The following is a 57,671-nucleotide window of genomic DNA, read 5'->3' as shown; positions in this document are numbered from 1 at the left end:
GACTGTTCACCTCACCCGGCCCCATCTTCGAGCCCGAGGGCCGCCAGGCGGACCCCTGGCGCGGCGCGCGGGCGCTGTTTGCGGCGGGCTTCCGCGAGGGGGACGTGGTGCTGAACACCTTCAGCTATCACCTGACCCCCGGCGGCTTCATCTTCGATGCCTCGGCGCGGGCGCTCGGCTGCGCCGTGATCCCCGCAGGCCCCGGCAACACCGAGCAGCAATTCGAGCTGATCGAGGCCTATCGCCCGGTTGGCTACAGCGGCACGCCGGACTTCCTGAAAATCCTGCTCGACGCCGCCGCCACCGCCGGCCGCGACGTGTCCTCGATCAAGCGCGCTTTGGTCTCGGGCGCGGCCTTTCCAAAATCGTTGCAGGAGGAGATGAAGTCGCGCGGCGTCGAGGCCTACCAGGCGTTCGGGACCGCCGATCTCGGCCTGATCGCGTTCGAGACCGCGGCGCGCGAGGGAATGACCGTCAATGAGGATTTGATCCTGGAGATCGTCAAGCCCGGCACCGGCGATCCCGTTGCGCCGGGCGACGTCGGCGAGATCGTGGTGACCTCGCTCGATCCGCATCATCCCTGGATTCGCCTCGCGCTTGGCGACCTGACCGCCGCCCTGCCCGGTGCGAGCCCGTGCGGACGCACCAATATGCGCATCAAGGGCTGGATGGGCCGCGCCGACCAGACCACCAAGGTCAAGGGCATGTTCGTGCGCCCCGAGCAGATCGCGGAAATCGGCAAGCGCCATCCCGAGCTTGGACGGCTGCGCCTTGTGGTCACGCGCGCCGGCGAGGCCGATGCGATGACGTTGCGGGCCGAATGTGCCTCAGCGCCGGATGCCTTGTTGAATGAAGTTGCGGCCACGCTGCGTGCCGTAACAAAACTCGGCGGCACCGTCGAGTTCGTCGGCGCAGGCTCGCTGCCGAACGACGGCAAGGTGATTGCGGACGAGCGATGAGCCGACCGCCCCGCCCTCCGGTCCAGACTACGTTGTCCCGCGCGGCATTGTGAACTATTGAGCTGGCTCACGCCTCGTGGCGACGGGATTATCACCTCATGAGCAGCGCTTGCCGAGATCAGCCGCGAAGGCCGGCGGTTTTCTTCGATCGGGACGGCGTCCTGAACCGGGACATCGGTTATCTGTTCGAGAGCCACAGGCTGATCTGGATCGATGGCGCACGCGAGGCCGTGAAGGCCGTCAACGACAAGGGCTATTTTGCGTTTGTCGTGACCAATCAGTCAGGCGTCGCACGTGGCCTCTATGAGGAAGCGCACGTGCAGCAACTTCACGACTGGATGGCGGCCGAGCTCGGCAAGATCGGCGCCCATATCGACGCCTTCGAATACTGCCCGTTTCATCCCGAAGGGACAGTGGAGCGGTACCGGCAGGCCAGCCATCGGCGCAAACCCTCGCCAGGCATGATCACTGATCTGCTGGATCGCTTTCCCGTCGATGTCGAACGAAGCTTTCTGGTCGGTGATCAACCGACCGACCTCGAGGCTGCACGCGCAGCGGGCCTGCAGGGCTACCTGTTCCCGGGCTCCAATCTGGAGCTGTTCCTGAGGCCCCTGCTGCAGCGAAGCTGAGCCCCGCGCAGCAGCGCGAGGCCACGATCGCAATCAGAATTTCCGAACCAGGTCGATCACCTCATCCTGCTGCTGGCGTGTGATCTCAGCGAAGATCGGCAACGAGAGGATCTGGCCCTGATCGCGATGGGCGTTGGGAAATTGCTCCGGCCGGTGGCCGAACCGCGCATAGGCCGGCAGGAACGGCAGCGCGGTGGGGTAGTTGATCGCGGTCTGCACGCCATTGGCGTTCAGATGCGCCGCGAGCGCGTCGCGGCGCGGATGCCTGATCGTATAGAGGTGGTAGACGTGGCTGCGCGCCGGCGCGACCTCGGGCACCACGACATCCTCGATCTGGTTGAGGCCGGCATCGTAGACCTCGGCCGCGGCCTGGCGGGCCTCGGTCCACGCTTCGAGATGCGGCAGCTTTACTGAAAGGATCGCGGCCTGCATGCCGTCGAGCCGGCTGTTGACGCCCTCGATATGGTGCTGGTGCTTCACCAGCCCGCCATGGCGCGCCAGCATCGCCATCTGCTCGGCGAGCGCCTGGTCGTTGGTGACGACCGCACCGGCATCACCCATCGCGCCGAGATTCTTGCCGGGGTAGAACGAATAGGTCGCGGCTTCGCCGAACGTGCCGACCATCCGACCCTTGTAGCGCGCAAGATGGGCTTGGGCGCAATCCTCGATCACCCAGAGCTTGTGCTTCTGCGCGATCGCCATGATCGCGTCCATGTCCGCGGGCTGGCCATACAGATGCACCGGGATGATGCCGACCGTGCGCGGCGTGATCGCGGCCTCGATCGCCGCCGGATCGATCGTGAACGTCGTGTCGTCGGTGTCGCAGAACACGACGGTGGCGCCGGAATGGGTGATCATCGCCGCGGTCGAGATCCAGGAATGCGCCGTCGTGATCACCTCGTCGCCCGGCTGCACCTTCAGCGCGCGCATGGCGAGGTAAAGCGCATCGGTGCCGTTGGCGCAGGATACGCAGTGCGCGACCTCCGCGGCTGCGGCGAACTCGCGCTCGAAGGCGTCGACATAGCTGCCGCGGATAAAGGCGTTGTCGCGGATCACGCCGGCGATCGCAGCGTCGATCTCGCTCTTGATGGACTGGTACTGCAATTGCAGGTCGGCAAACGGCACGGCCATCGATATTCCCCTGTTGCCCTATTGGCTCGCCAGCAACCGGCGCGCCGGATTGCCGGCATAGGTGCCAGGTGTCGTGATGTCCTTGGTCACAACAGATCCCGCGCCGATCACGACGTCGTCGGCGATCCTCACTGGCATGATCGTGGCGTTGGAGCCGATCGACACCCGGTTGCCGATCACGGTCTCGCGCCACAGTTCCTTGCGTCCGCGCGCCGGGCCGCCGGTTGCGAACGTGTCGTTGACAAACATCACGCCGTGCCCGACGAAGCAGTCGTCACCGATGGTGACGAGCTCGCAGATGAAGGCGTGCGATTGCACGCGGGTGCGCGCCCCGACCACCACGCCCTTCTGGATCTCGGTGAAAGGCCCGACGAAGCAGTCGTCACCCAGCTTGCAGCCATAGAGATTGCAGGGCTCGACGATCTTGACGCGCTCGCCGAAAGCGACATCGCGCACGCTGGCCTGATGCACTTCCGGCTGGTTCACGAAACGACACCCAGCCGGCTCAACCGCGGCGTGAAGCGCAGCGCAACCTCCTCGCCGGTCTCGATCGACTCGTAGAGGGCCGAGATCAGCTCAAGGCTCTTGCGGCCCTCGAGCCCGTCGACCAGCGCGGCGCGCTGGTTCTCCAGGCAGTCGACCACGTGATGATAGTAGGCCTGATGGCCGAAGCCGTAGACGTTGGGCGGGTTGACCGAGAACTTCTCCACGACGTCCTTGTCCGACGGCAGCTCGTCGACAAAGCGCCAGTGCCGGATCTGGTTGACGGCGAAACCGGAGATCTCGACGGTGCCCTTTTCGCCAAGGATCGACAGCGAGCCTTCGAGATCGGTCGGGCGCGCCGCAGTGGTCGCCTCGATGATCCCGAGCGCGCCGTTGCGGAACTTCAGCGTCGCGACAGCGGTGTCCTCGGTTTCGATGTTGGCCAGCGCCGTCGTCGCGCGCGCGTGCACGCTCACCACGTCGCCGAAGAACCACTCCAGCATATCGACATGGTGGCTCGCCTGATTGGTCAGCACGCCGCCGTCATAGGCCCAGGTGCCGCGCCAATCGTCCTGATCATAATAGGCCTGATCGCGGCACCAGCGCACCCGCACCGTCCCCAGGATGAGCTTGCCGAAGCGGCCGGCATCGAGCGCCTCGCGCGCCTTGACCACCGGCACGTTGAAGCGGTTCTGCTTGACGATGAACATCTTCACGCCAGCCTGGTCGCAGGCCCGGATCATGTCGTCGGCGTCCTGCAGCCGCAGCGCCATCGGCTTCTCGACCACGATGTGCTTGCCGGCCTTGGCACAGGCGATCACATGTGCGGGATGCAGCCCGCTCGGCGTCAACACGGCAACCGCGTCGATATCCTTGCGCGCCAGGAATTCGTCCATGTCGTAATGCGCCGGAACGCCAAACTTTCCGGCAACCGCATCCGCCCGCGCGCGGATCGGATCGCAGACCGCGACCAGGCTTGCTCCCTCGATGTGGTTGCCACCCAGGAGGTCGGAATGACGCTTGGCGATACGCCCGCATCCGAGCAGGCCAAATCTGATCATGCAACAGGCCCTGTCTTGTCTCGCGGCCGACCGTTGCAGCCAGCCGAAAAGCCGAGGGAACAGCGGCCTTGCGAGCCGCACGATAGCGTTCCATTTCCCAGAAAACTCGGGTTAACGCAAGGCCATGCGATCGGGTGAGGACGATCCGATCTGGGCCACCGGTGCCCGAAACGCGCGGCTCGATATGTCATGGCGACCGGGGAGCTTCGGGTTGAAAATCCCCCAATCGGCTCACCGGAGCCGCAGCGGGAGAATTCGAAAAGCACCGCATCCGGGTAGCGAGACCACATCACGGAGATTGCCGCGGCCGGAGGCGTCGCTGCGGCGACCGAAATTTGTGTTATTGGGCGGGAACAATAGAATGCCATATGGGCATCATTCTTGTCGTCCTGTCAGCGCCGTGCCATGTCCCTGGGTCCATGAGGCGACATCGGTTGGCAATCGCGTGGGCTTAGTCTGCCGAATACGATAACCACCAACGAGACGGTCCAAACGCACAGCCCGACACGGCGGTAAATGAGAATGAACGATCGCGTTATTCAGCTGGAGCCCGGTCTCGGTTGGCGCCAAGCCAGGCTTGCCCTGCTCGCCTATGCCCACATCGTTGTTTGCGCGGTTTCGCTGTACTGCATCACGATCACCAACTCCTTCCCCGGCGTCATCGGTTTCGACAAGTCGCACCTGGCGGCTGCAATCCTGAACGTCGTCGCGTTCAGCCCGGTCGTCATCCTGTTCGCAATCGGACGTTTCAGCTTTGGCTATCTCGTCGGCTTCTACTTCTACATGATGGTGCTGGGATATCTCTGGCTCATCGAATTTTCGGTGCTCGATTACGATCACCGCCTGGCGCTTGCCTCGATCGTGCTCTCGGCCTTTGCATTCCTCGCTCCCGCGGTGTTCATCACCACCCCGCTGCGGCAGGCCGTCGTGATGCCGGCCCGCGCGTTTTACATGATGCCTTCCGTCATCCTGATTGGCTCAGCCGCCATCATCGGTATCGGCTCACTCTACAACCTCAAGCTGGTCAACCTCTCCGAGATGTACAAATATCGCGCGGAGGTGGCGTTGCCCGGCGTCCTGCAATACGCCGTCTGGATCGTCTCGAACGCCCTGTTGCCGCTCGCCTTTGCCTGCTTTGTCACCAGCAAGCGGATCTGGCAGGCAGGGATCGCCCTGCTCCTGATGCTTCTGTTCTACCCGATCATGCTGACCAAGATGGCGCTGTTTGCTCCGGTCTGGCTGCTGTTCCTTGCTCTTGTCTGCAAGCTGGTGGTCGAGGCCAGGGTGGCGACGATCCTGTCGTTTTTCCTGCCTGTCCTGATCGGCGTGATCTTGTTCGTCCTGGTCAAGGCCGAGCTGTTTCCGCTCACGCCCGGATTGGTTTATTTCGGCACCGTCAACACCAGGATGGTTGCGATCCCGTCGCTCGCCCTCGAAATCTACAACAACTACTTCTCAGCGCACCCGCTAACCCATTTCTGCCAGATCAACGTGCTGAAGCTCGTGATGCCATGCGCCTACAACGAGCCGATATGGGCCGTCATGGCCAGGTCCTACGATCTCGGCTCCTTCAACGCTTCGCTGTTCGCCACCGAAGGGATCGCTTCGGTCGGCCTCGTGCTTGCACCGCTGTCCGCGCTGGGCTGCGGGCTGATCATTGCGCTCGGCAACCGCCTGTCGGCCGGCTTGCCGGCGCAATTTGTGCTGCTATCCGCCGGGCTGCTCCCCCAGGTGCTCCTCAACGTACCGCTTTCGACGGCTTTGCTGACCAACGGCACCGGGCTGCTGTTCCTGCTCTGGTACATTGCGCCGCGGTCAGCCTTCGACCAGACGCCGAAGGCCGTTTTGAACGAAAATCTACCCGCGACAAGCACCGGCTAGTGGGCGCTCAAAAGTCCGCCGGTCATCCGTTCACAGGGATTGTCCGGCGGAAAGCTCGCGAGATCGCCTACGCGCGAATGATGTTGTCTGCCGGCTGAGGAAACTTTCCACGGCAGTCGACCAGCAGCGGGGCATGTTTGCCGAGCAGTTGATAGTCGAACTTGTCATGGTCCGTCGCAAGGAGGACGCAATCGAAGCCCCGCAAATTGTCCTCAGTAAGCGCGACGCTCGACAGGTCGAACGAGTGCGCGCGCATCTTCGGGAACGCGGGAACGTGCGGATCGCTGTAGGCGACCTTGGCGCCGAGGTCGCGCAGCTTCTCCATCAACAGCACCGAAGGCGACTCGCGAACGTCGTCGACATTCTTCTTGTAGGCAATGCCGAGCACCAGGACCGAACTGCCACTGATCGACTTGTGCCGCTGATTGAGGGCCAGCGAAATCTTCGACACGACGTAGTCCGGCATCGAGGAATTGATCTCTCCGGCGAGCTCGATGAAGCGCGTGTGCATGCCATATTCCCGCGCCTTCCAGGTCAGATAGAACGGGTCGATCGGAATGCAGTGCCCGCCGATGCCGGGACCGGGATAGTACGGAACAAATCCGAACGGCTTGGTTGCCGCCGCGCGGATCACCTCGTGAATGTCGATCCCCATCTTGTCGGCGACCATCTTCATCTCGTTGACGAGACCGATGTTCACCGAGCGATGGATGTTCTCCAGCAGCTTGGTCAGCTCGGCGGCCTGTGTCGAGCTCACCGGAACGACCTTGTCGATCACTTGCCGATATAGGGCGATGCCGGCCTCGAGACATGCCGGCGTGCAGCCGCCGCACACCTTCGGGATCGACCGGGTCGAGAAGTTCTGGTTGCCGGGATCTTCGCGCTCGGGCGAAAACACAAGGAACACATCATTGCCCACGGTGAAGCCGCGCTTTTCGATACGCGGCTTCAACTCCTCCTCGGTCGTGCCGGGATAGGTCGTGCTCTCGAGCGACAGCACCATGCCCGGATGCAGATACGGCAGCAGCGACTCCGTCGTGTCCAGCACGAAGCTGAGATCGGGCTCGCGGTACTTGTTGAGCGGCGTCGGAACGCAAAGAATGAGCGCATCGACCTCGCGCGCGCGCGAGAAATCGGTCGTCGGCTCGAACCCAAGCTCCGTCGCATTGCGGATGCTGGCGCTCGTAATATGCTCGATGTAGGAGCGGCCTGCGCGAAGCGCGTCGACCTTGGTCTGGTCGATATCAAAGCCGATCACCTTGTAGCCGACTTCGCAATAGCGAAGCATCAAGGGCAGGCCGACATAGCCCAAACCGACGATGCCGATCTTGGCCGTTCTCTCGTTGAGCTTCGCGATCAATTCGGAATTCATTTTAACACTCGTACGGGGTTGTTACGGATAACCGGCCTGAAAAGCATCCAATTCGGCCTCTGATAGCGCCATAGTTGCAAAGCCACAACCCCGGAAGCCATCGTGGAGGCCTCATCAGGCGCCGTGGCACGAAACCAGGCGGGACTGTCACTTGCTCTTGCGGCGCCCCGACCGCAGCACCCGCCGGCAAGGCTACTGTGGGCCGCGAGAGTTCAACAAGCGCGTGACTTCGTAGGCGGCACGACCGGTCCCATACTCGTCGATATCGCGCTGAACGGCATGCGTTGACTGCTTCCAGAGCCGGTTCCATCCGTGCGTGACCGTCTCGGTCCACTCGGTCTCGTCGCGCAACGTGATGCATGGGACGCGATGGAAATAGGCTTCCTTCTGCACCCCTCCCGAGTCCGTATAGACTTCGACGGCGTTGTGCAGAAGCTTCGCCATATCGAGGTAACCGACCGGATCGATGACCTTCAAACCGTCCAGATCGACCCCCAAAGCCGAGGCCGCCTGTCGGGTGCGCGGGTGCAGCGGAAGGACAACGGGAAATTTCCGCGACCGATCCTGCAAGAACTGCACGACTGCGAGAAGCTGCTGCCGATCGCCCGTATTCTCGGCGCGATGGATCGTAGCGAGCGCAAAGGTCTTCGGGGCGAGCCCGAGATCGGTCAGTATCGTCGAGCTCTTCTCTGCCTTGCCGGTCACGAACAAGGTCGCATCGTACATGACGTCACCGACGTGATGGACGCCGGTGGTCACGCCTTCGGCGGCGAGATTGGCGACGGCCGTTGCCGTCGGGCAGAGGTGCAGAGCGGAGAGATGGTCCGTTACCAGCCGGTTGATCTCCTCCGGCATGCGGCGGTTGAACGATCGAAGCCCCGCCTCGACATGCGCGACCGGAATGTGCAACTTCGACGCCGCGAGAGAGCCGGCCAGCGTCGAATTGGTGTCGCCGTAGACAACGACCCAATCCGGCTTCTCCGCGAGCAAGATCGGCTCGATCGCCATCAGCATGCGTCCCGTCATATCGCCATGGCCGCCGCCATGGATGTCGAGATGATGTCGAGGCCGCGGGATGTCCAGCTCTTCGAAGAAGACATCGGACATGTTCGGATCAAAATGCTGACCGGTATGCACCATCACTTCCGAGAGACCATCGGTCTCGCGGATCGCGCGGCTGACGGCCGCGGCCTTGATGAACTGCGGCCGGGCACCAACGATGGTCAATATCTTCAGCGCCATTGGCTTCACGCGCGGTGTTGAGATTCGGCCGGACGATGATCCGGCGCATCGAGCGGACTTGTGGCCATCGTCCTTTGGAGCCCGTCCTTGAACTGCACAAATCGCCGCAACTCCAAACGAGATGCGAGACGGCCGAGATCAGGAACGATGTCGACAGGAGGCGTGTTCGCGTTCACGATCTCAAACTTCGGCTCGACGCCGAGCTGCTGAGCGATCATGTTCGCGATCTGGCGGATCGAGAGCATTTCAGAGCTTGCCACGTTCAGCGTCTCCGTCCACGACGAAGCAATGCTTGCGAGAATGACGTCAACGATGTCGTCGATGAAGGTCGGAGCGAGGCGAATCCCTTCCGTGCCGCCGGACAGCTGGATTGCTTCGCCGTCCCGGATCCTGCGTATCAGCTGCGGAATGAGCCGGTCGTACTGCCCCGGACCGTACGGAAAGAACAGCCTCAGAATGCTCAAGGAAAAAACGCTGGAGAACGGCTTTGCGACAATTTCAGAAGCAAGCTTGCTTGCGCCGAGGAACCCAGAAGGCGCCAAGGCGGCATCCTCGCGCAGAACTCCCGTGAACGGCTCGTAAACCGCCCCCGACGAAAGCAAGCAGAAGTGCTTGGCCGCGGCCCGAGCCGCCCAATCCAGCAGCCGCATGGTCATGTTGACGTTGACGTCGAACATCTCGCGCGAATCCGCCGGAAAATTGCGGTAGCGGCGCGATTGAGCGGCATGAACGACGATATCGATCGTCTTTGGGAAACTGGCCTGGTCGATCGGCGTCGTTCCATCCCAAGCCACTTTCGTTCCGAAGGTGATCGACGTTCCCGGCCGGCAAACGCAGTAGAGCTCGTGTCCCTCGGCCACCAACCGAGGCCCGAGAGCAGAGCCGACAAACCCCGTACAGCCTGTCAATAGTATCCGCATGCGCGTGTCAGACCGTTGGCTTCGTCAGCAAAACGGAGATTCCGTTCGGATTGGAGTCGTTGAAGGAATAGCTCTTCACTCCGAGCTCCTTCATCCAGCCCGCAACCTCGTCATCGCTGTGCTGCCAGGCGTTGTGCGGATGATACCAATCGAAGTTGACCATGTTGTTCGTTTCATAGTCGAATGCCTCGTTCCAGAAGCATTTGAGGAAATTATAGTACAGCAATCGCTGGACGTTGTGCGTTCCGGCAGGAATTCCAAGCACCGGAATCGGCTTCTCGAGCGTGATCGTGGCGTTCAGCCGCGACAGCTCCCGGCCCAGCTCCGTGATCCCCTCGCACGCCGCATAGCATTCCTCCGCGGAGAGCGGCATGAAATTCTGGCGGACATGATCGTCGGCGAAGACACGCACCGCGCCCATCTTCCGATAGACGTAGAAGAAGAACTGGCCGCCGGGCCTGACCTTACGGTACAGGGCCTCGACCGCAGCTCTGGTGTTCGGCGTGTGATGCAGCACACCGTCCGCGATGATGAAGTCGAACGTATCATCGGGGAACGGAGCTTCCATCAAATCGGCCTGCACGACCGAGCAGTTCTCGAGATCGCGGGTGTTCTCGAACGTCGTCAATGCCGCGTCGGAGACGTCGAGTGCAAACACCTCGCCCGGACAGTTCTCGGCGATGAACCTCGTGTTGAAGCCCGACCCTGGACCGACCTCGAGTACGCGCCGCTTGGAGCGATAGAACGCCTTCAAGGCATCCAGATCGGGCAGCCCGAGCTTCTTGCAATACCAGCCGAACAGGAACTCCTTGTGCTCGGGTTGCAGCCCATACTGCTTGAAGCGGCGCCACTTGTCCGAGAAGGTCTGGTTCGTCTTGGCCTGCTCATGGGCTTCCGGCCGGCTCTGCGCGGTCGCCGGCTTCGGCAAGCCGTAGCGTGAACAGAAATCGGTCAAGTCGGGCTGCATCGGGCCGCTCAGGAAGCAGGGAACCCCCTGCAGGATCGGATACCACAGCGATGCATCGGGCGTCCGCAGGATGCCTTCGATAACCTGGCCTTCCTGTTGCGTGAAGGCCTCAAGCTGAAGCTCCATCCCGTTCGGACGGAGACGTGAAGACGCAACGGTTCGCATAAATCTAACTCCTACAACTGCAACTAATTGAGGGCACCGCCATAGGCGCCGTGTTGCTTGCACCAAGATTCGAAGCTGAGCAAACACCAGATCAGCGCGACATGGTTTGCCTTCTCCTCGAAATGCTCGTTCAGAATCCGACGTACGAAGTCATGCTGGAGTACGCCTCGCTGCCTGATGCGGGATTCCGAAAGTTGCTCCTCGATCCACGGGCGCAGAAGCCCTCTGTACCAAGATGCGTCCGGAGGACCAAATCCCATCTTCGGTTTGCGGTAGATCGTATCAGGCACCAGCGGCCGGACGGCTTCGCGAAACAGGATCTTGCCCGTGGAGCCGTCGGACAGCAGGCCCCAGTCCACGCCGAGCAGATAGTCGACCAGTTCGTTATCGAGCAGCGGCACCCTGGTCTCAAGGGAATGCGCCATGGACAGCTTGTCTTCCAGGGACAGCAGACCTGGAAGGTAGGTCGTCATGTCGACGTGCATGATGACGTCCCAGGGGTCCCGCGACGGAACCGAGCCGATCGCGTCGCCGATCGTGGCGAGCGGATCGAAACCTCCAGCGGTTCGCAAGAACTCCGGCGTGAAGGCATCCTTGATCTTATCCGCCGAGATCGGGACGTTGAGGCTCGCCCTATAGAGCGCAAAGGCATCGCGTGAGGCTGCCTGATCCGCGGCGCCGGCGCGAAGACGCTGTATCATGCGTCGCATCAGGGAAACCGGCGTGGCCCGCGGCACGATGGCATATCGGCCGACATATCCTCCGGTGACTTCGTCACCGCCGGTCCCCGACAGCACGACCTTCGCGTCCTGCGCGACCCGCTGCGCGATCAGATAGTTCACATAGGCCATCCCCATGCGGGGATATTCGATCGCCCCGACCGTCGCATCCAGATGGCGGACCAGCGCATCCCGCGGCACCATGAGCTCGACACGTTCGATGTCGAGCTGCTTTGCGACCTCCCTGGAGAACTCGCGCTCGTCGACGAACTTGTCGACACCGACATTCTCGAGGTCGAAGATGCACGAATAGGCGCGAACGACCGGGTCGATCTGATGCGCACCAGCCGTGATCGCCGAACTGTCGATGCCGCCCGACAGATACGCCATCACAGGCACATCCGCAGCCAGCTGCCTCCGCAGCGCGGCTTGCAATATCTCGCCGAACTCGCCCGAGGCCCGCGCCAAACCGGGCGAGTATTTGCGATGATAGGAGGGCGACCAGTAGGTGCCGCGCGAGTTTCCACTCGCCGCAAAGCGTTCGAAGCTGCCCGGCTTGAGGAGACGAACGCCGCGGAATGGCGTGCGGCCTCCCCAATTGTTCATCAGCGTGAAGTACTCCAGGGTTGCGGATGCATCGAACTGCTTGTCGATCAATCCGCTGGCGTAGAGCGCGCGCACCTCCGAGCCGAAGACGAGCCCCTTGCCGGGCAGTTCCGCGACGTAGACCGGCTTGATCCCGTACCGGTCGCGGGCGATCACCAGCTCACGCTGCCGTTCGTCCCAGATCGCACAGGCGAACATGCCGTTCAGCCTGTTGAACACCCCGTCCTTCCACTGCTCCCAGCCGTGCACCAGAACCTCGGTGTCCGAGTGGTCTGTCGCGAAGATATGGCCGGCGGCCTCGAGCTCCTTTCTGAGCTCGCGGTGATTGTAGATCTCGCCATTAAAGACGACCCATACGGTGCCGTCCTCGTTGCTCATCGGCTGGTGACCCGAGACGAGGTCGACGATTGCAAGCCGGCGGAATCCCAAGGCTACGTCCGGCGCGACATGATAGCCGTCGTCATCCGGACCGCGGTGCTCGATGCTGGCCGCCATGCGACGGATGCGAGCGTCCGCGTCCGGACAAGAGCCAAAATGCAGAATGCCTGAAATGCCACACATCTGATTCTACTCGACCTCGACGCCCGCTGGAGCCAGCACGAACGTACTGTCGGGGCTGCGATAGGCCTCGATCATCGCTCCGGCAATGTGGTCAGGATCATGCCATCGCTCGACATAACGACGAGATCGCTTTCCCAGCTCGGTCCATTCGGATCGGCGCTCGAGAATGGCCGCAAGATCTTCCGTGAGCCGCGCGGGATCGACGTTCAGGATCGCCAGATCATCCCGCATGGCCGGCGGGATGAATTGCAGGTCGCTTTCCCTGACGTAGCAAACCACCGGCTTTCCCATCGCCATCATCTCGACGGCAAAGCCGCCGTACCAACCCGCAAGCACCTGGTCAATGGCAAGATCGGCTGACCTGTAGATGGCCATCGCCTCTTCGTGCGTTTTCTTTTCCACCAGGATCAGCTCGAAGTCGAACCGGGATTTCAGGCGCTCCAGCGCATCGAGTATCATCTGGGTGCCCTTGATACTCGCATCACTCGGCGCGTGGACAATCCTCGGCTTGCCTTCGGCGCGGGGATACTCGGGCGAGAAATGACTGATCTCCACATTGGCGTAGGGGAGAAACTGCCCGCCAGGCACGACGTGCCCCAGTTCCGGATTGAGATAGAACACACGGTCGAACAGCGGAAGCACACGCTCGATCAGGCGGGACCGGCGCGCATCCAGCGTCTGCACGCAAGATTCGTAGGCGGAGCAACGCCCGCTGGCGCACATGGTCCACTGATTTCGCCGGTTGCCCTCCCCAGCGAGTCTTGCGTCGCACCCCTGCAGGGTCATGAACCTCTTCTTGCCCAACCCCTTGGCCAGCTGGAGATCGATCGTCACGAGCCGGTTCAGCAGCGGCCCCATCCGGCCCACGCCCTCGAACGCATAGCCCGGGTACAGGAAGGTCGTTCCAAAATAGTAATGGAGCACGTCGTAGCGCAGCAGCGCGGACAATCCGAACCACGCGCTCTTGGCCATCTTCTTAAAGTCGGTTGCCGTGTCGTCATACAGGACCCTGTCGGCCGGATAGCGAAACCAGGTCCCGCTGCGAACGACCAGGTCGCTCTTGTTTCCGAGCCTGCGCTCCGCACGCGAGAGGGACCAGGGCTGATTGCCGATATTGAAAGGGCCGTGAAGGATTTTCATCTTGTTGAGCAAATATGACGGGCTGCGCCCTTAGCCTTCATGACCAGGCTGGTGGTCACGAACAGCCTCGATCTGTCGTTGATACGCGGCCAACTGCAACTCGACGATTCTCGCCGCGGAGTGATACTGCCGGATCCAGTTTGCCCCGGCAGCACCGATCCCGTGCCGGTCGTCCTGATCGGCCACGATCCTGCGAAGCGCCTCGGCAATCTCACTCTCCGTCGATGCCGACAGGATGGGAGGCGCCTCGGAGAAGAAATCTTTCGCCATGCCCGAATCCACATTCGTGATGACGCGCCTTCCAAGCGCCAGCGCTTCGAAGGTGATTCCACCGAATGACGGGAGGACGAACTGATCCAGCACGGCGTGGCTGCGAAGATATGTTCTCCAAAGCTCGGGTTTGCGCATCGGCGCAAGCCACTCCACCCGCTTGTCCAGACCCCGGCTCCGTATCAGCTCCCGCGAGGCGTCGAGGTCGCGCCCCCAGGCGATCATCGCAAGCCGCAGCGCCGGCGCCTGCTGCGCGACGCTCGCAAAGGCCCGGATCAGCCGGTCATTGCCCTTCACCAGGCTGGGGTCCGCGTCCTGCCAGTCATGCCGGGTCGGGTGAAACACAACGACGGAGTCGCTGGGAGGCCGGATCGCGCTATTCTTCTTCCCGAATTCAACGAGTTTCGCATCGTCGAACGCATGCGGAAGCGGCGTAATCCGATCTGGCGGCACGCCCAGCCGCCGCGCGGCAGGCACGCAATCGATGTTGGTGACGAAAACGTGGTCGGCGCCGAGGAACACGGTGGCGGTCAGCCGCCCAAGGCTATCGTCCTGAAACGGAAGCGCCCTTAGCGTTCCATGTTCGTATCCGAAGTACGGGCGCCGGGCGAGCAGCGGCCAGGCACCATCGGTTGCGTAGGCCTGGACGACGTCAAATTGATCCAGCAGACCGACGAGCGGCGCGAGCCGCGCCCGGTAGCTGGCAAAATCCGCAGCGCTCGGTGGCGACGCCGGCGCGCTGCCTTGCCGCCACACAGCTGCAAGCCGCATCTGCTCCGGATCATCCTTTGCGAGCACGCGCCGCAGGAAGAGATCGCGGGCCATCGCCGGTGATCTGCGAATCCGCCGTGCTATTTTCTGGCCAAGACGGGTCGCGCGGGCGGACGCAGTCTGCCCACTCACGGACTGCCGGGCGCGATCCAGCGAGCGTCGAATTTCGTCGGCCAGGTCCGACCGCCCGCCAACCTCGGCGGCAATCATTGAGCAACACAGCTTCAGCGGCCCGGAGGCAAACCATCGCGGTCGCTGGTAACCGCCGAGATCAACCTTGGTCCAGTCGGGAAAGAACGGATCTCCGAGATCGCCCTCGAACGCCGCCTCCTCCCATTCAGGGCAAGCCATGATGTGGTAGTTCTCGTAGGCGATGACATAGGCATCGATGCCGTGCTGACGCTGGATCCTGGCATTGTTGAACGCATTGTTCGCGATGTTGCCCAAGTGCAGCACGCGCAGCGCTCGCCCATGCTCTTCCTGGAAACGCCGATGCCAATCGACGCCTTGTGGTTGTGGCCGCAGCGCAGACATCATTGCGGCGGAAGTGTCGACCGACGTCACCGGAAGCGCCCTTGCAGTTCGACCATCAGGGGATCGTCCTCGCGAGCGCACCGAGATCTTCTGAGGCAGACTGCTTCGCGATCTGGAATGGATGTTCCCAATTCCTCACGAGGGGAATTGCATTGCGCCGGGTCTCCTCCTGCTGCTGCTGGGACCGAATGCGATCGATGACAGCAGGCGGAAAGTTTGCAGTGTCCCGATAAAGCTGTCCAAGCCGCGCAGCAATCGCCGATATGCCGTGCCAGCGCTCGACATAGCGACGGCCCTGCTCGCCGATCTTGCGAAGGCTGCCCCGATTGCGGATGACCCACAGCAACGCCTGTTCGAGTTCATCCGGAGTTGCGTTGATGATCGGGCATTCCTCCGGCGCCTCGACCAGATCCGGACTTCTAACGAAGCTGAGGACCGGCTTGCCGAGCGCCATCGCTTCGAGCGCGGTGTAGCCGTAAGCGCCGCCGATGAACTGATCCGCCACGATGTCCGATTGCGCGAAAAGCTCGATCACCTGGCTGTTCGGCACGCCCTGGATCTTGCAATATTCGATTTCGTATCCTTGCAGCTTCAGCCGGTCGATCGTTCGCTCCAGGTACTTCGAGCCTTTGAAGTGCGTGTGGTTCGGCGCATGCGCGACGCGCAGCGGACCGGACGGTGCATTCGGGAGACCCGCGCTCAACCGATCCAGATCCAGCGGCCAGTAGTTGATATGTTTTGCCGTTGGCATGTAGGTCAGCATGTCACCGAGCGAGACCAGGGCCGTCACGTTCCTGGCCACCTCGGAAATATAGCGCTGGGCCTCTGCGTCGTGGCACGTGCAATATTTCGGCGCTTCCGTGCAGTCGACGCAGAAATTCCATTTGCCGAGGGCCAGGGTCGCCTGCCTGGTGCGAACATCTGCACCATACGCATAGACATAGACCCGCTTGCGAGCCCGTCGCAGCGCGGCAAGCTCCTCAAAATTGATCTGCAATCGGTCCGTCGAATCGAGCAACCCGCGGTCGGCGAAAAAGTGAAACACGTCATATCGAACCAGGGCCCACGCGAGCACTACGCGCTGGAATGCGAGCCCCAGGCCAAACCTGAGTGCCTGAACGTAGGGACGCTGCAAATTCAGGTCGAAGTGCGACGTGATGACGTAGGTTACGTAGACAAGGGAAGTCGATCGAAAGCCCAGCATCTGATCTGCTCTGGCCTTGAGCTCCAGGGTCAGAATCGGCGTTACGCCCCACAAGGTCCTGGCTTGTCCGCGCCGCAGCCGCGCAGCTTCAGCTATTGGAGCGACGTAGATCGCGAGATTTAGAATGACGATCGAAAGTGCAGCGGCGACCAACCTGAGAAGTCTTAGCGGCAGCGCCTGCAATTTACGGCGCACTATGGTTCCCCGCCCCGGCGATCTCGCAATCGACCAGGTCGTGAGCATCCATAGCCGAACGCTCCGCGGCAACACGCGCCGCGCGAGCGATCTCAGTCGATCCTTCATTGCGCGGATCCGCGTTGCGGCGGCTTTCTTGGAGAAAGGCTGTCGTAGAGCGAGACGACCTTCTGCCACTCCGACTTTGCATCGAGCCTTGCGAGGGTCTGCCGCGTGCTCGCAGTGAAGGCCGATCGGAGTTGCTTATCCTGGACCATGCGGTTGATCGATTCCGCGATGGAGCGCGGATCATAGGGATCGAATGTCAACCCGACCGCGTTCTCGTCGACAAGGCGCTTCGCCTCGGGGTATTGCGCAACGAGGACGGGAAGATCGGCGGCCAGGTATTCGAAAATCTTGTTGGGCAGCGCAAAGGTGAAGTTGCGGCACAGGGCCGGCAGCGTCCAAATCCCGGCATCCGCCCCTCGGGCGGCCGCGACAACGTCCTTCGACGGCACCGGCGGCGCAAGCACGACCCTGCCTTCCACGCCAGCGCGCTGTGCCAATGCGAGATAGTCGGGCCCAAACAGATCCAGAGAAGGACCGCGAATGACGAAGACACAGTCAGGCGCATAAGCCAGTGACTCGATAATTGGCTCGATCAGGCGCGTCGGGCCGGTGCCCCCCTGCCACAGCAGAACGAACGTCGATTCCGGCAGCCCCAGTTGCTGCTTCAGCGGTGGATACTCGCGCGTCGGCGTGACCGCGATGTCCGGAATGTTACGGACCACGACGGGACGGCTGCCGCCGAGTTCGGCCTTCATCGCATCCGCGATCGAGTCACACACGGTGATGGTGGCTGACGCCTCGTTCAGACAACGAACTTCCAGCTCCTGAAGCGCCCGTTTCCACTCGGGCGGATACGGCGCCCAGGCGGACTGCTTCGTGTTCCAATGGACATTCTCCGAAAACCACTCGTGGAAGTCGACCACAAGGTGCGCGCCCCGGTATTTTGCGGCCGCCATCGCCGCATAGGCGGTGGAGAGATCATGCGCGTGGAACGCAAATGGCTTCCTCTTCACCGCTTCCAGGTAGAGCTGTTCCGCAAGGTAACCCGGCTGCTCGCTCATAAACGTCGCGGCCGTCCAATCGGCGTGCTGAATATGGACGCGCGGTCCCCAATCAAGATTGAAGGTTGCCCCTGCCCCCTTCGTCGGCTCGGGACAGATCACCGTCACGTCATATCCGGCGGCGCCGAGTGCACGAGCTTCTCTTTCAACCCGAGGGTCCACACGCAGATCGGAGACGACAAGCATCACCACTTCGCGGCCAGAGGCCGATCTGCCAATCTGTCGGTTTCGCGACGTAGCTTCAGCCGCAGCGGCCATCTTCGGGATTCGAGCCTGCGCAAACTGCGCGCGGCGGATCACGAGCTCTGAGACCAACGCATTCCACCGGCCAAAGCCGAAATAGAATAGCGGCCGCAGCGCACGAAAGAGCGGAGGATACTGCTTGATGAAAGATGAGATCTGCTTGAGCATCATTCTATGGCAACTCTAGGAAATCAGCATCGACGTCGCGGGAAACGCCATCACCACTGTCCCACCAGCAAATTGCTATACGCCTCGCACTGGAGAGCAACGATTCTTTCCGCGGAATGGTAGGTCGACATCCATTGAGAAGCGGCTGCGCCCCGGCCCAGGGAATCAAGAGGATCCCGGATGACCTCCCGCATTCGTCCGGCGCATTCGGCGACATTGCCGGCCGCGAGCAACGGCGGCTCTTGACCGAAGAACAAGACCGTCTGCTGCCTGTCGATGGCCGAGATCAGCCGGACCCCCAACGCCATCGTCTCGAATCCGACGCCGCCGAGCGCCGGAACAACGAACTGATCTACCACTGCATGCGATACGCAGTAGCGGTGCCACAGCTCCCGCTTCGACATGGTCGGGACCCATTCAACCAGCTCGGACAGGCCTAATTGTTCGATCAAAGCCTTGCTGTCTGCGACTTCCTGGCCCCATTCGACGAATACAAGCCTGAAGTTTCTCGTCTCTCGTGCAACGTCGGCCGCGGCGCGGATGATCACATCGTTGCCCTTCTGCCAGGACGAATTCCCCTGCTTCCAATGGTGGCGCGACGGGCTGAAGAAGATCGCCGGCCCGTCTGTCGGGGGACTCAACTCTGGGTGCGATTCGCGGAATTTTCGCAACTTATGATTGTCGAAGGCGTGCGGGAGGTAGACTACCTTGTCTTTCTCGAGCCCCAAGCGCTCGACCGAGGGCAGCACATCCGAATTGGTTACGAATACCGTGGGCGCGCGCTGAAACGAGATCCGGCAGATTAACCCGGTCAGGTTGTTCTCGAACGGAATTTCGCGCAGCGTTCCGTGCTCGTAGCAGCAGAAGTTCTTGACGCCGTTCATCATCGGTATCAGACCATCGATCGCATATCCCTGGATGATGTCATAGTGCAGCAGGACATCTTCGAAGGGCTTCGGATGTATCGTTACATACTCTTCGCGATAACGAAGTGACTGACCGTCGAGCTCGGCGGGATCCCTCCTGATTTCATCGAGCAACGTCTCGATTTCCTTTGCTCGCGTCACCGGATCGGACATCGACCGCGCCACGCAGCCGGATCCCGAGACCGGAACGAACTTGAGCATGACGCGCTCGAGCAGCGCCAGGAAGCTGTGGGTCAGCGAACGGGCGAGCGAAGACGACCTCTCCCGCAATCCGCCGGTACGTAGCCAGCGAACATCTTCCCGCAATGCCCCGAGTGCGGTGCGAGCCTCCGCGTCGGCTTGCCGACCTCGGCGCGCAATCTTCAACCATGCCGCAGCCGAGATCCTGTCCGGCCAGCTCGCCTCGAATCCACCTGCCTTGCCTTCACGTCCGAGCACGCCATTTGCCACCAACGTTCCCAGCCAAATTCTGTACAGGCTAAGCGGTTGCCTGCTCCCATGCGACGACCGACCGGGCCCGCTGAGCCAGAGCAGGAATCTCAGATGTCGAGGGACATATTTGGCAAGGAAACCCTTGTTGTCGCCGGAACGAGCGTCCTGAAGAGCCGTCAGCTCCAGTTCCAACCACTTCAAATATTCCGTCGTTCGCCAACCCGCGTTCCTGGCGCGAAGGTATTCAATGCAAAGCGCGGATGGGCCCTGAACAAACCAACGGGGCCGCTTCCATCCCTTCAGGCTCGTCGCCCACCAATCCGGCCTGAAATGATCCTGCCCAAGCGCCGAGGAGCCCTCCTGCAGCGCGCCATCCTCCCACTCGGGACACCCCATGATGTGGTAGTAGTTGTAGCATAGCACGTCTGCCTGGATGCCGAACTGCCGCTGAATGCGGGCGTTGTTGTAGGCATTGTTGGCGATGTTGCCGATGTGAAGAACCCGGGGCGGACGGCCCATTCTTCGCTGAAAGTCGTCGACCAAGCGCAGCGCGCGTGCGTTTTCGGCCTCGATCGCTTGTGCCGAGTCGGTTTGACGCACGGGACGTTCGAGACCGGCTTCAATGGAGGGAATCGACACTGGTTCAGGCGCTCCGTGCACTGCCAACGAGCCTGCAGGGCCGGTTCGAGTTTCCGAGCGGGGATCGCTTTGAGGACATCACGAATTCAGCGACCTGGCGCTTTCGGCGATTCTTGTTTTCAGCGACTTCGGTAAATCTGCGGTCGCCAGATAGAGATCCGCCAAATGCTTGCCGAGCGCCTCCACCGAGTAGTTCTTCCGGACATATTGGGGGCCGGCCGCTCCGGCTTCGGAAAGCCGCGTGCGGTCTGAAATCAGCTGATGCAGAACCTGCTTTATCGTATCCGGATTTGCCTCGATGACCGGGCAGGCTTCGCGCTCGGCGACCGCGACCCCATCGTGCAGATAGCAGATGACGGGGCAGCCCGATGCCATTGCTTCAACGGCCGTCAAGCCGAAGGATCCGCTGATGAGCTGGTCGACAAGAACGTCGATCGTCTGCATTGCCGCCAGAATTTCGTTGTGCGGCCTTCCGCTCAGTTGCAGGAGCTCGACCGCATGCCCTTCGGCCTGCAAGGCATCGACGGCGCCTTGCAGATATTTCGTTCCCTTGAAATAGCCGTGGTTCGGAAAGTGACCCACAACCAACTTCCCACCCCGTTGTGACCGGGATGGTCCAGGCGAGACTTTCTTAACATCAACCGTCAGATACGGCACATTTCGAGCACCGGGAATGAGCTTCATGGCGAGCCCATGCGCGACCACGGCCGTCGAGTACTCCCTGATGACTTGCAGCATGGCGGCGCCGCCGGCGTCGTCGCAGACGCAATAGACGCCAGGATCAGGACATTCGGAGCAGAAATTCCATTTTCCCAGCGCCAGGTTTTTCTCACGCGTCCTGTGGTCGGCGCCGTAGGCGTAGGTATAGAGCCGCTTCCCGGCCTGCCGATATATTTCCATCTCGCGCACGGCAATTCCAAAGCGGGGACTGCCATAGCCCCCAGCCGGTTCGATGATGCCGCGATCGTTGTAGAGATGAAAAAAATCGAAATTGGCGATAGCCCAAATCAGCATCAGCCATCGAAACAGGAACCAGTCCTCGCCACGTTCAGCCACGAGGCGCGCTTGAATTTCGGAGCATACGAAATCAAAGTTCGAAGATGTATGGTACGTCGTGAATACGAGCGAGCGGGCGTTTACGCCCAAGGCGCGATCTGCAGCGACGCCTGAGCTCAGGTTGACGATCGGCGTGACGCCCCACAAAGAATTCATCTCGCCGCTCAGCAAGCGATCCTCGGCTATCGCACGACAATCGGCCACCAGAGCATCCCAGAAGTCGCGCGCATCGGGCGATTGATCGGGATTGAGGAATGGGCGCAGCGCATCCAGCAGGGTGGTGAGGAGCGCGTAGTCGCCCTCGGCCGCAATCCGGTTCACGTTTCCAACAATCGCCTGATCTACGCGCGCTCGCCCTCGTGCAGGAGAAAGTGCGGAAAGGGCTGCTTCGAACTTCTGGTTCTTTCGGGCGAACCGCGAGAGATTGGGAAAGCGCGTCCCCTCAAACAGGTAGCGAGCCGACCGAAAGAGTTTCGAAGACACCGATGCCGTTCCGCACTTGCTTCAGGTGCTGGCCTGATTGATGCAGTCGACCACCCGGCGCTGATCTTCCTCCGTCATGTTCGGGAAGATCGGCAATGTGATCGTCGTGTCCTCCGCGAGTGCCGCGTTCGGAAACTGCTCGGGCCGCAGACCATATTTGTTCTTGTAGTAGCCGAGCCGGTGCACCGCATGCGTGCCCGGCCGGGTTTGAATTCCCGCCGCAGCCAGCGTCGCCATCACCGCGTTGCGGCGCGCGCGGTCTCCGTCGACGAAACGAATGACGTAGGACTGAAACGCGTGCCCGTCGACATCCCCGCCGAGCGGCCGCACGATCGAATTGTTTCCTGCGAGCAACTCGGAATAGCGATGCCCGAGACGTCTGCGTTCCGACAGCAACCGGTCAAGCTTGCCCATTTGCGCCACGCCGACGGCTGCCTGGATGTCGGACAGGCGCAAGTTGAAGCCGAGATTGTCGAACGTCGCCATCGTCCATGGGCCGTGAGGCTCGATCGACGCGTCCGGAGCGCCGGTGGAGCCGTGGTTGCGCTGCGATCGCACGCGTTCCGCAAGATCATCGCGGTTGGTGGTAACGGCGCCACCCTCTCCCGTCGTGACCGCCTTGCGCGGGTGGAAAGAAAAGCAACCGATGTCGCCGATCGCACCGACCGGCCGACCCTTGTAGGTCGTGCCGATCGCGCACGCCGCGTCCTCGATCACGCCGATGCCGCGAGGTTCCGCAATCGCCTTGATCTCATCCATCGGGGCGGCGAGACCGAACAGGTGGACCGCAACGATCGCCTTCGTGCGTGGCGTGATCGCCGCCTCCAGCCGTTCCGGATCGATATTGAAGGTCGATAGATCGATGTCGACGAAGACAGGCTTTGCGCCGACATATTCGGCGGAGTGCGCACTTGTCACCCAGGTGAAGGCCGGGACAATCACCTCATCGCCCGGCCCGAGTTTCAGGGCCAGGGTCGCCAAATGCAGCGCGGCGGTGCACGACGTGCACGCAAGGGCATGCTTGACGCCATGTTTCTCGGCAATCAGCCGCTCGAACCGCTCCGTGAACGGCCCCTGCGTCACCCATTTCGAGTCAAGGCACTCCCGCAGCAATGCAATTTCAGCTTCGTCGAAACTCGGTTCTGTGATGTTCATTTGATCGATACTCTCAATGCCGGGCCCCACACACTTCCGTCGAGAACGAACTGCTTCGAAATCCGATCGCGAAGTTGCAGGGACTGTCCTTGACGCGGCCTTAAGCCGAATAGATTTCCACGCCGTAAGGCGCCAGCTTCGCTTTCACCTGATCGAAGTAGACCGGGCTGATCGCCAGCGCCACGTGACGAATTCCCAATTCCTTGATCTTGTCGAGGCCGCCCACCGAACGTCCGTGCAGACCGCTCCCCCACGTGGAACGATTTTCGTCGAGATAGGCCGCGATCTTCGCAACGTCGAAGCCGAGGTAGAACGGCGCAAACAAGCCCGACGACCCCAGGCCGAAGATGGCAAAGGGCTCCCCGGCCGCGTCAGCTGCCTTGCGGCACCGATCGATCGCATCCATCGCGCTCTTTGCCACCATCGCGTTCTGATCGACGATGCTCTGGTTGAGCTCTGCAACGTTCACGGTCTGCGGCTTCGGACCGTCAATCTTCCTCAGCAGGACAAAGATCGGCACGCCCGCCTCCTTGGAAGCCACCACGTCGAACCCGGCGGCATGAGCCAGCGATTCCAACGAATGCAGGGTAAGCTTCGACAGGTGATCCGCGCAGAAGAGGTCATTCGGATTCTTCGCAAAGTTGGGAACACGAATGTAGAAGAGGCCCGACTCCTTGAGGCGCTGATGCGCCCACTTCAACATGTCGAGTGGATTGTCGACGTGCTCGAGGACGCCCAGGGCCACGATCAGATCGAAGCTGCCCGCCTCGGCTTCAAACTCCTTGTAGTCGCAGCGACTGAGCCGGGCGGTCGGAAACTTCTTCTGCAGCACATCGAATGCCGAGCTCGGCTCGAAGGCCGCAGCGCGCCAGTCGCGGGACTCTTCAAGAAAATGCCCGAGGAATTCGCCCTTTCCGGCACCTATTTCCAGAACGGACCCGCCGGTCGGCAGACTGGTCATCTCCCTGAGGATCTGGTGCGTGCGCTCCGCTTGGGAGATAGGAGCCGGACCCGAGAAGCTCTGAATTGCCGCGTCCGGGCTCTTCATCATCAGGCTGTAGCTTTCCTTGTAAAAGGCTTCGCTCCATCCCCTGGTCCCGCCGGCGTTGAAAATGAGGCCGCACTCCGAACAAAGCCGATTGTCCATGGACGCATCGCGCAGGACCATCATATCGGAGGTGATGCATGTCCCCGAAAACGAAGGATAGATGTCATGCAGACGATCGGACTCGCACACCGGGCACTGTTTTTTCATCGTGGTCGCTCTCTGTTGGTCGTGGAACGTCGCTTCCTAGCCGACTAGATGCTCTTCCAAGCCGCGCAAGATCATCATTTCCTTGTATGGGAACCGCTCCGGGATCGTTTCCCCGAAAACATCGCGTCGAATGAGAACGTCGGGCTCATTGTATCCGGCCATTGCCCTCAACGAGGTCGTTCCCGAAAAGCGCGGGTTGATCTCAAATGGAATGACGACGCCGTCCGCAACGCGGCACTGCACGTTCACCGGCGCCTTCGGCGACAGCGACTCGGCGATCTTCTCGCACGCGCTTCGAACCGAGGGCCAGTTGGCGACGTGCCCTTGCGAGATGCCGGTCGACACAACGAGCCTCGCGCCGAATTCGGACCGCCCCGTCCGGTTTGGAACCTGCGTGCGGATCGTCAGCGCGTTGTTGATGACGCGCTTGATCGCAATCGAATTGATCAGGACGCCATCCGCTCCGAACAGCACGCCGACGGTGTACTCGTCTTCTGAACTGCCGATGTATTCCTGGATCGTGAACGATGGACAAATTCCGAGGAGATAGCGAGAGAAGGTCATGAGCTCCTCTGCCGACTGGACGATAAATACGTTGGCCGATCCGCCGCCGCCTACCGCGGGCTTCAGGATGGCCGGCAACACCGCCCAATCATCGAGATCGGTCAGATCGCGTATTTCCCTGAACTTCGGAGTCGGGAAACCGCAAGCTGCCAGATGCGCCATGGTCCTCGTCTTGTCCTGGCAGACGTCCAGAACAGACGGCGGATTGACCGGAACGTAAAAGCCATCCGCCTCGAGCGTCGCTCTGGACCGGCTCAGAACGGCCATTTCCGGCTCGGATCCATGAAAGATGGCGATGCACTTCTCGGATTGAGCCAGAGACCTGAGCTCATCCAGGTATGCAGGATCCGTTGCGCGCGGCAACTTCACGAATTTATCGACAATGTGGCGGTTTGCGCAGGCGTCGGACATGTCGGTGCCGACGATATCGTATGCGAGTTCACCCAACCGGAGAGCCTTGAGGATTTGCTCGCCGTGCCCGCCTCCGCCGATTCCGGTCAGCAGTACCTTGACCCGCCTACGCTTCACGATCATTCCTCATTTGGTAGTTTGAGCATCGTTCCAGCAGGGACGTCACAGTGGACGAAAGCGAATAGCGCGAAAGGATTCGGCGGCAACAGCCCGAAATATCGAACCTGATTATCTTCGCTGAACGTTCGCCAAGATCATAAATGCACGCCGAGCCACGAAGGTCGTCGCCTCGCGGAAGGCCGCAGCTGCCCACGTTGACAAACAGCTTTCCGCCGTGTTCGCGCACGAACGGATGATGGGTGTGCCCCATGAACACGACATCGGCGCTCACGGTCGAGAGATCGGCAAGGCTGCTGTCCGGATAGACATATCCCGCCAGCGGATCCTTCGGACTGCCATGGACGAACAGCATCGTTCCGTGCTCGCCGTTCACGCTCAGTTGCGTCGGCCAACCGCCGATGAATTCACGCTCATCGCGGCTGAGTGCCGCGAATGTTTCCCGGTGACGATAAACGAGATCCTTCGCGTCAGTTGCGCTCTGTCGCAGCAGCATATCGTCGTGATTACCGCGAACGCAGCGAATGCTGCTGCCCCTGAGTGCACTGACGACGCCTTTGTCCGGAATATATCCGACGGCATCGCCCAGGAAGTAGATCTCGTCTGCGCGCGCGTCCGTCAGGATCTGGAGCGCCAGCTCGAAACCCTCCACGTTGCCGTGGGCATCAGACAGGATACCGATACGCATGCCGAGGTGATCGGTCGTTTGCCGGTCTCAGGACCATGGCAGCGCGAAACGTTTACGCACGGTGGAACCGCTTTGACCGGGTCTTCTCTCGAACCACTCGAAGCATTCGCTCATCGTCCACGGAATAAACCCGTCCTCGACGAGTTTGCGAACAGCGTGGTGCATCCCCTGGGTCTTGGCAATATTCTCGGGATGCAGATTGACAACGATCACACCGGGAACGCCATCATTGCGAATTCGTTCAGCCAGCTCGAAGATGCAGTTGGCCGACTGCTGATCGTCCCAGCCATGGACGAACACGATCCCGTCACCGATCGCAGTCAGGACGCTCCAATGTTCAGTCAGCTTGTCATCCAGCAGGAGCTTGGCCGGCAACAGCGAACCATTGAGCACGCAGCCGTCGAGCCCCGGCAGATTGGAGCTCCCCTTCACGTTATGAGCGTTCCAGGCCGTCGCGTGTCCCCAATAGCCATCATTCAAAAAGCCATGATTTCGAACGGTGCGCGCACCTTCTCCGGTCAACTGCTCGAACCATTGTGCCTGTTCGGCGAACAGATCGGCGTATCGATCGGGATGCTCGAGGGCATCGGGATGAAGGCCCAGTTCGACCTTCCTGCCCGACTTAAGTTGCTTGAGCGTGCTCGCGGTGTGCTTTGTGAGAGGATGAAGAAAGTAGGTGACAGGTGTCGATCCGAGCGCCTCGCGCTGCTGCGCATAACAACTCAGAGCCGCCTGGTCGTCATCGCCGGTCACGACGATAGCGCCCACCGCCCCATTCGGCAGCATCGGCAACCTGCTTACCCCGCAATGCCGCGCCAATGCATCGGCCAGAGCCTCGCACCACCAGTCGGCGGGCCGCTCACGCAAGCTTTCCCCTGATAGCTGGCCGTCGAAAAGATAGTTCGGCCGCTCGCCGGCAAAGCCCCACATCGCCTCCGTTGGACGCTTTGCGGCCGCCGCAGGGTCACCCTGACGATAGCGAACAATATCGGAAACCAAATCGGTTCCGATGAACATGATTGGGCCGCCTGCGGCAGTGCCCAAGCAGAGCCAAGCGGCGCGCCCCTCATCGTCGGACACGATCGGCACACCGTCCGGGGCGGCGAAGCGCATGTAGGAATGCAGCGTCCGCAGCCTCTTCCATGGCTTCGCCCCTGCCATCTCGGCCCGCAGCACTTGTGCGGAGCCGATGGTTCTCGCCTCGGCCACAACAGCAAACGCCTCGGCGAACTCGACCGCCGGCAGCACTGCCGCGACCGCGCGGCCGCCGGCGAGGATCTCGCGTGCCATGGCCACATCCGTCCCTTGAGGACGATACAGCACGACGGGAGTGCCATCGGACGATGCCGAGGCCTGCGGAAACCCAAACACCCGGAGAAGGTGCGCGACGAATTCGCTGCCGGTTTGCGCAGTCAGCGACGCCGGCGCTGCGCGGTGGCCGATGCACTCGAGATTGTCCCGTATCGCGGGAAGCTCGCGGATGTACTTTTCGGGGCGCCGAAACATACTACCCTGGATGATCGATCTGGCCTCGGATCCGAACTTGGTCTTGAAATACGATACTTTGGAAATCGGCCAGTCCCGCGGCACTTCAGGAAACCATGGGCCCAAGCGGTAGGTCTGGAAGCCGGCGCGCTTCGCCCACAGCATCGCACTCCAATGGAGAAAGTCGTTTGGCCTGAAGTTCAATTCGTCGGGTCGCGAAACTCCGGCCATGAAATGCACGGCATTCTTGTCACTCAACAAGAACAGGCCCGCCAGCCGGGTCTCCTGGGCACGCGCGAACAGCAGATGCGCGCGGCCCTGCGAGAAGAAACTCTCCAGCACGGCTTCGTAATAGTCCGCGGGCGGCAGCACCTCACCCGTCCTTGCTGCCGATTCCCTGGCGATCTCCAGGTAGCTGCCCAAGGCCGAACGATCCGTCGCAAGCTCAAACTCGAGGCCCGCCTTGAGCGCCTTCCGAACCGCCCGGCGGCAACCATCATCCAAATTCGCGAACAGTTCATCCTCTGACGGATCAAGATCGATCAACTGATCAGCATTGACGGTCGAAAGACCGGGACAGGGCATCATTCCATGCGGACCGAAGGCGATCCCGAGGTGGAATCCAAAGTCCCTCACCCAGAAGGGAATTTCCTCGCGCGAGGCTGAGCGATTTGCCGGCGCGAGATTGTGGGTGTTCAGCTGGATCCGATCGACATCGTACAGCTCAGCCAGCGCAAATATCTGCTTCATAGCCGCCGAGCGCACAGCCCGTATGGTACTTCGATCGATCCCTTCACGAATGGCGAGGCCCGTATGGCGATGAATGCCGGAATGCAGCAGTCGCTCACCGAATACGCCACCCTCGTTCAAATATAGCGGCTGGATTCCCACGACATCGCCGTTTTCGATGAGCCCAAACGACAGGTTGGTATCCGCGAAGAAGCGCTCTTCGATCGCAACCCATGCCGCGTCGTGGGTGAGCCACGCCTCAGGTGAGGACGCCGCCAACGGGTTCCAGCGATCGGGCCCGAGCTCGTGAAATCCGACGATCTTCATTTCGCGATGAATGTGTTGGACATCAGGCGCGGATCACCGGTTTCTCCATTGAGTATATCGCGACAGTACCCTTCTGAGGTTGGATGCAGCACCGATCGGCTGGCCAATCCCCCCTGGATTTGCCGCGCTCGGTGTTGCTTGCTCAGCGAACTCCCCTTGTGGCTGCTTCGCAACTTCGATGGCCAGATTACCCGAGAACGATCGATGCACGACTGCTCCGAACTTCCTTTTAAATTCGCTCAAGCTGAGTGCCTTACCCTCACCGAACGGGACTGCGACGCCAAGGTCGTACCATCGATAACCGGCCCGCTTGAGTTCCTCCATTGCCGTCCAAAAGAGAAGCGGATTGATCCCTTGACGCAGATGTTCGTCTAGGCAACAGCCAATGTGATAGTACCCAGTGGTCCCGAACAGCGTTGCTCCATGATAGCCGACAACCTCGCCCTCTGCCGACACGCATCTCCACAACCCAAAATTGCCTGACGGCTCCAAAACTTCTGGGAGAGGACTCAACATTCCGAGCGGCCTTGGCGGCAAGGAGTTGCGTGCGTAGGTTCTCTCGTGAAGATCGAGTAAACTTTTGAATTCCGTTGTGACGGAGCATCGTTCAACGCGATAACCAGCTGAACGAGCTTTCTTGATATCTCGCACAACGTTCGTGGACAATCGCGACCACAACAGATCCAATGACTCCCTCAAATCTACGATCCACACATGAGTCGATGTGTCTGAAAATCCATGTTCCAACAGAGGATTGACTCCCCAGATCGCCTGGAGAGAAGTTTCGCTCAGTGGATGCAACCAGATCGACAGTTTGTTGGCCTTCGAAACTCGAGCTAGCTCGACTGCATGAGCGATCGCGCGTGCCCGTACCTTCTTTCCCATCTCTGGAGAGACTTGAGGCCCTACGATGACGCCGCCATGCGTATAGCCCCCTGAGGACATTGTCGTTTCCGACTGGTTGTAGGACAGTGGCATCACCGCAACACAGTCATTTCCAGAAAACACTGCGAAGTGATTGGCATGCAGCGAAAGCGTTCTATCCATCGCAGCCAACCACCCGGTCAGGTGAAACGCCCAACCGTCGGGGGAGCGCCGCACAAGACCGTCCCAAGTCGCTTCCAGTTCAGCCTGAAGCGGTCGGAATTCGAACTGAGGCATGGAATTGAAAATCAGTGGCGCCAGCCAAGCCCTTTATGCAGCTCGCGTGTAAACGACAGAGTACCTAAAGCCATAGTAGGGGTATAGTTTGTGAGCCGAAATAATGTTCGTCTCCATACCCAATGCGCTTCCAATTGCCTCAAATTTCGCAGGCTCGTGAAATACCGCGGGATCGCAGTCGAGAGGGGCAAAGTGACGAGCGCGATACTCGGCAATCCGATTGAAGTGCCAAGGCATCCACTTTCCGCTTTCTCTTGCCTCGTCTTCTACGTATGGCGGAAGGCCGGCCGAATATTCCTTAATTCTTGCATCGAAATCCGCCCGCAGCGGACGGGTGTCATTTAGGTTTCCCAAAAGGATTTTGCCGCCGGGACGCAAAATTCTGTGCATTTCCCGAATAAGATTTTCATAAATCCTCTCGTCCGGGATGTTCACGATAACATCGGTACACAAGACGCGGTCGACTGAGGCGTCTTCAAGGGGAACAGACCTACCGTCACCGACAATGAACGCAGCATTCGGCAGCCGCAATCGAGTTGCCAACCGAGCGCATGCCGGGCTCAGATCGACCCCCGTATAGGAGCGCGCCTTTGCGCTTAATCCGTAGGCGACGAAACCTGCAGCACAGCCGATCTCAGCCAAATCGGAGTCCTTTGACACCTGAAGGGCTTCGGCTATCCAATTGATCATGTCGGCGTAGACTGGCTCGGGCCAGACCCGATAATCGCGGCTACTGACGTACGCGACATCGCTGAGACTCAGATCCGGTTTTTTCAAAAGCTTCTGGGCGCGCTGGTCGAAATACATCCATGATTCAGAAGGGCTGAACATCAACCGGCGAAGATACTCTAGATATCGCATTTATTCTGGTCCGGCAGTTAACTCGAGTTCGGTGGACTCTTGCGGCTCTCGATCGTGCCTCCAAGCGGTCGGATGTTCGATCATTTGAGTGGCGCCGGGATCGAGTTTTCCAACAACATTCAGGACATAGCTGCGATCATGAAAATCCAGCCAGCGCATATTGCTTTTCTCGTCCCAAGCGCCAAGAAAGGGCGCGAATAAATAACGACCCGTTCCGAGTAGCAGCGGTTGGAACGAAGCCGTGAAGCACCCCTTCCGTCCGATCTTGTTCTGCTTCCATCTCCGCGTTCCTGCGCTCATGACCAACTGCCCCAGAGGGCTGAAGACTTGAATGGAGGCGTGGCAGGTCTCGTCAGTCGATTTTAGTTCACCCTCGTAGTGAATCACGACGTTGAGTTCCTCGCCTGTCGTGATCCTGTTGGTGGGCGCCCCCTGAGCATCCAGAAATTCGAATTTGACTATCTTTACTTCATTCGTACCATATTTGAAGAAATCATCGGTGAGCATCTGACTAGCGTTCGGATTTTTGACCATTTCGATTCCGGCCGTGCTGTGCCGTCGCAATTCCTCGTCCGACTTTTCATACACATAGCGATCGTAAGCCTTTGCGACGACCTCTGCGGTGCCGTTCAGAACGACGGCTCCATCGTCGATCCAAATTGCACGCGAACAAAACATCTGGATGGAACCGACTGCGTGGCTGACAAAAAGGACAGTGGCGCCGCTTTGGGTGATCTCTCTGACCCGGCGCAAGCACTTGTTGACGAATACGGCGTCACCTGCGGCCAAAGCCTCATCGATGATAAGTATTTCGGCATCGACAGCGATGGCAGTTGCAAAGGTGAGGCGCGCCTTCATTCCGCTCGAGTACGTCTTGAACGGCTGGTCGATGACGCTCTCAAGTTCAGAGAACGCAATAATGGATTGCATTTTCTGAGTGATTTCTTCCTTGCTCATGCCAGCGCACATCCCGCCCAGGACGATATTCTCCCGACCGGTATATTCATCTGAGAAGCCAGTACCTAGTTCTAGGATAGCCGAGATCTTGCCATTTATTTCGACCGCGCCCGACGTTGATTGCAGTGTCCCAGCGATGATTTTCAGGAGCGTACTTTTGCCGGCACCGTTGGGCCCAATGATGCCAACAACCGACCCGCGCTGAACTTCGAATGAAACATCTCGCAGGGCCCAGTGCTCGGTATGACGCACTCGACCGCCTAGCGACTCAAGCAGCAAGTCCGCAGGCTTCGCGTAGACTTTGTACATTTTCGATAAGTGCGAGACGACAATGGCGGGCTGATCAGTCGGAGGAACGGTGGCAAGCATCGGTGCAATATCCCTGCTCATAGTACGTTAGCCACGAACGGCTTGAGGCGGCGAAAAGCGCGGAACCCCAGCGCCAAGCCGACGAATGCCATTGCAAACGACACCCCCCAAGCCCACGGATGACGAATTTCACCGAAATACAGGACATCTTGATACATCCAAATGATGTACGAGAATGGGTTGAGGTAGAGCCAAATTCTCAAGACCGACGGCACCCATGATGGAAGGTAGAAAGCCGGGACGAGATAGACTCCGATCACCGTCAACACGGCAATAATATCCTTGATATCACGAAAGAATGGGGTGATTGCAGCGAGCAAATAGCCGAGCCCGAGCATGGCGATGATGTGCAATGCGGCTGCGACCGGCAGTAAGAGTAGCATTGGCGGCAGACTACCGTCGAGGACCAGTGTCCGGAAAACTACGACCACTATTCCTATTGCCAATGGAATAGTGGCGGCAACGATAGCCCCGAAAGGTAGTACCTCAATCGGAAACACGACTTGCTTGACGAGATTGGCTTGCGCAAGAAGCGCATTCGGACTTCGGGTAAGTCCGAGCTGAATGGACAACCAAGGTGCCAAACCGGTCAATATGTATGTCGTGTAGTCGCGAGGCATCTCGACATTCTGTTCGAGTCTGACTCTCATGATGTAGCCGAACAGCACAGTGTAGACGACAAACAGGATCAGCGGGTGCCCGAGGATCCAGAAGGATCCAAACACCTGACCAGCGTACTGGCCGCCAAGGTCTCGTTTGACTATTTCTAGGCTGAGCCGTCGGTGCTTCCATAAGGTGGTAGCGCATTGCCTAATCGCTCCCCAATTGGCGCGCGGGGCAAGCAGCGCGCCAATGGCACTTCGCACGTGAAGAAGTGCGATCATACGGAACTCTCCCTTCTCTGCTCGAAGCGAATCGACGAGCACGTAAGCAGGTTTCTGACCGCGGTCGAATGCAGCGCGCGCATCAGTTTCCATCAGAAACACGCATCCATGATCTGCTCGAGGTTGAGCAAGGACCAGATCAGCAGCCGCCTGTTTTGCCGGCCTTCCAGATGTTCGTCGACCAGCGAACGAACGGTCTTCCGATCCACCAGGTCGTAGATGCGGGCCGTGTTGCTGAAGAGCCTCCGTTTGACATACTCGATGCTCTCACCCTTGAACCAGCTGGCGTCCGGCGCCGAGAAGCCCTGCTTCTCGCGCTCTGCTACTTCGTCGGGAATATGCCGGCTCATCATCTTACGCAGAATCAGCTTGCCGTCCCTGGTGCGCTCGTAATAGCGCTGCGCCTTTCCGCCGGGCTCGTTTTCGTTGAGGCTGATGACCTCGGTCAGATTGCCAAGCTTCATCTTGGCGGGCAGCTTCATCGCGAAATCGACGAGATCATTGTCGAGGAACGGCACCCTGCTCTCGAGCCCATGCGCCATCGCCAGCTTGTCCTCGACGACAAGGAGCCCGTTCAGGAACGTCTTGGCCTCGAAATAGAGCGAGTGATTGACGTAATCCTCCGGCCGCCGCAGCTCCGAGGCGTGCTCCTTGAACACGCCCCTGAAGATGTCGATCGAAGAGGTCTGCCTGGCCTCATCCCATACCGGTCCCAGCAGGCTCGGCATCGTTCCGCTCGGAACCATGCGCTGCCAGAATCCAAAGTACTTTTCGATGTAGTGATCGAAATCATCGTTCACGACAGCGCGGTAGTAACGCCAGGGGTAGCCGGCGAACAGCTCGTCTCCCCCGGTCCCGGTCAGCACCACCTTGCCGAATTTGGATGCGAGCTTCGCCGCATAGAAGTTGGGGTAAGACTGCCCAACGCGCGGCTCTTCCAGATGCCATGCAAGCCGGGGCAGCGCGCGCTCCATGTCGCCGGCCTTCAAGACCATCTCATAGTGTTCGGTCTTGAACAGATAGGACATGTACTCGGCCTTTGTCCGCTCGTCATATCCGAGCTCGACGCCTGAGGCCGAGTTGAGATCGAAGCCAACCGTAAACGTCCTCATGAACGGCAGCTGACTCGATGCGAGCGCGGTAATGGAGCCGGAATCCATGCCGCCGGAAAGATAACACCCGACCTCGACGTCGCTCACGAGTTGGCGGTTGACCGCCTGCCTGAACAGGCGATCGAGCTCGTCGAGCGCCTCGTTCTCATCGACTGCGTACTCGGGCTCCTCGAAATGAAAATCCCAGTACTGCACCGGCTCGGCGACCCTGCCTCCCTGCGAAATCTGCAGATAGCAGCCGGCCGGCAACAACTTCACGCCGGCAAACAGCGTGCGCTCCGCGAAGAAGTTCTGAAAGCTGAGATATTCCGAGAGGCCTCTGATATCGACCCGCGCCTTATACTCGGGAAATGCCCGAAACGCCTTGTGCTCGGAGGCGAAGACGAATGTCTGACCGAGTTCGGCGTAGTAGAGCGGCTTCACGCCAAAGCGATCCCGGGCCAACGTGAGCTTCCGCTCTTGATTGTCCCAGATCGCAAAAGCGAACATGCCGTTGAACTTGAGCAGCGCACCAATGCCCCACTCCGCGAAGGCGTGCAGCAGCACCTCGCTGTCGCCGGAGGAATTGAAGACGTGCCCTCTGGCCGAAAGCTCGATCTTCAATTCCTTGAAGTTGTAGATCTCGCCATTGTAGGTCAGGACAAAGCGCCCGTCGCGGGTCTCCATCGGCTGCCGCGCGGCGTCGGTCAGATCAATGATCGACAGCCGACGATGACCCAGCCCAACGGGTCCGTTGCAGTAATGACCCTCGCCATCCGGCCCGCGATGGGCAATGATATCCGTCATTGCCGTCAACGCGGTGATAGAAGCGGGACGCCCGTCGCGGTGCAGAATTCCGGCTATGCCGCACATATGAACCTGGCCGATTTATTCAAATGATCTTACGTGCGCTCAGAGTTGAGCCTTGGCGCGCCGCTGATCGACCTGATCGATATGGCTCTTGCGCCACTCGATCAGCCGCCGCAGCCCGTCATCCAGGTCGATCGCGGCGGTGAAGCCGATTTCTTCCTGTGCCCGCTTCGGAGATCCGATGCGATTGCGCACGAGCGTGGCCTGGCTCCGCGGCGCATAGTTGATGGGCTGGTTGGAGCCGGTGAGGTTCAGGAGCTTCTCGGCGATCTGCTTCAGCGAGGTCCGCTGTCCGGTGCCGACGTTGTAGAAGCGGTCCGTCGCAGTCGCGCCCATGGCGCAGAGATTGGCTCGCGCGCAATCTTCCACCGCGACGAAATCGAACGCTTCCGATCCATCGCCGAGAATCGTCGGCCCTTCACCCTTGTCGATGGCATCGAGCATCTTCATGATGACCGCGATGTAAGCGCCGCGATAGTCCTGACGCGGCCCATACACGTTCATGTAGCGCAGCCCGACATAGTCGAGGCCGTAGCGGAAGTGGTAGGCGCGCGCCATGGCCTCGCCGCAAATCTTGGTCGCCCCGTAGAAGTTCTTGTTGTTGAACGGATGATCCTCCGTCATCGGTTCCTCGACGGCATCGCCGTACACGGATGCCGAGGACGACCAGACCAGCCGCTTGACGCCGTTGCGCACGCAGCCGTCGAGGACGTTGAACATTCCGTTGACGTTGACGTCAAAGGCGGTCCGTGGGAACTCGTGACACTGCAGCAGCCAGAGCGCAGCGAACTGAAAGACGCCGTCGGCCCCTTTCAGGGCAGCATCGAGGATATCGGTCTGCGTGATATCGCCGCCGGCCTCGAAAATCTTGACCCGGGGGTCGCGCAACGCGCCGGCAAGGTTTTCATGCGTGCCGCGTACGAAGTTATCGTAAATGACGATCTCGCCGACATCGGTCTGCGTCAATTGATCGACCGCATGCGACCCGATCAGCCCGGCGCCGCCGATAACGACAACTTTCTTTCCGCGAATGTCCATTTTCTTCAATCCTCGATTTCCACCAGCGCTTCATTGTGAAGCTCGTAACGACGATGAGTACGCGGGCACACCAGGTCGCTGCCCAGCCGCTCGCCTGCCCTGCTCATCCAACCAATTCGTCGCGCCGGATTGCCCGCCATCAACGAAAATGCAGCAACATCCTTGGTGACAACCGTACCGGCTCCGATGAAGCAGTACTCGCCCAGCGAATGCCCGCAGACGATGGTCGCATTGGCGCCGATGCTGGCGCCGCGCCCGATTGGCGTCTTGCGAAACTCGTCCTTCCGCGACACGCCGGCCCGCGGATTGTTGACGTTCGTGAAAACGCAACTCGGACCGCAGAACACGTCATCGGCGAGCTCGACGCCGTCATAGATCGAGACGTTGTTCTGGATCTTGCAGCCGTTTCCGATCCTGACATTCGGACCGATCATCACGTTCTGGCCGATCGAGCAGTTCTCACCGATCACCGTGCGCGGCAGAATATGGCAGAAGTGCCAGATCTTGGTGCCGCGTCCAACCACTGCCCCGTCGTCGACATAACTCGATTGATGGATCAGGACACCGGGGAAGCGCGGATCCTCGCGCATCTCGCTCATCTGTGCATCGCCTTCTGGGCAAAGGCGTGAACGCCGTTGCTTCGGACGATCGGCGCATTGCGGAAGGTGGAGACGATATCGATCGAAGGGCGGACCTCGTCCAGCCTGAAACCGCGGCCGGCGACGATCTCCTCATAGCTCCGCGTATGGAGGTCAGTGAACCCTTCGGAAAATTCGACCTCCTCACCGTCGACGGTGATCGAGCGGTAGGTCGTCTTCTTGCCCTTCACACTGTCGGGCAGATCATTGCGGTCGAGAGACAGGAACCAGCTCACATCCGCCCGCTCGCATTCCAGCGAGCCGGCCGCCCGCTCCGCCTCGCGCAGGTGCGCCTCGTTGCGGCTGGCGGGGCCGAACACGAAGCTCAGCATGTCGAAGAAGTGCACCCCGATATTGGTCGCCACGCCACCGGACTTCGCGTCCGCGCCCTTCCAGGAGGTGTGATACCAGCGCCCGCGCGATGTGATGTAGGTCAGCTCGACCTTGTGGCGCTTCTTGGAATTCGCGAAGCGGTCGCGCAGCGCGATGATCGCCGGATGCAGGCGCAATTGCAGAATGGTCGAGATGCGGCGGCCGGTATCCTGCTCGATGGCCGCCAGTTCGTCGATATCGCCGGGATTGAGGACCAGCGGCTTTTCGCAGATGGCATCGACGCCGGACCGCAGCGCGAACCGGCAATGCGCGTCGTGCAGATAATTGGGCGAGCAGATCGACATATAGTCGATCTTCGTGCCGCCTCTGCGCAACTGGTCGACGTAACGGTCGAACAGTTCGAACTGCGTGAAGAATTCAGCATCGGGGAAGTGGCTGTCCATGATGCCCACGGAGTCGTTCGGATCATACGAGACCGCCAATTTGCCGCCGGTCTCGGCGATCGCACGCATATGCCGCGGAGCGATGTAGCCGGCAGCGCCGATCAATGCATAAGTCGTCATGGACCCCTCTTTCGAACCTTCCGCTTGCTTCAGGCAAGCTACCGCACTCGGGGTGAATCGAACATCACACCCAAGCCTAACATCTCGATCACGCCTGCCGGCAGCAGACGCACTTATGCCGCGGCGATCAGATCCGCCCCGACCAGAACGCGAACCTTGCGGCCAAGCAAATTCAACAGAACAGCAACGCGATGGTGATCGCTGACGTCTTCGACGAGCGCAAGGCTGTCAACGAACGCCCCCTCGATAATTCGCACCTTGTCCCCCGGCGAGAAAGCCGGCCTGCGCGCAAGCGTGATGAAGCCGGCCTTGTCCTCACGTGCCTTCAAGGCATCGATGACGCCGGTTTCGACCGCGGCGGGCCGATCTCCCACGCACACAAGGTGTGACACGCCCAGCGTCGATTGAATCGCGCGCCAGCGCTGGGACGCGACATCGATCGCGACAAAGACGTAGCGCGGAAACAATGCACGCGGCACAGTCTCAACCTTCCGGGCATGACTGCGGCGCTTCAGGTAACGGGGAAAATACGTGGAAAACCCTTGCCGCCCGAGGTTGGCGACCGCCTTCGCTTCGGCGTTGACCTGCGTTTGGACGACGTACCAGCGGGAAACGGGCTCCATGGCCATCACGCTCCCTGAGGCTGCTTTGGACGCAGGCCCAGCAGTTCCGGCGCGAGCACTTTCTCTGCGCCGAAATTGCTGACCGCCTGGTCGAATACAGTTCGCGCCGCCGTCAAATGGGTCACGACGACAGCATCAAACGGCTCCTCGACCAATGCGTAGGAGGAAACCACCTTGACGCCAATGAACCGGGTGGCGGTCGCATCGGGATCGACGATCGCAAGGACCGAGATTGGTCCATCGACCGCGCACAGGATCGCGATTTCGCACAGGTCCGATTGCCCGGCGAGCACGACCCGCCTGAAGCCGCGCGCCTGTGCACGCTCAAACAGCCTGCCATATTCTTCCTTCGCTTTGCGAAAGAGCGAAAAGGAGTCGGACAGGAATTGAACGGTCAGCCGCGATTTCTCGGAGAAGCCCTGCGGGGTGAGGTAGTAGGCGTATCGCCGTGCGGGCGCCTGCCCGACCTTGACGAAGCCCTTCTTGATCGCGCGCTTCAGGTAGGCGTTGACGAGGCCGAGCGCGACGCCCAACTCGGCTGCGATCCGCCGCTGCGATTGAGCACCATCCGCCTCGAGGGAGGTGAGCAGCCCGAGCACCAGCCGGTCGCTGTCATTCTCATCCGTCGGTAGAATGCCTGCCATCACGCCTATCCCCACTGGAGCAGGCTGATAGCGCGTTCACCCGATGAACGTCAAGTGAATTCGTTCACGCCATGAACAATGCAACCATTTGATTATAAAGTGATTTTATCAGAACCATGTGTCTCGACGGCCACACTTCAAGCCCGATCCGGGGGCTCGGCCAGATATTGCGCCGCCAGCGCTGAATAGCTGTACCGACGCGCGACGGCGAGCCGATCGCCGAGCGGCCGCGGTGAACCGTCCAGCGCGGCGCGCAGGGATGCGGCCAGCGCATCGGGATCATCAGGCGCACATCGCGCGGTCACCAAATCCTCGAGCCCGGCAAGCGCCCGTTCCTCGCAGGCAATGACGCTGCGCGGCGCGAACAGGCAATAGTCGAACAGCTTGTTGGGGCTGATGCCATGGTGATAGAGCGCGTTCTTGTGGAAGGCGACGACGGCGCAATCGGAAGCATGCAACATGCCGTGCACAACCGACCGATCGACTTCGTCGTGAAACTCCACGTTAGCGAGCGCAGCCGCCCGCTGCTTCAGCGCGTCCCGCGAGGTGCCGGAGCCGATCATCACGAAATAAATCCCGGCATTCGCTTTGCCGAGGATCGAGGCCGCATCGAGAATCGCCTCCACCGCATTCGGCGGACCCATGCCTCCAGCGTACAGGACGACGCGCCTGCCCTGCTGCTTCAGCAGATTGATGCGGTCGACCAGGGGATGCGCGAGACTCTCGATGGTCAGCGCGCTCTGTATTTCGCCGTCAGACACCCCGTTCGGAATCCACAGGAACTTGCCTGCCGCCAAGCCACGCGCGCGCATGTGGGCTTCAGCGCCAGCCAGTAGGCAGATCACGCGATCCGCCTCACGATAGGCGGCGCGCTCTTTCCAGCCGAGCACTTTCATCAGGGGATGCCATGCGGGCGTCATCCCGAGCGCAATGATGCTCTCCGGCCAGAGGTCGCGGATCTCGAGCCAGAACCTTGTATCGAAATGCCGCGCGACCTGCTGCGCCGCCGAAATGAAGAACAGGTGCGGGCTCGACGCAATCACCAGATCCGGCTTGCCAAACTGCGCGGCAATTGCCGGGGCTGCCGAGCGGACAGCCGGGCCGAAGCTCAAATTGTTCCGAAGCCGCCCCAGGCTGCCATTGCGATAGCGCGGCGCGTCGAGGAACCAGAAGTCGACGTTATTGATCCGCTGCGGCCCCGGAACGCGCGGCTGCCTGTGCAGATGATGAAAGGCGGCGCTGACGATCACCACCCGATGCCCCATCCTGGCCCAGGCGTCAGCCAGCCAGAACGGACGATAATGACGGCCGAGACCCGGTCCCCCGGCGAACGGATGCAATAGCCAGATGTTCATCTGTCGACCCGGCAAGGATCCGCTGACAAACCGGCAACCGCCGACGGCGACGATGGCATCCAGGAACCATCAGGCCTCATGGCGCTTCGACCCGAAAGCGCTCTCCCCAGAGCGCGACGCAATAAAGCCTCCAGCGCATCCCGAGGTCGAGCCGGTGAAATTTCCTCTTGAGCTTCGGCATGTCGACGTAGCGGGCCAGCAGCGCGCTCGCGATCACCTTGTCATACATCGTGGCCGAATGTCGCGTGAGCCATATCTGGTCGGGGGCAGCAAAACCGATCTTGTCCCTGCGCCAGCTGATGCTGGCGGGCAAGAGGTCATTCATGGCTGCACGGAGCGGCCATTTTGCCCACCCCTTGTTCAACTTGATGCGCGTCGGAAGACCCAGAGCAAACTCGACAAAGCGATAGTCAAGGAATGGAAGTCGCGTTTCGATGCCGAACCTCATCGAGTTCTTGTCTTCGAAGCGCAACAGCATCGGCAGATTGGTTTCGTTGATCTCCAGCACCTGCATGCCCTGCGCATCCCTCGCCTTCGACGCAAAGCGGCGAAGCGGTTCGGGCAGGTCGGGCTTCCTCAGAAAGGTGTAGCGCAAGCGGTAATAGGCGGCACGCAGCCCTGCCGAACTGGCGCCGAACAGATAAAACAGCAACCGTCCGCGCGAAACACCTGCCCGCGTCGCGGCGCTGAAGGCCGACAGAAATCCACCGACGCCACCGCGGCGAAGATGGTCGAGCAGCCAGGCAGCATAGTAGCGATGATATCCCAACAACGTTTCGTCACCGCCCTGGCCGTCGAGCAGCACGATGACGCCGTTCGATCGCGCCGCCCTCATCACTTCGTACTGCATCATGATCGAGGGGCCTGCGAACGGCTCTTCCTGGACCTCAAGCAGAGTCTCCGCCGTCGACGCGAAATCCTGATAGGTTGGCTTGGTGCGCAGCCAGTTCAACTCCCCCTTCTCCGCGACCTCCGCCGCATAGGCCTCCTCGTTGTTGGAGGCCTGCTCACTGACGGCAGTGATGGCAAAGAAGCGCTCGCCCGAACCCGGCGCATAACGCCGCGCGGCCAGCGTTGCGACGCTCGAACTATCCAGCCCTCCCGAGAGGCAGGTTCCGACACGGACGTCCGAACGCAGCCGCAGACGCGTCGCGTCGTCAAGCAACTCGCGCAGCGATCTTGCCGCGTTGGCCTCATCGGTCACCGCCGAACCCGGAGCAAGCGAATAATAGCGCTCGATTTCGACCCGGCCTGTCGATACGTCGACGCGCATCCAATGGCCGGGAGGCAGCTTCTCGACGCCCTTGAAGAAAGTCCGATTGGTATGGTCGGTCATGCCGCAAACGAGAAAATCGTTGATCAGGCCATCATCCGCGACCGGGCGCTCGATCAACGGGAGAAGCTGGCGGATCTCGGAGCCGAACGCGAACTGCGTTGCCGTATTCACATAGTAGAACGGCTTCACGCCGAACCGGTCGCGGGCGCAGAACAACGTATTGTCGCGCTCATCGTGAATCGCAAACGACCACATGCCGTTGAATCGCTCGAGGCACTCCGTACCCCAGCAAATATAGGCGGTCAGCAGCACCTCGGTATCCGAGGCCGAATGGAAGGCGTATCCGAGGCCCTCGAGCTCCGCGCGCAGCTCGACGTAGTTGTAGATCTCGCCGTTGTAGGTGATCCAGACAGGAAGCCGCCTGTCGCGCATCGGCTGCGCGCCGTCATCGGTCAGATCGATAACGGCCAGTCGCCGGTGGCCCAGCCCAACGTTCCCGTTCACCCTCACGCCGCGCCCATCCGGTCCGCGGTGGGCAACGAGATCGGTCATCTGATCCACTCGGCGGGCATCGACGGGCCCGGTCTTATCTACAAGGCCAAATATGCCGCACACGAAATGCCTATCCAGATTGATTCGATGGCGGAGCTCGGTATAACCGCCGCGTCAGAATATGTGCGCATTTGGAACAAACCGCCGCTGTCTTAGCCTGTTCATGTATTGAACGTCAACGTTCCCGGACCAATCGAAGCTGTTTTCGTGCGCTGCTGAAACCTGAGATAGCGCTGGCCGGCTGCCAATTCGGTGCAGCCGCTCCGAGGACGCACTGCCGGTCGAGCGGCACTTCGAACTGAACATGTGCTAGAAGCTGCTGGTTGACGTTGAGTTGGCATCCATCGGACTCCCGAGTGAACAAGATTGAACCCATCGGACCGACGTCGCTGAAGGAAGCCGCCCTTCCCGCCGGCGATGTTGAATCTCCCCGGCCGATCCAATCTGCCATCGCAGATTTCGCCACTCGCCTGCTTGTGAGCGCAGCCCGGCGCACCACCGAGAAGCGTCTTGCAAAGGGCAAGGTGCGCACCTTGTGGGCCTCGACTCCGATCCTCACCTTGCCGCTGCTCGCGCGCTGCGATCGCATGCTGGGCTTCCGCTCGTCGTCGCTGGTGTTCAACACCTACTACGTGACGAGGTCATTCGACATCAATCTCATTCTGTTCGAAGGATTCCTTCGACTGATCCGGAGCCGAAAAGGCCTCGGCCTGTTTCGTCGCTTCGTTTTCGCCTGGGCCCTGCTGCGCTTCGATTTCTTCAACTACTTCTATGACCGCGGCCTGATGCTGAGCGATGGGCGCTATGGCATCAACCCCTGGGAACTCGACCTCCTCCACCGCTCGGGAAAGCGACTGTACACCTACGCCTATGGTGCTGACGTCCGAGCAAGGGAATCAACGCTCGAGCTCGGTCATCCAAACCTGTGCGAAGAATGCCCGGCCCCGGGCAAGTTCTGCGTTTGCACGACGGAGATGCATGCCTCGTCGATCGACCGCCTGAAGGGCCGCGCGACCGCGCAGATCGCGATGGGCGACATGGTGACGTATGTGCCCGGCTGCCGGGACATCCACTACTGGCCGATCGACGCAAGCAAACTGGTCGCGAAGCCGCCGACATACAGAGCCGGCGACACGCTGAAAGTAGCACATGCGCCGAACCACGGCCACTTCAAGGGAACCCGGCTTCTGCTCGACGCGATTGATCGCTTGGTAAAAGAGGGAGAGAAGATCGAGCTGATCTCCGTGCAGGGAGTCCCCAACAAGAAGGTCATCGAGCTCTTTGGCGCATCGCACGTGGTTGCGGATCAGTTCGTCGCGGGCTTTCACGGCTACACGGCCCTCGAGGCGATGGCTATGGCCAAACCGGTCCTGTGCTTTCTGCGTAACGATCAAATGATGATCGATCCGGCGACCTGCCCGATCATCAACACGCGTCCTGACGACATCTATGATGTCCTGAAGCGATGCCTGAGAGGCGAGCTCGACCTGAACGGCATCGGCAACGCCGGACGCCGCTACGTGGAAACACATTATAGTTTGCAAGCGGTCGCGGCGCGGCTTGGAAAGCTCTATTGTGAAACCGCCGATCTCCCTGGGGATCTGCTGGCAAGCCTGACGAAGCAAGTCGACGCGTTCGCGAAACCTCATCATGCCATGCAGTCCGCGCAGCCTTTACCCGGGCCGGTGCACCTGAATACGCGCACATGAGAATCCTGCACGGACCAGTCAATGTCGGGAATCAGCCCTGGGTGCTATCCCGCGCCGAACGGCAGCTCGGAGCATCCAGCGACGTGGTCGTTCGAAACGACACATGGCTCGGATACCCGGCAGACCGGATGCTCTCGGCACAGAACGCCGGGTTTGTTGAGACGGCCATCCGCAGCGCGGCGTTCGGTCTGAAGAACCAGTGGCGCTACGATGTTCTTCACTACTATTTCGGACAGACCTTTCTGTCGCCGGGCTTCCCCCTCTCCGCGCCGGGATCCGTGCTCTCCCGGGCATCACTGGTAACGGACATCGCCAACAGACTGGGGACCTCAGACCTGCACGCCGCCCGCCTGTTCAACAAGAAGCTGTTCATGACCCTGCAAGGATGTGACGTGCGGCTGGCTGTTGAAGGAAACAGCCGAAACGAATGGACGATGTGCGCCCCGCAACACTGCGAGCTGTATCAAAGATGCACGGACGCGCTCGACCATCGGCGGCACTTCCTGATCGAAAAGGTTCTGCCGCTGTTCGATCGGGTCTTCTATCTGAACCCGGAGCTCGGGCACGTCGTACCGAGCGGCCGATTCCTCCCGTACTCAAATGTCGAGATCGAACAGTTCGACGTTGCGCCACCCTCCACACAGGGCCGACTGAAGATCGTTCACGCGCCGACTGCCGGACGGATCAAGGGCACTCCCATGATCCTGAACGCCCTGGAGCAATTGCGGTCGCGGTACGACTTCGACCTCATCCTTGTCGAGAAGACGAGCCACGAGCAGGCGCTGGAGATCTATCGATCGGCAGATCTCGCCATCGACCAGGTGCTGGCAGGCTGGTACGGCGGCTTTACCGTTGAAATGATGGCGATGGGAAAGCCGGCCGCATGCTATATCCGAGAAGAAGATATGATGTTCGTTCCGGATGCCATCAGGCGCGAGTTGCCCGTTTACAGACTGAACCCGGGCGACCTTGTCGAAAGCATCGCCGCAATCCTTGATCGACGGCCTGAATGGTCAGCACGTGGCCAGGCCTCGCGACGTTATGTCGAACGGTGGCACAATCCGAAGCTCATCGCCAAGGCGATGCTGGATGCCTATGAAAGCCCCGACAGCATCTTTGAGCTAACTCCGGGCGCCGACTAAGGCAACGGCTCAACATCCGGATGCACAGCTGCGCTCAGCGAACGCCGGCAGGATAAGGGCGCCGGCTATCAATTGCCCGAAGCCAAGTCCCGCGGCGCCTGCGTCAGCTTCCATGCCGCCCAATATTTGAGGATCGGAACAGCAGGCCCGGTCAAACCTCCAGGAGCGGCTGCCTGTTGCTCTGGTTCCAGCAGGTTGACCTCCGCAGAAAGCTCATCGACCGAATATCGCCTTGACGGGCACAGAACTTCAGCCGCTATCGCCCAACAATCCCACTCACCAATCGTCACCGCGCCAAGCTCTCCGGTCTTACGATTGTAGAGCAGCGCTCTTGGTGAGGAGTTGGCCACGATGACAAGCCAGGTTGAGTTGCTGGCAATGCTCGTGACGTAAAATGGCGAGTCACCGTCGAACAGCTCCTGCCGTTGAGGCATCAGGAGCAGCTTTCCGTCATCCGCATACAAGGCTCCATAGCCGGCGCGGACACTCTTATCGAACATTCTGTAGCTTGGACGATCGAACTGCGCCGCCCCGTGCAGCATGTTCGCTGCGTTTTGCAGCCCGAGCGGAAAATCAATGTATCTCCATTGCGCTCCGCCGAACTCATACGAGGTCGTGCTGTCGTGACCGATGCTGACGAACCTGTCTTGATAGGTCGAAAGAACGTACATTCCTTGACGATCGCGGTACGCGCAGAACGGAGACGAGAAGTTCGCATAGGAGGGTCCGTTGGCGCCGAACTTGCCGGTGACCTCGAGAGCCTTGGTCATCGTGAAGACGATGCCGGACACCGCGTCCGATCCAACCAACTCTCCAGTGCTTTCGTCGACGTTGAGACACGTCGCAAACAGAATCGGATCGGAACCGAGCTTTGAAATTCTGGCGATCTCCTGCCCGCTTTCGATGGAGAACTTCGCAACGGTGGCTTGGCCAGAGCCGAATACGTAATCACCGATAATGGCCACGCCATGAGAACCAATGATCTCGCGCTTCCAGCGGAATGCCCATTGGTCATCAATCCTTTCGAACAAGGACAGCGCATTGCCTTCATAGTCGGCGATCGCCATGAAGCGCCCTCCCGTGGAGACCACAATGCCCTCTGCGCCCTGGATGGCAGTCTCATTCACGATCCGCTCCGTCAGATGGAGCTTGGGGACCGCGCCGTCACGCACGAGTTGAGCGACGACAACGTCCTTTCCTGAATAGTTGGCGATGAACACCCGATCGTAGAACGCGGAATAAAACACCGCTGTCGGATTCCAGACCCGCAACTCGACGTCGATCTGAAGCGGCACGGCGGTGCGCCGTTCTTGGTCGAAGAGGTAGATATCCAGATAATTGGCAATCAGAAACTCATGAGCTCCAATCCTTGCCGCCGAGACCGGCCCCATCGGTCCTTCATCATGCCGATCGAGCGCGACCGCAATCGACGAGCCTCGGATATCGGGAATTCTCCGCTCGTGACCCGGCATTGACGCCAGGCGCGCTCCAACCTGACGCTCGCTCTCTTCCAAGCGAGCCATCCGCTCAGCGGTGGAATGAACCGCGTCGGTGAGTTCGGTTGGCGGGTTCCACTTAAATTGCGCGAAGGGAATCAGGAAAACTGCGCAAACCGACACCAGAAGCAGCGCATAAAGTACCTTCAGTTTCATATGGTCTCGTGTGTGTAATTCTCAATTATCCGTCCACGCATTTTGTCGTGGCTGATACTCCAACATCCACATCGTGAGAATACAGCTCAGCGCGGGCAAGACGTGCAAGAGCGAGAAGCACGACGAGCAAAATGTTAGCGCGGTGGATGGGCGCTGCCTCGTGAAATGTTTTGAAACGAACAAGCAATCTCGAGAGCCCGGCTGCTCACCGTTCTTTCGATCGAAGCGCGGAAAATCGGCAGATCGAACGCGACCGCAACGCGCGATTATTTCTACGGAGACACCTACAAGCTTCTCGCTGGCGCCGAGCGTCCACAGTTGTCTCGTCGCGGCATATTGTCGCGAGCAACGATCTCAGTCGTTCTGCTCGAAAATGCCGCGCGGCACTGTCGGATCATGCCGCCGAGCGTGCGGCTCGGAGACGCCATCGCAATCAGCATCGAAGGATCAGATTGCAGGTCGTGTACCGCGTCCGCTGCGTCAACTGTCCTCGGCCGATCGTGACCCCGGCTCTGCTTCTACGTTGCCGCCAGCTCATCCATTCCGACGAACGGCCTGCCGCATCGTGGCGGAAAAGCTCGCCGCAAACGCGCGGACATTGTCGTCCTGATGCGCGAGGACATTTCGTACCGCCGGTTCACGCTTGAGCTCGGAGAGCTGCATCAGATGGTCCGCCAGCGCGACCGGATCATCGACGCCAAAATAGCGCGCGGCGCCGGCGGTCTGCTCCTGATGCACATCGATGTCGGACAGGATCGTCGGAACGTCGAACGACTTCGCTTCCTCGACCGTGGTACTCCAACCCTCGAAGCGCGACGGGTTGAGCAGCGCGGTACAAGCCCGCAGCAGCGCGTAGACGTGGGGCAACGGAATGACGCCGAGGTGCCGGAAATGCGTATCGAGGCCGCGCTTCCGGATCTCGGCGTCGACCAGATCGTAGTAGCCGGGCTCGCGCCGATCTTCCGTGCTGCCGGAGGCGCAGACGACCACGTTGACCCCGCGACGCTTCAGGATGGTCAGGGCGTCGACGACCAGCTGGTGGTTCTTGTGGCGATAGAACTGGTTGGGCAGATAGAAGTAGTTCGCCGGCAGACCGTAGGCCGCGATCACCTCTGATGGGTCAGTGTTCAGGAACGCGGCGGGCGGCTGGGTCGCGAAGCGAACGACGCTGACCCGGTTTCGGGCATGCGGATAGCAGGCCCTGAAATCGCGCAAGGCGCTCTCGCTGCTCAGCATGATGGTTCGCCCACAGGCGATCTGAACGCGAAAGCCGATCTCGCGGCGCCAGCGTGCCGTCCTTGGAAACAGCTGGGGCAGCGAACGGTGCTGCAGATCCGGAATCCACGCCACTGCAGGAACAGGCAGCCGCCAGCCGAAGAAGCGCGCGGCTTCGACCACAACATCCACGCGCGCGGAGTGAAACGCCGCCACGGCTCCCCGGTCCAGACCTAGCGCGAGTGCCGCAGCCAGGCCTGGCTGTCCGTCGAACGCGCCCGATCGAACGATCTCGACGCCTGGGACCGCGGCAAGCTCCACGAGTTCATTTTCTTCGGCCCTGGTCCCGGCAAAGACGACGGGGACGAACTCTCCGGGCAAGAACCGGTCGAGCGCCGCGAACAGATTGCGCTGATAATTGTAGCCGCCGGCCCATAGCCGCCGAGAAATGTGACTGAACGCGAACCGCAGGGGACGCGGCGTCACGAAGCCTGCCCCTTGAACCAGGTCACGTAGTCGGCGAGCCCCTGATCGAGCGGAATGCGCCAATCAAATCCGATCTGGCGCAGCATCGCATCGTCGGCCAACAGGCTCATGGGATCACCGGGGCGGCTGACCCCCGAGTGCCGCACAACCGTCTTGCCATCCCACCGTCCGATGAGACCCGCGGCGATGTCGGCAACGCTCGTCCCTCGGCCCGAACCGCCATTGATGACCCGGAAGGTCTCCTGTGCCGACGGGGCTTCCGCGACGTTCGCAAGCAGCCTCGCGACGTCGCGAACGTCGGTCCAGTCACGTATCTCGTTGCCGGTCCCACCGAGCGCGAGCACCTGCTCCTTGGCGTTGAGCCGCGAACAGATGTCCCAGAGCAATTGTTTGCGCAAATTTGGCCCATAGACGGAGAACAGCCGCACGACCGTGCAATGCAAGCCGAACGACCGCGCATAGCTCCTGCACAATTGCTCCATCATCAACTTGTGCTGCCCATACGGCGACATCGGAGTGACGACGGCACTTTCAGAGATCGGGCCGACATGATCGGCCCCGTAAACGGCCGCGCTCGACGCCGCGATCACCGCGCAGTCGGGCGCCGATCCGCGCAGCCATTCGAGCAGCCGCGCGGTGCTCGCAACCGTCCGCGAAAAATCCTCAAACGGCCGCTCGATCGAGACCCCGACGGACGATCCACCGGCCAGATGGAAGATACGCGTCGGTAGCCCGTGTGCAGCCGCAAGCGCATTCAGATTGGCCGCGTCAATCTCCCCGTTGATCCAGCTCTGCAAGCCAAGCCGCCGGGCTTCGGTTGCATCAAGCGCCCCGTGTCCGACGCCGTGCACCGCATGGCCTGTCCCTGCCAGCTCGTGGACGAGATGGCGGCCGATGAACCCGTTCGCACCGGTAACCCAGACGATCATCGCTCAGGCCTTGTGACAGACAAAGGAGTAGAGCCGGCCCGGCCGATTGTCGAAACGTTCGGCCATCGACAGCAGCGAGCCAAACACACGCCGTGAGGCGAAAGCAGTTCGCCACAGCGGAGCAACCGGAACCTTTTGCGACAGCCTCGTCACGATCGCCGCTCTCAGCGTCTCGAGCGTATAGGGAAACAGGTTGATCGGACTTTGCAGCGGCGCCAGCGTGTCGATCGCAGAAAAGCCTGCGCTGGTCAGCGCGCCGGTGTAACGATCGAGCAGGAAGGCATGCTCGCCGCCGTAAAGATGGTGCAACGGGTGCTGCGCAAGGAACTGCGGCAGGTCCGCCTCCTTGCTGATGACATGCTCGCGCGCCGCGATCAGCATGCCACCCGGTCGCAGCACGCGAAACATCTCCCGGCATGCGCCGTCGAGATCGCGCGTATGATGCAGCACGGCGCGCGCGAACACGAGATCGAATGTCGCATCGGCGAATGGCAGCCGCTCGGAAAACTCCTCGACCACCTGGATCGGCAATTGCGTCTGTTGCGCCAGGCTACGGATCGCTGCCGCTCCCACGATTGCGCTGGGGTCTGGCTCGAGCGCGGTGACGGCAAAGCTGGTACGGGCGAGCGCGTAGCTCGCAATGCCGCGACCGGCGCCAACGTCGAGCGCGGCACCTGACCGGCCGGTGAGTAGCGCGGCGACCGCCTGCCACTCGGAACTCTGAAAATAGCGCTCAGCGGCGCCAACCAGCGGATCGTCGTAGAATGCGTCGAGCACGAGCTGGCGCTGCTCCGGCTGATTGCGCAGCCAGACCACCGCTTCCTCCCAGGTGGTAAACCTGCGCTCACCGCTCATCGGGGCCAAGCTCCCTCACCAGCACCGCAGGATTGCCCGCCACGATCGTAAACGGCGCGACATCCCTGGTCACGACCGCGCCGGCCGCGACGATTGCGCCCTGCCCGACCGTCACACCACGCAGGACCATTGCACCGGCACCGATCCAGGCATCATCGCAGATCTTGACGGGGCTCTCATCCAGCGAAATGTCGCTCGGATGGCCGCGCGTGAAAATCTGCTGGACCTGCCCGTGCCGCTCCGCCGCCCGCAGCGGATGCGTGAGGTTGTCGAAAACATTGGCCGAATGCGAGATCAGAACACGATTGCCGATCTCGATCGAGGCAGCAGACCAGATCCGGGTTCCCTCGCCGACGTAGCACCACTCGCCGATCTTGATCGCCCCACCATGCGCGAAGGTCAGGAGCTCGCCCAGGATGCGGCTATTGCTGCCGACCACGATCTTGTCGGAATCGCCACGGATGTTTCTGATCCTGGCATGGCGGCCGAGCGCCGAGCCTGCCTGCAAGCGGCAAGTCGCGCGCCCAAGCAGACGCTGGATCAGGTAATCGACATTCATGCCGTTAGCTGCAGGCACGCGACGGCGCGCGACGACGCCGCAAGGTCGTTGCCCTGCCCCTTGCCGGTGTGGATGTCAAAGACGGTGGCGTCAGCGAGTGCCTCCGCGCTCTGGCGCGACCAGCCCTGCCGCGAATATCCGAAATAGTCGACATGGTGCGAGGCCGCGCCGAATGCCTCGATGATCCGCTCGATCATCGCAAGATCAAATACCTGGTACCAGCCGAGATTGTCGCGCTTGCCGAACGGCACGGAGATCAGGCAGGTCCCACCGGGCTTGAGGATGCGCTTGAACTCCTTCACCGCCGGAACGAAGCCGTCCCGATCGGTCTCGGCGTCGCGCGGGTCGCCCGTGTACAGCATCTGATTGTCGAGGCCTATATGCTCGATCGTCGAAATGCTGGCGACGGTGTCGAACACCTGATCGCCGAACATCGTCTTCCGGAGATCACCGAAGACGTAGGAATAGCCATCATGCCAATAGCACCGCCGCTCCGGCGCCAGGGTCATGATGGTGAGGTCGGCGCCGCGCAACGGCGGACGCTGCAGCAGGAAATCGTGATTGAAGGTCGATCCAGCGTCCAGCATCTTGCCGACGCTGTTCAAGCGGCCATAGACCCAGGGATATTCCACCACGCGCTCGTCCATCGCAACGCCGTAGCCGGGCGGAAGCTCGTTTCCTGCCTGAAGCAGGCCGGCATCGATGGCCGCGGTGATCGTATCGCGCTTGACCGTCTGATAACCCGGGCCGAACGGCCGCGGCCGCAGCCTGAACAGCGGCACGGCAAGCCCGTCGGCCGCCCATTTCAGTTGATGGATCAAGTCACTTGCAGACATCATCTCGGCCCGATCGCCCGCCCGCTGGCCGGCTCTGTGCCCCCTCTAGCACGGCTCAATCCGCGCGACGAGATCGATAAACTGGGCCCATTGCGAGGCCTTGCTGTAGATCTGCTGCACGCGGCTTCGGCCGGACGCGGCGATCCCGGCCCATTGCGACCAATCCTGCAGGCTACTTGAAATCGCCGCGGCTGCCCTTTCAGGCGCGTCGTATGTGCGCATCGTCACGCCGTCCAGCATCGCCTCTGGGTAGTTGCCGGCATCCGACACCAGCAACGACCCGCAGCCCATCGCCTCGAAGCAGCGCATGTTGCCGCGATCGTTGCCGGCCATGTCGATTGCGCCGTTGAGCACGATCTTGGCCGATCCGAACAGCTCGTAGAGGTCCCTGCCGAACAGCGGCAGCCGCGCTATTCGCGCGATGACGTCGGGCCGCCGGTGCTTCCCGAGCGGCAGTAATCGCCCGAGCGGGCTTTCGGCAAGCCGCGTCAGCCGCGATGCATCGAGGCAGAACACGATGTTGCGATCGGCCGCCAGGGCCGCGACCTGTTCGAGCGTCCGTCCCCGCGCGCTGTGATGCCGCGAATATCCGCCGACGAACGCCACATCGATCGGCCGTTCGCCATGGCCGTACTGCTCCATCACAGGATCGATGGCGGGGAAGAACAGCTCCGCCCGGCATCCTTTGTCGCGCCAGGCCTGGAGGATCGATGGGAAATTTCCAAGCACCGCGCCGTAGGCGGTGAGATCGGCATTTCCCGAGGGCGCCGCGCGCCAGCACAGTGTCTTTTTCACGCAGCCGGGAAGCTTGGCGACGAACGCGCTCGGAAAGCGCACCGGATCGAGATTGTAGAACACCTCGGTTCTGTGATGCTCGATCTGCGCGAGCAGAATCGCCTCGAGTGTCGGCGTGCCCTGCATGCCCTGCTCACGCGCCCACTGGCGCTGCAGCACTTCGTCGTCGGCATTGGTGAAGAAGGTCTCGGGCGCGCCGTCAAGCACGGGCTCGAGAAAATGCGCCGCGCCGAAGCGATCGTGCAGGAACACGTCACGACGTGCCGCAAAGGTCGATGCCTTTGCCGCAAGCTGGTTCAGCCGCGGCAGATAGGACGGATAGAGACCACTATTCTGGAACAGACGCATTGCCTATGCCGACCTTGCCAACAGCCATTTCATGTTCAGGTATGGCCAGATCCGGCCAACGGATTCCCAATCCCAGCGCTGCGCTGCCGTCAAGTGGCCGACCGCCTTTCGGAGCGGTGCTTCGTCGACGAACTCGGCAAATGCCGGGACCTTCCGATCGAGCAGCTCCGCGGTCCAACCGGCCAGCGGTCCGTTCAGCCATTCCGGCATCGGCGAGTTGAAGCCGACCTTGCGGCGCGCGGTGCGGATGCTTTCGGGCATCAGGTTCGCCATCGCCTGCCGCGCCACCACCTTGGTCATGCCGTCGGCCGATTTGCTGGTTTCCGGCAGCGCCATCGTATAGGTCACCAGCCGCCAGTCCATGAACGGCATCCGCACCTCGATCCCGTGGGCCATCGAGAGCCGGTCGAAATTACGCAGAATGGTCGGCAGCGTGGTCGAGTGGAACATGCGGTAGAGACGCCGGTTCAGCGCGCCCCACGTATCCGGCAGTTCGTCATTCTCGGCGACCAGCGGCAACGCTGCGGGGATCGCTGTCAGGCCTCCCCGCAGGAAATAGCGCCCCTGGCGGCGGATCATCTGCGCCCGCAAGAAGTCGATGCCGCGCTGCGCCAGCCGCGATCGCGACATGAGCGCGGCCGCTGCGTTGCGGATCCGGAACGCGGCCGACTGTCCTTCTTGAAAGTAAGCGCCCATCAACTCGTCCGCGCCATGGCCATCGAGCGACACGGTGACGTTCTGGCGGCGGAGCTCGCGATAGATCAGCCACGGCGCGCTTGGCAGCCCGATATAGACATCGTCATTGTCGTCAAGAATCCTGTCGAGGTCGGTGAGCGCATTGGAACGCCCGATCTCGAGAAAGCTCGGCGCCACGTCGGCCCACGCGGCCGCTTCCTCTGCCATCGGCCGCTCGTCATTGCTAGCGCCGGGAAAGGTCGCGACAAAGGCGTGCCGCCAGGCGGTCGAGTCGCGCGGTCCCATGCCGGCCTTTTCATGCGTCGCCATGGCACAGATCACCGCGGACGAGTCGAAGCCGCCGGACAGGCAGGTCCCGATCGGAACGTCGCTGCGCATCCGTAGCGCCACGGAATCCTGAAACAGCTCGTGAAAGCGTGCGACGCGTTCGGCTTCGGTGTCGGGGATCGCGGGCAGATGATCCACGGTCCGCCACCAGCGCCGCACCTGCACCCGCCCCTGACGCAGCCACATGCAGTGGCCACCCTGCAGGCGACGCAGTTGCGAATACAGCGTCCGCTCGCTGCCCTCGATCCCGAACGGGTCAAGCAGCAACCGACGCGCCACGTCGATGTCGAGCGATGTCTCGATCAGCCCGCTCCGCGCCAGCGCCCGCTGCTCTGACGCAAACACGAACCGCTCGGGTGACAACGCGTACAGCATCGGCTTGATGCCGAAGCGATCGCGCGCAAGGAACAGATCCTCGCTGGCCGTGTCGTAGATCGCCAGCGCCCACATACCGTTGAAGCGCAGCAGCATATCCTCGCCCCATGCCTGCCAGGCGGCAAGGATCACTTCGGTATCGGACTGGCTGCGGAAGACCGCGCCCTTCGCCTCGAGCTCGCGGCGCAGTTCAAGGAAATTGTAGATCTCGCCATTGTAGACGATCACATGGCGACCATCGCCTGATGCCATCGGCTGATAGCCGCCCTCGCCGGGATCGATGATGGCGAGCCGGCGATGGCCGAAGGCAACGTTTCGTTTCGCGTTGAACCAGGTGCCCTCGCCGAACGGACCGCGATGCGCGATCAGGCTGGTGAGCCGCGAGATGTCGGCCGGCTCCACGGGGGCGCCGCGCAGATTGACGATGCCTGCGATACCACACATGTCTAGGCAGCCTTGAACGGCAAGAAGCGGTTGATGATGATACGGAGATCGCGCCAGCAGACGGCGCGATAAGGACCAAGCTGCGACACGGCGATGGCGGCGACAAAGATCGCCGCCGCCGACACGCCGTAGAGCGACACCACATACCACCATGACGGCGCGTGGTCGAATGACACATGGCCAAGCTGCGAGCGCAGCGCAAGCGCAACGGCGATGCCCGTGCCGAGCGGGATCAGGACGAAATGCAGCATCCGCGACCACATCGCTGAAAGCCTGAAGGTTCGCCTGAGCAGCAGCACCGTGATCACCATCTGGGCGGCCATCCCGACGCACGAGCTCCAGCCGGCCGCCTGCCAGCCGAAATACGGCAGCGCGACCGCGCTGGTCGCCAGCGTGAAGATGCCCGTGACGAGCGAGATCAGCGCGTTGAAGCTGGAGCGTCCCTGCGACAGCAGATAGAACGCGAACACATTAGCGCTCGACCCCAATATCCCGCTAATCGCAAGCACCACAAGCACCAGCTGCGCCTCGGCGGCGACCTCGGCGCCGGTCCATCGATACAGCAGCGCCCCGGCGACCGGGATCAGCCCGCCAAGCGCGCTCGCGGCCAGCACATTGAGAATCCAGGACGAGCGAAGCAGCAGGTCGACCTTGCGATCGTCATCTTCCTTCTGCAGCGTGCTGAAGAACGGGAACAGGATCTCGCCGATCTTTAGCACGCCGATATAGACTGCCTCCTCGAGCCGCTGCGCGACGCTGTAGAAGCCGACGAATTGCGGCTGCAGCAGCGCGCCGAGCAGATAGCGGTCCGCTTGACCGGCGAACAGCGCGCCGCTCTGCGCTGCCACCTGCCAGCCGCCAAGCCTGACCAATGCGCGCAGCGCGCCGCGATCGACCGCCGGACGGGCCAGCCAGTCGCTGATCGCGTGCCGCGACCAGGCGAAAGCCATCAGGAGATTGGTTGCGAAGCCCAGGGCCTGACAGCCGAGGAAGGTCGAGGCACGCGGCGCATAGGGAATCAGCAACAGCATCGACATCGTCGTCACCACCGTGCCGGTGATGCTGATCGCCGCGATCCGCTGATAGTCCTGACGTGCCGTGAACAGCGAGAGGAAGACCGCGAACAGGCACTGGCAGAGCCAGCCGGCGCCAGCCAATGCGAAGGCTAGCCCGAGGTCTTCGGCAGCCGGGCCGCCGAGGTGAAATCCCAACCGCGCGAGCGGCGCGCCCGCAAGGATCAGCAAGGCCGCGATCAGGGCACCCACGGCGATGGCGAGCGCAAGGGCGGTCCCGAAAAACCGTTGCGCCTCGTCGCGATCGGACGGTTCCAGCCGTTGCGCGAGTTCGCGCGCCGTCGAGAGGCCAAGCGCATTGCTGAACATCAGCGCCGGCGCGACGCAGGCCGTCACCAGGCCCGCAACGCCGAACGCGGCGAGGCCGAGCCGGAAAATCACGAACGGGAGAATGGCGAGGTTGAGCAGAACCGCGACCGCAAATGCAGTCGCATTCCATGCCGAGTTGCCGAGCAGATGGGACGGACCTCTCTTCACTGCCATGCCCGCTTTCGGTCCATCACGTCGAAACGCCTCAAGTCCCTCTTCCATAAGGGCAAAACCCATTCGGTGAGGCGACGGGCTAGCAGCCACCACGGCGATTGTCGAGGGTTGGCGGGCGCGCAGGTGTGGGCAGGCTCGAATCGCAGCGGACGCAGAGCCGGTCTACGCGGAACCGTGACTGTTCGTTTCCGGCGGTTGTTATCGGGGTAACAGTTGGAAAGACCTGCCAAATTGTCTATGGCAGATGAGCCATAGCCCCCACAGCGGCCCGCCAAACAAGAGGTGTCTCAATGCCCTTTCCCCGCGCATCCCAAGCCCTGTCCCGTTTCACCGTGCTGGATTTGACCCGGGTCCGGTCCGGGCCGACTTGCGTGCGCCAGCTCGCCGACTGGGGTGCCAACGTTATCAAGATCGATGCGCTGCTGGAGGACGGCGGCGGCGAGCAGCCGGGCGGCCCGCGCGGCGGATCCGATTTCCAGAACCTGCACCGCAACAAGCGCGCCATGACGCTGAACCTGAAGGACCCCAGGGGGCTCGAGGTGTTCAAGCGGCTCGCCGAACAGGCTGATGTCGTGGTCGAGAACTTCCGGCCGGACGTGAAGGCCAAGCTCGGCATCGACTATGAGAGCATCCGCAAGATCAACCCGAAGATCGTCTATGGCAGCATCTCCGGCTTCGGCCAGGACGGCCCCTACCACAAGCGCCCGGGCTTCGATCAGATCGCACAGGGCATGGGCGGCCTGATGTCGGTGACCGGCGCGCCCGGCGAAGGCCCGATGCGGGTCGGCATTCCCGTGGCCGACCTGACCGCGGGGCTGTTCTGCGCGATCGGGATCCTCACCGCGCTGCTGGAGCGCGACGTGTCCGGCGAGGGCCAATGGGTGCAGACCTCGCTGCTGCAGGCGCAGATCTTCATGCTGGATTTCCAGGCGGCGCGCTGGCTAATGGAAAAGGAAGTCGCCAAGCAGGCCGGCAACAACCATCCGACCTCGATCCCGACCGGCGTGTTCAAGACCTCCGACGGCTATATCAACATCGCCACGACAGGCGGGCGGATCTGGGAGCGCTGCGCCCAGGCGATCGGCGCGCCCGAGCTGATCACCGACCCCGATTACGCGACCGCCCCGGCGCGCTCGAAGAACCGCGATGCGCTCAATGCCAGGATCAACGTGTTGACCGAGAAGAAGTCGACCGACACCTGGGTGGAGGAGCTGAACGCTGCCGGCGTGCCGTGCGGGCCGATCTACTCGATCGACCAGATGTTCGAGGATGCCCAGGTCAAGCATCTCGGCATGGCCCAGCACGTGCCGAACGACGAGAACCGGCACATCCAGCTGGTCAGCCAGCCCGTCACGCTGTCGCGGACGCCGAGCAAGATGGCGGCGCGGCCGCCGGAATTCGGCGAGCAGACCGAGGAAGTGCTGACCGAATTCGGCTTCGGCAAGGACGAGATCGCCGAGCTCCGCCAGCGCAAGGTGGTCTAGAGCTCCGTTCCGATCAAATCGGAACGGAGCTCTAGATTCTTGTCTTGACGCGTTTTCTTCACGCGAACCGGTGTCCACTTCGCTCGAAAACGCTCTTGAACCTCACGCCTTTGCCGGCCGCAGCAGACGCGCGACGCCGGCAAAGGCCCGATCGATCACCGGCCAGAACAGCAGCACGATCGCCAATGTCGTGATCGTGCCGACGAGGCCGTTCGACCAGAACACCTTCATGTCGCCGCCTGAGCCGATCATCGAGAGGCGGAACGCGTCCTCGGCGCGGCTGCCGAGCACCAAAGCAAGCGTGAACGGCGCCAGCGGGATGCCGATCTTCTTGAAGACGTAGCCGACCACGCCAAAGCCCAGCATCAGCCAGATATCGAACATCGCATTTTGGATCGCGTAGGCGCCGATCGCGCAGGACACCACGATCATCGGGGCGACGGCCGCGAAC

At 61.2% G+C, this 57,671-nt stretch carries 47 protein-coding genes (2 of these 47 running past the window's edge); 6 read left to right on the top strand and 41 right to left on the bottom strand.

Annotation, left to right across the window (positions count from 1 at the left end; genetic code table 11):
• Both FBZ93_RS20085 and FBZ93_RS20080 read left to right on the top strand, forming a co-directional pair.
• Window positions 1–959, top strand: the 3' portion of a protein-coding gene (locus FBZ93_RS20085) for a phenylacetate--CoA ligase family protein (protein ID WP_146987779.1). The gene continues 265 nt to the left of window position 1, outside the view; only the last 959 of its 1,224 coding nucleotides appear in the window; its start codon lies beyond the left edge, outside the window; its stop codon occupies window positions 957–959.
• Window positions 960–1,057: 98 nt separating this feature from the next.
• Window positions 1,058–1,588, top strand: a complete 531-nt coding sequence (locus FBZ93_RS20080) for an HAD family hydrolase (protein WP_146987777.1) — start codon at window positions 1,058–1,060, stop codon at window positions 1,586–1,588.
• Window positions 1,589–1,621: 33 nt separating this feature from the next.
• Here the strand turns inward: FBZ93_RS20080 and FBZ93_RS20075 are convergent, their stop codons facing one another.
• From FBZ93_RS20075 to FBZ93_RS20065, 3 genes are read right to left on the bottom strand one after another with little or no spacing between them, the layout of a single operon-like run.
• Window positions 1,622–2,719 (bottom strand): DegT/DnrJ/EryC1/StrS family aminotransferase, encoded by a 1,098-nt coding sequence (locus FBZ93_RS20075; protein ID WP_146987775.1) that lies wholly within the window; start codon window positions 2,717–2,719, stop codon window positions 1,622–1,624.
• A gap of 18 nt (window positions 2,720–2,737) precedes the next feature.
• Window positions 2,738–3,205 (bottom strand): acyltransferase, encoded by a 468-nt coding sequence (locus tag FBZ93_RS20070; RefSeq protein WP_146987773.1) that lies wholly within the window; start codon window positions 3,203–3,205, stop codon window positions 2,738–2,740.
• On the bottom strand, window positions 3,202–4,263 hold the full coding sequence (locus tag FBZ93_RS20065; protein WP_146987771.1) for a Gfo/Idh/MocA family protein: 1,062 nt from the start codon (window positions 4,261–4,263) through the stop codon (window positions 3,202–3,204). Before FBZ93_RS20065 ends, FBZ93_RS20070 begins: the two co-directional genes overlap by 4 nt.
• Before the next feature lie 522 nt (window positions 4,264–4,785).
• Here FBZ93_RS20065 and FBZ93_RS20060 point away from each other — a divergent pair.
• Window positions 4,786–6,144 (top strand): hypothetical protein, encoded by a 1,359-nt coding sequence (locus FBZ93_RS20060; RefSeq protein ID WP_146987769.1) that lies wholly within the window; start codon window positions 4,786–4,788, stop codon window positions 6,142–6,144.
• A 67-nt stretch (window positions 6,145–6,211) separates the two neighbouring features.
• Here FBZ93_RS20060 and FBZ93_RS20055 read toward each other — a convergent pair whose 3' ends face one another.
• The 28 genes from FBZ93_RS20055 to asnB (FBZ93_RS19920) form a co-directional block, all read right to left on the bottom strand.
• Window positions 6,212–7,516 carry a nucleotide sugar dehydrogenase gene (locus tag FBZ93_RS20055; RefSeq protein ID WP_146987767.1) on the bottom strand — a complete coding sequence of 435 codons (1,305 nt, stop codon included), beginning with the start codon at window positions 7,514–7,516 and terminating at the stop codon, window positions 6,212–6,214.
• Window positions 7,517–7,708: 192 nt separating this feature from the next.
• Window positions 7,709–8,758, bottom strand: a complete 1,050-nt coding sequence (gene wecB / locus FBZ93_RS20050) for a non-hydrolyzing UDP-N-acetylglucosamine 2-epimerase (RefSeq protein ID WP_146987765.1) — start codon at window positions 8,756–8,758, stop codon at window positions 7,709–7,711.
• Window positions 8,759–8,763: 5 nt separating this feature from the next.
• Window positions 8,764–9,678, bottom strand: coding sequence for an NAD-dependent epimerase/dehydratase family protein (locus tag FBZ93_RS20045; RefSeq protein WP_146987763.1), 915 nt, complete (start codon window positions 9,676–9,678; stop codon window positions 8,764–8,766).
• 7 nt (window positions 9,679–9,685) lie between these two features.
• The gene (locus FBZ93_RS20040) at window positions 9,686–10,771 is read right to left on the bottom strand and encodes a class I SAM-dependent methyltransferase (protein WP_167529120.1); all 1,086 of its coding nucleotides are present in this window, start codon (window positions 10,769–10,771) and stop codon (window positions 9,686–9,688) included.
• A gap of 62 nt (window positions 10,772–10,833) precedes the next feature.
• Window positions 10,834–12,696, bottom strand: coding sequence for an asparagine synthase (glutamine-hydrolyzing) (gene asnB / locus FBZ93_RS20035; protein WP_146987760.1), 1,863 nt, complete (start codon window positions 12,694–12,696; stop codon window positions 10,834–10,836).
• Between the two features lie 6 nt (window positions 12,697–12,702).
• Entirely contained in the window at window positions 12,703–13,848 is a 1,146-nt protein-coding gene (locus tag FBZ93_RS20030; RefSeq protein ID WP_146987758.1) for a glycosyltransferase family 4 protein, read from the bottom strand.
• 18 nt (window positions 13,849–13,866) lie between these two features.
• Complete coding sequence (locus FBZ93_RS20025) at window positions 13,867–15,441, bottom strand: glycosyltransferase family 4 protein (protein ID WP_146987757.1); 1,575 nt, start codon at window positions 15,439–15,441, stop codon at window positions 13,867–13,869.
• 25 nt (window positions 15,442–15,466) lie between these two features.
• Window positions 15,467–16,918, bottom strand: coding sequence for a glycosyltransferase (locus FBZ93_RS20020; RefSeq protein WP_146987755.1), 1,452 nt, complete (start codon window positions 16,916–16,918; stop codon window positions 15,467–15,469).
• Window positions 16,915–18,333, bottom strand: a complete 1,419-nt coding sequence (locus FBZ93_RS20015; RefSeq protein WP_146987753.1) for a glycosyltransferase family 4 protein — start codon at window positions 18,331–18,333, stop codon at window positions 16,915–16,917. The genes FBZ93_RS20020 and FBZ93_RS20015 overlap by 4 nt, the downstream gene beginning before the upstream one ends.
• A gap of 47 nt (window positions 18,334–18,380) precedes the next feature.
• Window positions 18,381–20,327: a glycosyltransferase gene (locus FBZ93_RS20010; RefSeq protein WP_146987751.1), complete on the bottom strand. Its 1,947-nt coding sequence runs from the start codon at window positions 20,325–20,327 to the stop codon at window positions 18,381–18,383.
• A 78-nt stretch (window positions 20,328–20,405) separates the two neighbouring features.
• Complete coding sequence (locus tag FBZ93_RS20005) at window positions 20,406–21,866, bottom strand: glycosyltransferase (RefSeq protein WP_146987749.1); 1,461 nt, start codon at window positions 21,864–21,866, stop codon at window positions 20,406–20,408.
• 21 nt (window positions 21,867–21,887) lie between these two features.
• Entirely contained in the window at window positions 21,888–23,021 is a 1,134-nt protein-coding gene (locus FBZ93_RS20000; RefSeq protein WP_146987747.1) for a DegT/DnrJ/EryC1/StrS family aminotransferase, read from the bottom strand.
• A gap of 100 nt (window positions 23,022–23,121) precedes the next feature.
• Window positions 23,122–24,276: a class I SAM-dependent methyltransferase gene (locus FBZ93_RS19995; protein ID WP_146987745.1), complete on the bottom strand. Its 1,155-nt coding sequence runs from the start codon at window positions 24,274–24,276 to the stop codon at window positions 23,122–23,124.
• 36 nt (window positions 24,277–24,312) lie between these two features.
• Window positions 24,313–25,374, bottom strand: a complete 1,062-nt coding sequence (locus FBZ93_RS19990; protein WP_146987743.1) for an ATP-grasp domain-containing protein — start codon at window positions 25,372–25,374, stop codon at window positions 24,313–24,315.
• Entirely contained in the window at window positions 25,358–26,056 is a 699-nt protein-coding gene (locus FBZ93_RS19985) for a metallophosphoesterase family protein (protein WP_146987741.1), read from the bottom strand. Before FBZ93_RS19985 ends, FBZ93_RS19990 begins: the two co-directional genes overlap by 17 nt.
• Window positions 26,057–26,083: 27 nt before the next feature.
• Complete coding sequence (locus FBZ93_RS19980; protein WP_146987739.1) at window positions 26,084–28,597, bottom strand: lipid II:glycine glycyltransferase FemX; 2,514 nt, start codon at window positions 28,595–28,597, stop codon at window positions 26,084–26,086.
• Between the two features lie 33 nt (window positions 28,598–28,630).
• The gene (locus tag FBZ93_RS19975; protein WP_146987737.1) at window positions 28,631–29,758 is read right to left on the bottom strand and encodes a GNAT family N-acetyltransferase; all 1,128 of its coding nucleotides are present in this window, start codon (window positions 29,756–29,758) and stop codon (window positions 28,631–28,633) included.
• A 33-nt stretch (window positions 29,759–29,791) separates the two neighbouring features.
• Complete coding sequence (locus FBZ93_RS19970; protein WP_167529119.1) at window positions 29,792–30,565, bottom strand: class I SAM-dependent methyltransferase; 774 nt, start codon at window positions 30,563–30,565, stop codon at window positions 29,792–29,794.
• Between the two features lie 54 nt (window positions 30,566–30,619).
• Window positions 30,620–31,945, bottom strand: a complete 1,326-nt coding sequence (locus tag FBZ93_RS19965) for an ABC transporter ATP-binding protein (protein ID WP_167529118.1) — start codon at window positions 31,943–31,945, stop codon at window positions 30,620–30,622.
• A 17-nt stretch (window positions 31,946–31,962) separates the two neighbouring features.
• Window positions 31,963–32,922 carry an ABC transporter permease gene (locus tag FBZ93_RS19960; RefSeq protein ID WP_146987732.1) on the bottom strand — a complete coding sequence of 320 codons (960 nt, stop codon included), beginning with the start codon at window positions 32,920–32,922 and terminating at the stop codon, window positions 31,963–31,965.
• A complete protein-coding gene (gene asnB / locus FBZ93_RS19955) occupies window positions 32,922–34,793 on the bottom strand; it encodes an asparagine synthase (glutamine-hydrolyzing) (protein ID WP_146987730.1) in 1,872 nt (623 codons plus the stop codon). Before asnB (FBZ93_RS19955) ends, FBZ93_RS19960 begins: the two co-directional genes overlap by 1 nt.
• Before the next feature lie 39 nt (window positions 34,794–34,832).
• Window positions 34,833–35,828 carry an NAD-dependent epimerase/dehydratase family protein gene (locus FBZ93_RS19950; RefSeq protein WP_146987729.1) on the bottom strand — a complete coding sequence of 332 codons (996 nt, stop codon included), beginning with the start codon at window positions 35,826–35,828 and terminating at the stop codon, window positions 34,833–34,835.
• Window positions 35,829–35,833: 5 nt separating this feature from the next.
• Window positions 35,834–36,427 (bottom strand): acyltransferase, encoded by a 594-nt coding sequence (locus FBZ93_RS19945; protein ID WP_146987727.1) that lies wholly within the window; start codon window positions 36,425–36,427, stop codon window positions 35,834–35,836.
• Window positions 36,424–37,362 (bottom strand): Gfo/Idh/MocA family oxidoreductase, encoded by a 939-nt coding sequence (locus FBZ93_RS19940; protein WP_146987725.1) that lies wholly within the window; start codon window positions 37,360–37,362, stop codon window positions 36,424–36,426. The genes FBZ93_RS19945 and FBZ93_RS19940 overlap by 4 nt, the downstream gene beginning before the upstream one ends.
• A gap of 113 nt (window positions 37,363–37,475) precedes the next feature.
• Window positions 37,476–37,991, bottom strand: a complete 516-nt coding sequence (gene nusG, locus FBZ93_RS19935) for a transcription termination/antitermination protein NusG (RefSeq protein WP_146987723.1) — start codon at window positions 37,989–37,991, stop codon at window positions 37,476–37,478.
• A complete protein-coding gene (locus FBZ93_RS19930) occupies window positions 37,991–38,629 on the bottom strand; it encodes a winged helix-turn-helix transcriptional regulator (protein ID WP_146988133.1) in 639 nt (212 codons plus the stop codon). The genes nusG and FBZ93_RS19930 overlap by 1 nt, the downstream gene beginning before the upstream one ends.
• Before the next feature lie 137 nt (window positions 38,630–38,766).
• Window positions 38,767–39,984 (bottom strand): glycosyltransferase family 4 protein, encoded by a 1,218-nt coding sequence (locus FBZ93_RS19925; protein WP_146987721.1) that lies wholly within the window; start codon window positions 39,982–39,984, stop codon window positions 38,767–38,769.
• Between the two features lie 76 nt (window positions 39,985–40,060).
• On the bottom strand, window positions 40,061–41,812 hold the full coding sequence (asnB, locus tag FBZ93_RS19920) for an asparagine synthase (glutamine-hydrolyzing) (protein WP_246667562.1): 1,752 nt from the start codon (window positions 41,810–41,812) through the stop codon (window positions 40,061–40,063).
• A gap of 356 nt (window positions 41,813–42,168) precedes the next feature.
• Between asnB (FBZ93_RS19920) and FBZ93_RS19915 the strand changes: the two genes are divergently transcribed.
• Together FBZ93_RS19915 and FBZ93_RS19910 are read left to right on the top strand one after the other, a co-directional pair.
• Window positions 42,169–43,521, top strand: coding sequence for a glycosyltransferase (locus FBZ93_RS19915; protein ID WP_146987717.1), 1,353 nt, complete (start codon window positions 42,169–42,171; stop codon window positions 43,519–43,521).
• On the top strand, window positions 43,518–44,663 hold the full coding sequence (locus FBZ93_RS19910) for a glycosyltransferase (protein WP_146987716.1): 1,146 nt from the start codon (window positions 43,518–43,520) through the stop codon (window positions 44,661–44,663). The genes FBZ93_RS19915 and FBZ93_RS19910 overlap by 4 nt, the downstream gene beginning before the upstream one ends.
• Window positions 44,664–44,731: 68 nt before the next feature.
• Here the strand turns inward: FBZ93_RS19910 and FBZ93_RS19905 are convergent, their stop codons facing one another.
• From FBZ93_RS19905 to FBZ93_RS19865, 9 genes are all read right to left on the bottom strand, one after another.
• Window positions 44,732–46,315 (bottom strand): hypothetical protein, encoded by a 1,584-nt coding sequence (locus FBZ93_RS19905; RefSeq protein WP_146987713.1) that lies wholly within the window; start codon window positions 46,313–46,315, stop codon window positions 44,732–44,734.
• 534 nt (window positions 46,316–46,849) lie between these two features.
• Window positions 46,850–48,016 (bottom strand): glycosyltransferase family 4 protein, encoded by a 1,167-nt coding sequence (locus tag FBZ93_RS19900; protein ID WP_146987712.1) that lies wholly within the window; start codon window positions 48,014–48,016, stop codon window positions 46,850–46,852.
• Window positions 48,013–48,945: an NAD-dependent epimerase/dehydratase family protein gene (locus FBZ93_RS19895; RefSeq protein WP_146987710.1), complete on the bottom strand. Its 933-nt coding sequence runs from the start codon at window positions 48,943–48,945 to the stop codon at window positions 48,013–48,015. The genes FBZ93_RS19900 and FBZ93_RS19895 overlap by 4 nt, the downstream gene beginning before the upstream one ends.
• 3 nt (window positions 48,946–48,948) lie before the next feature.
• Complete coding sequence (locus FBZ93_RS19890) at window positions 48,949–49,800, bottom strand: class I SAM-dependent methyltransferase (RefSeq protein WP_146987708.1); 852 nt, start codon at window positions 49,798–49,800, stop codon at window positions 48,949–48,951.
• The gene (locus FBZ93_RS19885; protein ID WP_146987706.1) at window positions 49,790–50,359 is read right to left on the bottom strand and encodes an acyltransferase; all 570 of its coding nucleotides are present in this window, start codon (window positions 50,357–50,359) and stop codon (window positions 49,790–49,792) included. Before FBZ93_RS19885 ends, FBZ93_RS19890 begins: the two co-directional genes overlap by 11 nt.
• Window positions 50,356–51,198, bottom strand: a complete 843-nt coding sequence (locus FBZ93_RS19880; protein ID WP_146987704.1) for a methyltransferase domain-containing protein — start codon at window positions 51,196–51,198, stop codon at window positions 50,356–50,358. The genes FBZ93_RS19885 and FBZ93_RS19880 overlap by 4 nt, the downstream gene beginning before the upstream one ends.
• A gap of 42 nt (window positions 51,199–51,240) precedes the next feature.
• Complete coding sequence (locus FBZ93_RS19875) at window positions 51,241–52,338, bottom strand: glycosyltransferase (protein WP_146987702.1); 1,098 nt, start codon at window positions 52,336–52,338, stop codon at window positions 51,241–51,243.
• A 3-nt stretch (window positions 52,339–52,341) separates the two neighbouring features.
• Window positions 52,342–54,180, bottom strand: a complete 1,839-nt coding sequence (gene asnB, locus FBZ93_RS19870; RefSeq protein WP_146987701.1) for an asparagine synthase (glutamine-hydrolyzing) — start codon at window positions 54,178–54,180, stop codon at window positions 52,342–52,344.
• A gap of 2 nt (window positions 54,181–54,182) precedes the next feature.
• Window positions 54,183–55,736 carry a lipopolysaccharide biosynthesis protein gene (locus FBZ93_RS19865; protein WP_146987699.1) on the bottom strand — a complete coding sequence of 518 codons (1,554 nt, stop codon included), beginning with the start codon at window positions 55,734–55,736 and terminating at the stop codon, window positions 54,183–54,185.
• Window positions 55,737–56,026: 290 nt separating this feature from the next.
• On the opposite strand from FBZ93_RS19865, the gene FBZ93_RS19860 reads away from it, so the two are divergent.
• Window positions 56,027–57,220, top strand: coding sequence for a CaiB/BaiF CoA transferase family protein (locus FBZ93_RS19860; protein ID WP_146987697.1), 1,194 nt, complete (start codon window positions 56,027–56,029; stop codon window positions 57,218–57,220).
• A gap of 102 nt (window positions 57,221–57,322) precedes the next feature.
• On the opposite strand, the gene FBZ93_RS19855 is transcribed toward FBZ93_RS19860, so the two are convergent.
• Window positions 57,323–57,671, bottom strand: partial view of a tripartite tricarboxylate transporter permease gene (locus FBZ93_RS19855; protein WP_146987695.1) — the 3' portion only. The gene runs 1,163 nt beyond the window's last position; 349 of the gene's 1,512 nt are visible here — the last part of the coding sequence; its start codon lies beyond the right edge, outside the window — the gene reads right to left on this strand; it ends in the stop codon at window positions 57,323–57,325.

This window comes from Bradyrhizobium macuxiense, from assembly GCF_007993935.1.
GTDB classification, from domain to species: Bacteria; Pseudomonadota; Alphaproteobacteria; order Rhizobiales; family Xanthobacteraceae; genus Bradyrhizobium; species Bradyrhizobium macuxiense_A.
This window is presented reverse-complemented; position numbering and strand designations above follow the sequence as displayed.

Excerpts from the sequence above, each read along its gene's own strand:
- FBZ93_RS20080 (WP_146987777.1), top strand. The coding sequence starts at position 1,058 with ATGAGCAGCGCTTGCCGAGATCAGCCGCGAAGGCCGGCGGTTTTCTTC.
- FBZ93_RS20075 (WP_146987775.1), bottom strand. The coding sequence starts at position 2,719 with ATGGCCGTGCCGTTTGCCGACCTGCAATTGCAGTACCAGTCCATCAAG.
- FBZ93_RS20065 (WP_146987771.1), bottom strand. The coding sequence starts at position 4,263 with ATGATCAGATTTGGCCTGCTCGGATGCGGGCGTATCGCCAAGCGTCAT.
- FBZ93_RS20060 (WP_146987769.1), top strand. The coding sequence starts at position 4,786 with ATGAACGATCGCGTTATTCAGCTGGAGCCCGGTCTCGGTTGGCGCCAA.
- FBZ93_RS20055 (WP_146987767.1), bottom strand. The coding sequence starts at position 7,516 with ATGAATTCCGAATTGATCGCGAAGCTCAACGAGAGAACGGCCAAGATC.
- wecB (WP_146987765.1), bottom strand. The coding sequence starts at position 8,758 with ATGGCGCTGAAGATATTGACCATCGTTGGTGCCCGGCCGCAGTTCATC.
- FBZ93_RS20045 (WP_146987763.1), bottom strand. The coding sequence starts at position 9,678 with ATGCGGATACTATTGACAGGCTGTACGGGGTTTGTCGGCTCTGCTCTC.
- FBZ93_RS20040 (WP_167529120.1), bottom strand. The coding sequence starts at position 10,771 with ATGGAGCTTCAGCTTGAGGCCTTCACGCAACAGGAAGGCCAGGTTATC.
- asnB (WP_146987760.1), bottom strand. The coding sequence starts at position 12,696 with ATGTGTGGCATTTCAGGCATTCTGCATTTTGGCTCTTGTCCGGACGCG.
- FBZ93_RS20020 (WP_146987755.1), bottom strand. The coding sequence starts at position 16,918 with ATGAAGGATCGACTGAGATCGCTCGCGCGGCGCGTGTTGCCGCGGAGC.
- FBZ93_RS20015 (WP_146987753.1), bottom strand. The coding sequence starts at position 18,333 with ATGATGCTCAAGCAGATCTCATCTTTCATCAAGCAGTATCCTCCGCTC.
- FBZ93_RS20000 (WP_146987747.1), bottom strand. The coding sequence starts at position 23,021 with ATGAACATCACAGAACCGAGTTTCGACGAAGCTGAAATTGCATTGCTG.
- FBZ93_RS19995 (WP_146987745.1), bottom strand. The coding sequence starts at position 24,276 with ATGAAAAAACAGTGCCCGGTGTGCGAGTCCGATCGTCTGCATGACATC.
- FBZ93_RS19990 (WP_146987743.1), bottom strand. The coding sequence starts at position 25,374 with ATGATCGTGAAGCGTAGGCGGGTCAAGGTACTGCTGACCGGAATCGGC.
- FBZ93_RS19985 (WP_146987741.1), bottom strand. The coding sequence starts at position 26,056 with ATGCGTATCGGTATCCTGTCTGATGCCCACGGCAACGTGGAGGGTTTC.
- FBZ93_RS19980 (WP_146987739.1), bottom strand. The coding sequence starts at position 28,597 with ATGAAGATCGTCGGATTTCACGAGCTCGGGCCCGATCGCTGGAACCCG.
- FBZ93_RS19975 (WP_146987737.1), bottom strand. The coding sequence starts at position 29,758 with ATGCCTCAGTTCGAATTCCGACCGCTTCAGGCTGAACTGGAAGCGACT.
- FBZ93_RS19970 (WP_167529119.1), bottom strand. The coding sequence starts at position 30,565 with ATGTATTTCGACCAGCGCGCCCAGAAGCTTTTGAAAAAACCGGATCTG.
- FBZ93_RS19965 (WP_167529118.1), bottom strand. The coding sequence starts at position 31,945 with ATGCTTGCCACCGTTCCTCCGACTGATCAGCCCGCCATTGTCGTCTCG.
- FBZ93_RS19960 (WP_146987732.1), bottom strand. The coding sequence starts at position 32,922 with ATGGAAACTGATGCGCGCGCTGCATTCGACCGCGGTCAGAAACCTGCT.
- asnB (WP_146987730.1), bottom strand. The coding sequence starts at position 34,793 with ATGTGCGGCATAGCCGGAATTCTGCACCGCGACGGGCGTCCCGCTTCT.
- FBZ93_RS19950 (WP_146987729.1), bottom strand. The coding sequence starts at position 35,828 with ATGGACATTCGCGGAAAGAAAGTTGTCGTTATCGGCGGCGCCGGGCTG.
- FBZ93_RS19945 (WP_146987727.1), bottom strand. The coding sequence starts at position 36,427 with ATGAGCGAGATGCGCGAGGATCCGCGCTTCCCCGGTGTCCTGATCCAT.
- FBZ93_RS19940 (WP_146987725.1), bottom strand. The coding sequence starts at position 37,362 with ATGACGACTTATGCATTGATCGGCGCTGCCGGCTACATCGCTCCGCGG.
- nusG (WP_146987723.1), bottom strand. The coding sequence starts at position 37,991 with ATGGCCATGGAGCCCGTTTCCCGCTGGTACGTCGTCCAAACGCAGGTC.
- FBZ93_RS19930 (WP_146988133.1), bottom strand. The coding sequence starts at position 38,629 with ATGGCAGGCATTCTACCGACGGATGAGAATGACAGCGACCGGCTGGTG.
- FBZ93_RS19925 (WP_146987721.1), bottom strand. The coding sequence starts at position 39,984 with ATGAACATCTGGCTATTGCATCCGTTCGCCGGGGGACCGGGTCTCGGC.
- asnB (WP_246667562.1), bottom strand. The coding sequence starts at position 41,812 with ATGACCGATCTCGTTGCCCACCGCGGACCGGATGGGCGCGGCGTGAGG.
- FBZ93_RS19910 (WP_146987716.1), top strand. The coding sequence starts at position 43,518 with ATGAGAATCCTGCACGGACCAGTCAATGTCGGGAATCAGCCCTGGGTG.
- FBZ93_RS19905 (WP_146987713.1), bottom strand. The coding sequence starts at position 46,315 with ATGAAACTGAAGGTACTTTATGCGCTGCTTCTGGTGTCGGTTTGCGCA.
- FBZ93_RS19895 (WP_146987710.1), bottom strand. The coding sequence starts at position 48,945 with ATGATCGTCTGGGTTACCGGTGCGAACGGGTTCATCGGCCGCCATCTC.
- FBZ93_RS19890 (WP_146987708.1), bottom strand. The coding sequence starts at position 49,800 with ATGAGCGGTGAGCGCAGGTTTACCACCTGGGAGGAAGCGGTGGTCTGG.
- FBZ93_RS19885 (WP_146987706.1), bottom strand. The coding sequence starts at position 50,359 with ATGAATGTCGATTACCTGATCCAGCGTCTGCTTGGGCGCGCGACTTGC.
- FBZ93_RS19880 (WP_146987704.1), bottom strand. The coding sequence starts at position 51,198 with ATGATGTCTGCAAGTGACTTGATCCATCAACTGAAATGGGCGGCCGAC.
- FBZ93_RS19875 (WP_146987702.1), bottom strand. The coding sequence starts at position 52,338 with ATGCGTCTGTTCCAGAATAGTGGTCTCTATCCGTCCTATCTGCCGCGG.
- asnB (WP_146987701.1), bottom strand. The coding sequence starts at position 54,180 with ATGTGTGGTATCGCAGGCATCGTCAATCTGCGCGGCGCCCCCGTGGAG.
- FBZ93_RS19865 (WP_146987699.1), bottom strand. The coding sequence starts at position 55,736 with ATGGCAGTGAAGAGAGGTCCGTCCCATCTGCTCGGCAACTCGGCATGG.
- FBZ93_RS19860 (WP_146987697.1), top strand. The coding sequence starts at position 56,027 with ATGCCCTTTCCCCGCGCATCCCAAGCCCTGTCCCGTTTCACCGTGCTG.